Here is a 54096-nt window from a genome sequence, read left to right as displayed (position 1 = left end):
CCCCGACGCGGCCTGGATCAACAAACCCGCCGAGAAAACCGACACAAAAGCAGCAGCCTAACTCCCACTGGCCTCATTCACCTTGACAAATTCCGCAACGATAAGCCCGCTCCTCGTCAGGGGAGTTTCTGATGGCGCTCACCCCGGGCCACGCTCATACTGGTGCCATGAGCGACCGTGATGACTTTCTGGCCTGGGTCAAAAGTGACCTCCATGATGCGGAAGTGGCCCTTCACAACGGTGATGCCGCCCCGCGCCGGGCGCTCTGGTCCCGAAACGAGCCGGTAAGCGTCCTTGGGGCATGGCGCAGCGCCTTCGGACAGTACGAACTGAACGACCTGTTTGAAAGCCTCGAACGGCAGTTCTCTGACTGCACCTCGTACTCCTTCGAGCTGCTCTCGTATGACATTGTCGGCGACGTCGCTTACACCGCCGGCCGGGAGCACACCTCGACCTCCGTGGATGGGCAGCCTCGGAGTTACATCTTGCGAGCCACCCAGGTATATCGACGCGAAGACGGTCAATGGAAGGTCTTCCACCGGCATGCCGACACGGTACAGCAAGAGGGGTAACCCGCCAGAGACCCCGCCCCTACATATCCCATCCCTTGAAAGCGCCTGTAATGTCCCACTACAAGGGGTGTCGCTGCAGTTTCCACTGTCACGGTTCTCCTGTCCCTAGGGGTTTTCCGGGGACAAGGCGGGGTGCGGGGCGGTGCGGTTTATTCGGAGCCGTTGTCCTGCGCTTCGAGGTGTTTAGCCATGGCTTCAACGGCGTGGTTCCAGCGCGCGGTCAGGGCTTGCCTGCTCAATGGTTCGAAGATGCCGGTCAAGACCTTTTCCACTGCATCATATGCGGCGTCTTTGACCCGTTCCTGCGCCGCCGGGCTGTAATAGTTCATGCCCATGGTTCGCGACCGCGGCCACAAAGGATTGCCGTCCTGGCCGGCTGTCATGGCCGCTTGCGGGGTTGTCTGACAAGCGTCCCGAAGCGTCGAAAACGCGGATACCCTACGGTTGTCGGCACCCCGAGAACATGATGGACCTGGCGTCCTTTGGTACTTCTACTTTCTGCCGGCGGAGCACAGATCTATGATCAGTCCCCTCCCGCGCACTCACGGGCCGCACGGATGCCTTATCCGGGAAAGGTGACGGACACCGCCGCAACTGTCCCATCGGCAGCCTTGATCCGAAACTTGAAGGATGTATTCCGTTCCCAAACCAGCTCGAACGGCCAGACCATTACCCACCACTCCGGCCGACCAAAGGCGGAACTGCCCCCGACGTCGTCATCGAACCGAGGGCAACGCGACAGGCCGGCCGGCACGGTCATGGGATAAGAAGCACCCGCGCGAGCCGCGACAACCCGGCCGAGACGATCCGCAGGGCCATCGGGCTCGGCGTCGTCGGTGCCAACGTTGAAGACCGGCTTCGGCCCTTCGATGAAGCCGTCGCCCGCGTGCACGCCATCATCACCGCCGCCAACGACGAAGGTATCGACTTTCAGCTGAACGCCCGCACGGACGCCATCGCTCGCGGCGGTGACCGTCCCCTCAAGGACAGCATCGATGACGCCATAGCCCGGGGCCGTACGTTCCTGGATGCCGGCGCCTCGTTGGTCTTCGTCCCGGGAGCCCTCACCCGTGAGGTCATCGAACCCCTGGTCGAGGGACTGGGGCGCGGAAAGCTGTCAGTGATCGGCGCCCCGGCGCACTGCCCGCAGCAGACCTGCAGGAACTCGGGGTCGCCCGCGTCTCCTACGGCCCCTTCACCCAGCGTGTCGCCCTGCGCGCACTCCGCGAACTGGCCACCGACCTCTATGGGACCGGTGTCATTCCCGTCGACACCCCACCCCTGAACTAACCCCAAGAACCTGTCTCCTGAGAGACACGGACAAGGGAAGCGTGCATGGTGAAGTCGGGAAGTCTTTGCCCTCGGCTTGAGTGATCTTCGACCTCGTCGTGCTCAGTGTGCTCTTCGAGGCAGTGCGTAATGAGGGGTTCACCCCCGACAGACGACAGCCCAGCACATTACAGAGAGGAATTTTGATGGAGTTTAGCTATGAGGTTAAAGGCTCCTACGCGGAAGTTAAGGCTGATGGGAGGCTGAACATGGTCTCCGCACCCAATCTTCGGGAGTTCGACTCGGACGTGATCGTCGTCGGGTCCAACCGGATTGTGGTGAACCTGGAAAAGACCGTGTTTTGGACTCCTCCGGCCTGGGCGCACTTATCGGCTGCCTCAAGGCGGCGCGGCAGGCCGGCGGGGACCTCCGGATCGCGGCGGTCCAGCCACAGGTGAGGATGGTCCTGCAGCTGACCAGCATGGACAGGGTCCTCACACAGCTTACGGATCGGCCGAAGATGCGTTCAGCAATGACTGAGGTCCTGGCGTCCCGCAGCTACCGCGGCCGGCTACCGAAGACGCCATCGAGTCCGTCCACAATAACCTGGACAGCCTCTGGCTCAACGCCCCTTCGTCCAGAGAACAAGTGGCCGCCCAGCCGGTAAGGGGAATCACGGGTTGTTAGCGCAAGCGAAGCAAGCTGGAAGTAGACCCCGGAGTCTCGCCACCTCAAGTTCGTTGGCCAGGTGCCGGCATCCTTCCCTGAGCGGACAGCCAGGCGCACGGATCTAACTCGTTGCACTGGGACCCACAAAATAATTGCTGCACCAGCAGCGGCACGCAGGGCGTTCGCCATACGCAAATGTAGTGGGGCACGTGCAGACGAGTGTGGACATTCCGTGCAGACGACTTCGGAAAATGACAATCACGCGGACACCAGCAGGCGGCGGGCGTCTTGCAAAGTCGTCTCACTGCTCCTCGTGTCTCACGGCCCAGTTTTGGGGGTGTCACACATGGTTTTTACGGGTGAGAAATGGGTCGGCGTCCTTCTCCAGGTCCTGATCACTATCGGTCTTGGGGCGGGGGCCTGGGCTGTTGCCCGGTCCGTGATCTCCCGCATCGTCGGACGGGTCAGTAACGGTTACGCGATGCTGAAGAAACCTCATTTCCGGTGGGCGCAGCCGGTACTGCGGACCCTGGACCACGAACGCCGGGTCCAGCGGGCGGAAACCATCGGATCCGCTGCTGACCAGTATCGTCGCGGTCCTGATCGTGGTGACCGTGATCATCTATACCCTGGGCGCCTTGGAGGTCAACGTCGCGCCGCTGCTGACCAGCGTCGGGATCCTGGGCATCGCGATCGGTTTCGGCGCCCAGCAACTGATCCGGGACTTCCTGGCCGGGATCTTCATCACCCTGGAAGACCAGTACGGTATCGGCGATGTCATCGAGACCAGCGAAGTCATCGGAACCGTCGAATCCGTCGGCCTTCGTATCACCCGCGTCCGCGCCGAAGACGGCACCATCTGGTACCTGCGGAACGGCGAAATCCTGCGCGTCGGCAACCGCTCACAAGGCACCTACACCCTCACCACCGAGGACACGACACCGGACGAGGCACTAACCCCGGCAGGAAGGTAGGACATATTTCTGCCGGGGTTTGAGGCTCAGTTGGTGGTAGCAGCGTAGAGGTTCAGGGTGGCGGAGAATATGATCCATGAAAGGTAGGGAAGCATCAGGATCCCGGCGGCCGGGCTGATGGGCCCGAAGCGGACAACGGTGAGGCTTACTGCCAGGGCCAGGGCTGTGATGATGAGGAGCGCCAGCCACAGGGCAGGGGTTCCGAGCATGGGGTACATGCCGAAAAACGTGGGTGACCATGCCAGATTCAGGGCCAACTGGATGGCGTAGACTTCCAGGGCCCGACGGCGGGAGGCCGGCCGGTGCCGCCAGACGAGCCACGCCGCGACGGCCATGGCTGTGTACAGCACTGTCCATATGGTCCCGAAGACCCAGTCCGGTGGTGTCCAGGGGGCTTTGTTCGCTGCCGCGTACCAGCCGTGGGCGTTCGCGGTGATGGCCAGTGAGCCGAGCAGTGATACCGCGTGCGACAGGGCAAGAAAGCCGAGCAACGCAGCAATCTGACGGCCGGTACCAGCGGTCGCCCGGCCACGCATTGGGTGCCGTCTCATGCGGCGTGGGTGCCGGGTGTCTTTTTGACGGTGGCGAGCAGGATGACGCCGGCGATGGCTGTGGCGCCGGCGAGGAGGAAGGCGATGAACGCTTGGGGCGGGGCAGAGTCGGCTTCTCCGAGGATGGTGATGCCAAGGGTGACGGCGACCAGCGGGTCGATCACTGTAAGCCCGGCGACGACGAGTTCGGATGAGCCGTGGGTATGTGCCGTCTGGACCAGGAACGTTCCTGACAGGGCGGCAATGACCAGCCCGGCCAGGCAGGTCAGAGACAGCCATTCAAAGTCGCCCTGGAAAAGCCGACCGATGACGGTTTTGGCCAGCGCCGCGACGAAACCGAACAGGACCCCGGCCGCTCCGGTGAACACGATGGCACCCCACCGTCGGCGCCACAGCCCGTAGGCCACGGCCAGTAGGGCCAGGACAACACCGAGCACGACCAGGATCGTGACCAGGTGCCGGACACTGATTTCAACATCCTCGGCGGAGACCGCCGCGACGGCAACGAAGGCACCCACCCCTGCCACACACAGGGCCACCGATGTGAGAGCCCGGCGGCCAGGGGACCTGCGCGTCGTGCGGGCCGTGGCCAGGGTGGTCACGACCAGGGCCACCGCACCGATGTGTTGGACGACGATCAAAGGGGAGAACCTCAGGCTTGTGAGCTGCAGAAGGATCGCCGCTGCGAGCATCGTCGTCCCACCCAACCACGCCGGTTTGGCCAGCAGGGCCTGCAGGCGTCCGCCACCCATGCTCCCGGTCGTTCGGCCCTGTGCTGCGGGCTGATCCTGGACGGCTTTGTGTTGAAACATCGTGCCCAGGGCGAGCAGGACCGCCCCGGCGATAGCGATCGGGATGCCCAGCCAGTGATAGGACGACAGCGCCGGCACGGCAAGGGTGGGGATCATGATCTGACCCTACCGAACCCAACCACCAAAAAAGACCGCATCGGGTGCAAAGAAGCCCAGCAGTTGGCTTGAGCCTTGGTCTCAAATAAAGATTGGAGGCCCTTTGAAGTGGCCTCTGGCAGTTGCTCGCGGATTCGGTCACCGCGGCACCCAAGCTGGCTCGTGCACTCTCCGCTGCCCTGAACCTGGATTTGGGCGCCGAAGCCGAACGCCTGCTGCGGCCCGAGATCAACTCCTGCCTGCGCTGACCGGGGAGGGACGCCGGAACCGCCGTACACATGGGGCACGCCCATCACTCTGAGGGGTGCCGCATGACGGACGCTCCCTCACGGAAGAATCGAACTCATGCACGGCGAAGGTTACGTCCAGCCCATCATGTTGCTTGTCGACAAGTCGTCACCGGCAGCCCACATCGACGCCGCCCACGCCGCCGCCCTGGCAAGTGTCCTCGCGTATGCCGAAGAGAGCCTGTCCATGGTGGACCCGGACCCGTCATGGGCCGCCGGGCTGGATGGGCCGTTCACCAAGTCCGCCCGCCGCGCCGACGCGAGGACGTACGAGAAGATCAGCACCAAGTTCCCGCCGCCGAGCACGCCGCCGTCACCGTCGGCAAGGCCCAGGCCATGGCGTTCCGCCCCACCACGTACGGGGCGATGTCCCGGCACCTGGCCAAACTCCAGGTCTCCGGCACCGACCTGCCCCAGCGCGCCACGGACCACCCGATCGTCGCCCCCGAGGGCTCCCCCGTCCTGATGCTCAACGCCGGCCTGGGCATGTCCACCGGCAAGCAGGCCGCCCAGGCAGGCCACGCGCTGTTCGCCTGGTTCCTGTCCCTGGACACGGCCGAGCGCCGGGCCTGGTACGAGGCAGGCTGCCCGTTCCGGATCGAACTCGTCCAGCAGGAAGCCTTCAACGACTACGCCGCCGGCGTCCCGGAGGACCTGCTCATCGTAGATGCCGGACGCACCGAGATCGACCCGGGATCCGCGACGGCCTTCGTCAAAGCCTGACCCGAACCTCCCGCCATTGTCGCTCCCTAACAAAAGTACTGCTCGCCAGGAGAATTCTGGATTTGAGAACGGGAAGCGAAATGTGTTGACAGCCAAAGTCTGCTGTGAGATCGACTCAGCCGAGGTCCTGAGATCACCGGTACTAGCTTGGATGAACAATCCCACCGGCCCGAAAGCCATTCCTCGCAGCGTCTCGCGGGCCTACCACCGCAAGGCACCCCTCCAATAAAGCAGACATAAGTGTGGACACTGTCCACACCCTATTTGGCAGGACAAACTGGGTAAGTGTTACTCGCCCACCGGACGAGGACGAACGTCCAAAGCAGGTTTGGCATCAACATCGGCGACGTCATGTAGTAGCCGTGACCCCCGGCCCATGAATAGATGTGGACCACCCGGCCCACCTATCAGAACCGGAACGAGGTACTGGAGTAACTCAGTCAGAGCAGGCGGAAGGCCCATCAGCCAGGATCTTGAACCCGCTACCCCACACACCTGCATAGGCTCCGCGGCAGCCAGGCCACAGCCCGCACACCAGCCGTCAGAGCGACGCAACCACAAGCTTTGTCAACACGCCAAAGCAAAATCGCCTCTGACGAGGGAAAACGTCGTGCCCGAGGTGGGACTCGAACCCACACACCTTTCGATACCGCATTTTGAGTGCGGCGCGTCTGCCAATTCCGCCACTCGGGCGCGGAATACGTGGTGCTGACCGGTACGCCCACTACTGATTGTGAGCAACGCGATCGCTTCACGTATGCGGAATTACTCTACATGCAGATAGGCTAAATTCCAGAATCGCGCCGCTGATGCCGCAACAGACCATGCAGTTCAAAGTACGGCCGCGGGCGCACCTAAAATGGTGATGTTCCCGCCGTACCATTTCAAGGAGATCCCGTGACTGAACAGACGGAGTCAAAACCCACTTCCCAACCGGCGCGCCGCGTCATTGTAGCCGAGGATGAAACCCTCATCCGCCTCGACATCATCGAGATCCTGCGCGGCGAAGGGTACGACGTTGTGGGCGAAGCAGACAACGGCGAGAAGGCCGTGCAGCTCGCCGAGGAACTCAAGCCCGACCTCGTCCTCATGGACGTCAAGATGCCGGTTATGGATGGCATCACCGCGGCGGAGAAGATCGTCAAGGCCCGAATCGCCCCCGTGGTTCTGCTGACCGCGTTCAGCCAGAAGGAACTCGTGGAGCGTGCCCGCGACGCCGGCGCCATGGCTTATGTGGTCAAGCCTTTCACCCCGGCCGACCTCATCCCTGCCCTGGAAATTGCCCTCTCCCGCCACGAGGAAATCAAGGCCCTCGAAAGTGAGGTCTCGGACCTGCAGGAGCAGTTCGCCACCCGCAAGCTCGTGGAGCGCGCGAAGAGCCTCCTCACCACCAAGATGGGCCTGACGGAGCCGGAGGCATTCCGCTGGATCCAGAAGACCTCCATGGACCGACGCCTCAGCATGCGCGAAGTCGCCGAGACCATCATCAACCAGGTCAACTAGGACTCCAGATAAACGGAAGAACCCCTGCCAGTCGGCAGGGGTTCTTCCGTTTAATCCGAAGCCCTGGCGTTGAGCCAGCCGGGCATCAATAGGCTCAACCACCGGGCAGTTTTGTTAGGACGTCGGCCAGGGGCCGAGCTTATCCCGGGGCGCTCCACTTTCGCCGAAGCCTGCAGTGTCGGCGTCGTCGCCCACCCTGTGCGCCTTCAGTATGTTGGTGGAACCGGCCTTTCCGGGAGGGGAACCGGCGGCAATGATCACCATGTCGCCGTCTTCCACCAGTTTCATTTCCAGCAGGCTGCGGTCAACCTGTGCGGTCATCTCGTCAGTGTGGCCCACCATGGGAACCAGCACCGGCTGGATGCCCCACGTCAGCGCCAACTGGTTCCAAACGTGCTCCACCGGGGTGAAGGCGAACACGGGCCTGATGGGGCGCAGGCGCGAAAGACGCCGTGCGGAGTCGCCGGACTGGGTGAAGGTACAAATGTACTTGGCCTCCAGCTGGTCAGCGATTTCGACGGCGGCGCGGGTGATGGCGCCACCACGGGTCTTGGGCTTGGTCCCCAGCGGAGGAACGCGTTCCAGGCCGTGGACTTCGGTGGATTCAATGATCCGGGCCATAACCTTGACGGTTTCGATCGGGTACTTGCCCACGCTGGTCTCGCCTGAGAGCATAACTGCGTCTGCACCGTCAAGGACGGCGTTGGCGCAGTCAGAGGCTTCCGCCCGGGTGGGGCGCGGGTTGTCGATCATCGACTCAAGGACCTGCGTGGCCACGATGACCGGTTTGGCCCAGCGGCGTGCCAGTTCAATGGCGCGTTTCTGTACGATCGGCACCTCCTCGAGGGGAAGTTCCACACCCAGGTCGCCACGGGCAACCATGATCGCGTCGAAGGCATCAATGATTTCGTGGAGCTGCTCCACGGCCTGCGGCTTTTCGATTTTGGCGATAACAGGCACACGGCGGCCCTCTTCGTCCATGATCTCGTGCACACGGGAAATGTCTGATGCGTCGCGGACGAACGACAAGGCAACCATGTCAACGCCGCGGCGCATGGCCCAGCGGAGATCGTCCTCGTCCTTTTCGCTCAGGGCCGGTACGTTGACGGCAACGCCAGGAAGGTTGATGCCCTTGTTGTTGGACACCATCCCGCCGACGGTTACCACGGTAACCACCTTGACGTCGTCCACCTCGATGGCCCGCAGGGCGACCTTGCCGTCGTCGATCAGCAGGGCATCGCCCACGTTGACGTCCTCGGTAAGGCTCTTGAGCGTGGTGGAGCAGATGTCCTTTGTGCCTGGAACATCCTCAGTGGTGATGGTGAAAATGTCACCCGCGGAGAGGGCGTGCGGGCCATCCACAAACCGGCCCAGGCGGATCTTCGGGCCCTGCAGGTCGGCCATGATCGCCACCGGCTTGCTCAGCTGGGCTGCGGCCTTGCGGACATTCTCATAGGTGTTGTCGTGTACGGAATAGTCGCCGTGGCTCATGTTCATGCGGGCCACATCGACGCCCGCTTCCAGCACGGCGAGAGTGTTTTCAAAGCTGGCAATTGCCGGGCCAAACGTGGCCACAATCTTAGCGCGTCTCATATACCTACCCTAATAGTGTGCTGCATTGATTGAGTTGTTGTGGAAGTGAACACGCGGCGAACTGAACGGACGTCATAGGAGAGTGATGGCACGGTCCGTCGGGGCCACGGGCGCCGGCAGGATGGTGCTGCCCATGAGGAACTTGTCCACGGCGGCAGCGCAGGCGCGGCCCTCGGCGATAGCCCACACAATGAGCGACTGTCCGCGGCCGGCGTCACCGGCCACAAAGACTCCCTCGGTGTTGGTCATGTAGTAACCGTCGCGGGCCACGTTGCCGCGGCCGTCGAATTCGGCGCTGACCTGCTCGGTGATCCCGGCAGGTTCGGCTCCGGTGAAACCCAGGGACAGGAAGACCAGGTCCGCCGGGATGACCCGCTCGGTACCGGCTTTGGGGAGCCGCTTGCCATCCACGAATTCCGTCTCGGCAACCTTCACGCCGGTGAGCTTGCCATTTTCGCCCACGAACTCCACGGTGGAGGCGAGGTACGTACGTTCGCCACCCTCCTCGTGCGCGCTTGCCATTTCGAACAGGGTGGGGAACGTCGGCCAGGGCTGGTGCCCGGCACGTTCCGGCGGCGGCTGCTTGCCGATGGCCAGCGTGGTCACCGAAGCGGCTCCATGGCGGTGCGCGGTGCCGAGGCAGTCAGCGCCAGTGTCGCCGCCGCCCAGGATCACCACATGCTTGCCCTTGGCGTGGATCTGGTTCTCCACGGTCTCCCCCGCGACAACGCGGTTGGCAGGCACCAGGTAATCCATGGCGTAGTGCACACCGTCAAGGTCGCGGCCCGGGATGGGCAGGTCCCGCGGCACGGTGGCGCCGGTAGCAACCACGACTGCGTCGTAGCGGCGGCGCAACTGCTCCCACGTCACGTCTGTACCCACGGCGACGCCGGTGCGGAAGCGGGTGCCTTCCGTTTTCATCTGCTCGACCCGGCGGTCAACCTGCTCCTTCTCCATCTTGAAGTCGGGGATGCCGTACCGGAGGAGGCCACCGATCTTGTCGTCGCGCTCGTAGACAGCCACGGTGTGGCCCACCCGGGTGAGCTGCTGCGCGACGGCGAGGCCTGCGGGGCCGGAACCGACGACGGCCACCGTCTTTCCGGTCAGGCGCGTCGGCGGCAACGGATTAACCCAACCGCTGTCCCAGGCTTCGTCGATGATGGACACTTCAACCTGCTTGATGGTCACGGCAGGCTGGTTGATTCCCAGCACGCAGGACGCCTCACACGGTGCCGGGCAGAGCCGGCCGGTCCACTCGGGGAAGTTGTTGGTGGCATGCAACCGCTCAATCGCTTCCTCCCCCTTGTCCCGCCAGGTGAGGTCGTTCCACTCGGGAATAAGGTTGCCCAGCGGGCAGCCCTGGTGGCAGAACGGCACGCCGCAGTCCATGCAACGCCCGGCCTGGGCCTTCAGGACACCCTTTTCCTGAGCCTCGTAAACTTCCTTCCAGTCCATGATGCGGACCGGAACAGGGCGGCGTGGCTGGGTTTCACGCTGGCGTACTTTAAGAAATCCGCGTGGATCAGCCACCGGTTACCTCCAGGATTCGAGCCCAAACTTCTTCGCCATCGGGGTCAAGGCCCTCTTCAATGGCGTCAAGGCGGGTTTGCAGGACTGCCGCGTAATCGCGGGGCAGAACTTTGGTAATACGGGCAGCAGTGTCGTCGAAGTTCTCCAGCAGGCGGGCAGCGTGCAGGGATTCCGTTTCCTCAACATGCTTGACCAGCAGGCCGTGGACAATGTCGCGGTCTTCGGCGTCGAGTTCCATAAGCTGGAGCTCACCGGACTGCAAGGCATCCTTGTTCACCCGGGTGGTCCGCAGGTCCAGAACGTAGGCGGTACCGCCGGACATGCCTGCACCGAAGTTGCGTCCGGTCCGCCCGATGATCAGGGTCTGACCGCCGGTCATGTATTCGCAGCCGTGGTCGCCGATGCCTTCAACAACAGCCGTGGCTCCGGAGTTGCGGACCAGGAAGCGTTCGCCCACCTGGCCGCGAAGGTATATCTCACCGCTGGTGGCGCCGTAGCCAATCACGTTGCCGGCAATGACATTTGCTTCGGCCGTGAACACGTTGGTGCGGTCCGGCCGGACAATAATCCGTCCGCCGGAAAGGCCCTTGCCCACGTAGTCGTTCGAGTCGCCGAACAGGCGCAGCGTGATGCCGGCGGGCAGGAACGCACCCAACGACTGTCCTGCGGTGCCGGTCAGGGTGATATCGATTGTGTCCGGCGCCAGCAGGTCGGTGCTGAACGTCTTGGTCACCGTGTGGCCGAGCATCGTGCCCACCGAGCGGTCAGTGTTGATGACGTCCACGGCGATCTTCACCGGTGTGCGGTCGGTCAGTGCCTCGGTGGCCATGGTGATCAGACGCTGGTCAAAGTGCTTGTCCAGTTCATGGTTCTGCGAGGTGAGGTTGCGCAGCGGGGCGTCGTCGTCGAACTCAAGGCCGTGGAGGATCGGGTCCAGGTCCAGGCCGTCGGCCTTCCAGTGGTTGATCGCTTCGCGGGCGTCCAGAACTTCGGCGTGGCCAATGGCCTCCTCGATGGTCCGGAAGCCGAGTTCCGCGAGGATTTCGCGGACTTCCTCGGCCAGGAATTCGAAGAAGTTGACCACGAATTCGGGCTTGCCGCTGAAGCGGGCACGCAGTTCGGGGTTCTGGGTTGCCACACCCACCGGGCAGGTGTCCAGGTGGCAGACGCGCATCATGATGCAGCCTTCCACCACCAAGGGAGCGGTGGCGAAGCCGAACTCCTCCCCGCCGAGCAGGGCAGCGATAACAACGTCGCGGCCCGTCTTGAGCTGGCCATCCACCTGCACCACGACGCGGTCGCGCAGGCCGTTGAGCATCAGCGTCTGCTGGGTCTCCGCGAGTCCCAGCTCCCACGGCACACCCGCATGCTTGAGCGAGTTGAGCGGGGACGCGCCGGTGCCGCCGTCATGTCCGGAGACTAGTACGACGTCGGCCTTTGCCTTGGTGACACCCGATGCCACCGTGCCGATCCCAACTTCGGAGACGAGCTTGACGTGGACACGGGCCGAGGGGTTGGCGCGCTTCGCATCGTAGATGAGCTGCGCGAGGTCCTCGATGGAGTAGATGTCGTGGTGCGGGGGCGGCGAAATGAGGCCGACGCCGGGCGTGGAGTGGCGTGTCCGGGCAACCCACGGGTACACCTTTTGCGCCATGAGCTGGCCGCCTTCGCCGGGCTTGGCACCCTGCGCCATCTTGATCTGGATGTCGTCGGCGTTGGTCAGGTACAGGCTGGTGACGCCGAACCGGCCGGACGCGATCTGCTTGACCGCAGAGCGCCGTTTCGGATCCAGCAGACGGTCCACGTCCTCGCCGCCTTCGCCGGTGTTGGACTTGCCGCCCAACTGGTTCATGGCGATCGCGAGGGTCTCGTGGGCTTCCTTCGAGATGGACCCGTAGCTCATGGCGCCGGTGGAGAAGCGCTTCACGATGCTGGAGACGGGCTCCACTTCCTCCAACGGCACGGCGGGACGGTTGTCCTTGAACTTAAGCAGCCCACGCAGGGTCATCAGGTTCTCGGACTGGTCATCCACACCCTTGGTGTAGGCCTTGAAAATGTCGTAACGGCGCTCACGCGTGGCGTGCTGCAACCGGAAGACAGTCTCCGGGTTGAAGAGGTGCGGCTCGCCGTCGCGGCGCCACTGGTATTCGCCGCCGCCCAGCAGCGGGCGGTGCGGCTGCTCGATGCCGCCTTCCGGGTAGGCCATCTGGTGCCGCGCCGAAACCTCAGCGGCAATGACATCCAGGCCCACGCCGCCCAGCTGGGAATGCGTGCCGGCGAAGAACTCGTCCACCAGGTCCTGTCCAAGGCCGAGGGCCTCGAACGTCTGCGCGCCAGTGTATGAGGCCACCGTGGAGATGCCCATCTTGGACATGATCTTCAGGACGCCCTTGCCGAGGCCCTTGATAAGGTTGTAGACGCCGTCCTGCGGGGTAACCCCCACCACGTCGCCGGTGGAAATGAGCTGCTCCACGGATTCCATGGCGAGGTATGGGTTGACTGCTGACGCGCCATAGCCGATCAGGACCGCCACATGGTGCGTTTCGCGGACGTCGCCGGCCTCAACCACCAAAGCGGTCTTGGTGCGGTTGGCGCTGCGCAGCAGGTGGTGGTGCACGGCGCTGACCAGCAGCAGCGACGGAATCGGCGCCCACTGGGCGTTGGAGTCGCGGTCGGAAAGCACTACGTACTGCACGCCGCGGTTGATGGCACCGGACACCTGCTCGCAGATTTCGGTGAGCCGGGCACGCAGCGCGGATTCGCCGCCTTCAGGCCGGTACAGCCCTCGGACCTTCATCGCCACCTTGTCGCCGGCGGGCGATTCAATGTTCGCGATCTTGGCCAACTGGTCGTTGTTGATGACGGGGAACGGCAGCGAAATCTGCGGCTGCCGTACCCTCTTGGTGTCCAGGAGGTTGCCGTTGGGACCGATGGCGCAGGTCAGCGACGTGACCAGCTCTTCGCGGATCGCGTCCAGCGGCGGGTTGGTGACCTGGGCGAAGGACTGCACAAAGTAGTCAAAGAGCAGGCGGGGGCGCTTGGACAGCACCGCCACCGGGGTGTCAGAGCCCATCGCGCCCAGCGGTTCGGCGCCGGTGCGGGCCATTGGGCCCAGCAGGATCTTCAGCTCTTCAGTGGTATAGCCGAACGTCCGCTGGCGGATATTCACCGACGCAGCCGTGTGGACCACGTGCTCACGCTCGGGAAGCTCGTTGAGGTCGATCAGGTTGTCCTTGACCCATTCGGCCCACGGGTTCGCCGCGGCCATTTCGGCCTTGACCTCTTCGTCGTCGATGATGCGGCCGGCGTCAGTGTCCACCAGGAACATCTTGCCCGGCGAAACGCGGCCCTTCCTAACCACCTTGGAGGGCTCGACGTCGATCACGCCCACCTCGGAGGCAAAGACGATCAGGCCATCCTCGGTGATCCAGTAGCGTCCGGGGCGCAGGCCATTGCGGTCTAGGGTGGCGCCCACCAGGTTGCCGTCGGTGAACGATACGGCGGCGGGGCCGTCCCACGGCTCCATGAGCATGGAGTGGTATTCGTAAAAGGCACGCCGTGCCGGATCCATGGTGGCGTGGTTTTCCCAGGCCTCGGGGATCATCATCATGATCGAGTGCGTGATGGGCCGGCCGGAGAGCCAGAGCAGTTCAGCTACCTCATCAAAGGACGCGGAGTCGGACGCGCCGGGCGTGCAGATGGGGTAAAGCTCTTCGGGGGAATCCCCCAGCAGCGGGTTGGCGAGCTGGGACTGGCGGGCACGCATCCAGTTCCGGTTGCCTTTGACCGTGTTGATTTCACCGTTGTGGGCGATGGTGCGGAAAGGCTGGGCCAGCGGCCAGGACGGGAACGTGTTGGTGGAGAAGCGCGAGTGGACAATGGCCAGCTTGGTCTTAAAGCGCTTATCGGAGAGGTCCGGGTAGAACGGCTCCAGCTGGGCGGTGGTGAGCATGCCCTTGTAGACAATGGTGCGGGAAGACAGGGACGGGAAGTAGACACCGAACTTGTTCTGGGCACGCTTGCGGATCCGCCAGGCACGGGCGTCGAGCTCATTGCGGTCCATCTTCTCGCCGGTTGCCGAGGCGAGGAAAGGCTGGGAGAAATACGGCATGCAGGCGCGGGCCATGGCGCCCACCAGGTCTGCCACGATGGGCACTTCGCGCCAGCCCAGGACGGTGAGGCCCTCATCGGCGGCCAGGCCTTCAATGCCTGCCTTGGCGGCGTCGGCCTCTAGCTGCTCTGCCGGCAGGAAGGCGGTTCCCGCCACGAACTGGCCGGGCGCAGGAAGTTCGAATTCGGTGACGGCACGGAAGAACTCATCCGGGATCTGCATCAGGAGTCCGGCACCGTCACCGGTGCCTTCGTCTGCGCCGACAGCACCACGGTGCTCGAGATTGCGCAGGGCCGTAAGCGCGGCGTCCACGATGTCGTAGCCCGGCTCGCCGCGGAGCGTGGCGATGATCGCAAGGCCACACGCATCTTTTTCGTTTTCTGGGTTGTATAGACCCCGGGCCTCCGGCAGCGCAGCGAAGCGCTTAAACGGAGAGACGGGGCCGTCAGATCCTATTTTTTCGGACCAGCGTGGGCTATGAAGATGGGTCATTGAAGACGTCCTTCCTCGAGATCGTACGTATGGAAGGGACACCGTTGGCCCCACTTCTCAGCGCCTGTGTGATGGGCACAACAAAGTGTTTATTTATTGGAAATTGTAGGCCAGACAGGCCTGCTGAACGAACAGTTACGCAGGCCCCTGACCCGGGCTTGACCGGTCAGCAGCTCTATGCTGCCCAGTCGGGCCCTGTTGCCACGACGCTGTGGTGTGTGGGCGCTCCGAGCGGTGACTCTGCTGCCCTGCCGTGCTGGCGTACTACTTGCTTGTGCCAGCCTCCGGCGCGGATTCCGTTGCCTTGTGGCGGGAATTTCCGGTCTCCGGCGATTCGGTGACGGGCTTGTTGCCGCCCTTGGACGCCGGTTCCTCTTCCGTTGGGGTGGAAGGATTTCCGGAACCATTTTGGTTATCAGGCAGATTATCACGCGATTCACTATCTGAGACATGGTCATCCGAATCGTGGACAGCAATGGCAGCGGCCGCGCGGGGCGGTTCCCCGTCGTCGTCATGTTGCACTGGAGCCACGTCGGCAACCGGAATATGTCCGTCCAAGTAGGGGGTGTCCGGCACCGGCCGCCCCTTTCGGCCCAACACGATGAAGATGATGAGGGCGGCGACCAACACAAAGATGCTGGTCCAGACGTTGAGCCTGGTAGTGATGCCAAAGAGGTTGATCTGCTCAGCCTCGTCGATGCGCATCGCTTCGATCCATACCCGACCCAGGGTGTAGTACATGGCGTAGAGCCAGAAGAGCCGGGCACGCCGGAAGTTGAACCGACGGTCCAGGGCGAGCAGGATCAGCACACCTGCAATGTTCCAGAGCGACTCATACAGGAACGTGGGGTGGAACAGGGTATCCGCTGGCGTGCCGGCGGGGAAGTTGGGGTTGTCCGGATCGATCTGAAGTCCCCAAGGCAGTGTGGTGGGGCCGCCGAAGAGCTCCTGGTTGAAGTAGTTGCCCCACCGGCCCACGGCCTGTGCCAGCAGGAGGCCGGGTGCCGCGGCATCCAGGAAGGCCGCGAGCTTCACACCGGCACGCCGGCAGCCGATCCAGGCGCCGAGGACACCCAGGACTACGGCACCCCAGATGCCCAGGCCGCCCCGCTGGATCTGCGGGATCAGCCAGAGGTCGCCTGTCCCGTCGAAGCCGGGCCCGAAGTACTGGTCCGGTGACGAGACCACGTGGTACAGGCGTCCGCCGATGATGCCAAACGGGATCGCCCAGATGACGATGTCCCAGACGCTGCCGTCGGGCGCGCCGCGCCGGGCCCACCGGACAGAGGTAAGCCACAGGCCCACGAAAATTCCGGCCAGGATGCACAGGGCATAGGCATGGATCCGCAGGGTCCCCCATGGCAACGGGATATCGAAGCCGGACCAGTCCGGGCTGGGGATACTGGCCGGCACCAGCGCGGCGGCCTGAAGGAGGATCTTCATGGTGGCTAAGCTACTTCCCTGGCGAGTCCGACGCTGAGGTCACGCGTGAGATCTGCGACGGCGGGGACACCGCCGTCGCGGATGGCGGCAACCAGCGCCGTGCCCACGATGACGCCGTCAGCGTAGGCCGCAATCTCGCGGACATGCCCGGCGTTGGACACTCCGAGGCCCACGCACACGCGTTCGGCACCGGCAGCATGAGTGTCGGCAACGAGCTGTTCAGCGCTGCTGCTGACATCCTGGCGGGTGCCCGTGACGCCCATGACGGAGACGGCGTACACAAAGCCCCGGCTTGACTTCACCGTCATGGCCAGGCGCTCCGGTGTGGACGACGGTGCCACGAGGAACACGCGGTCCAGCCCGTACTTGTCCGACGCGGCGAACCACTCTGACGCTTCATCCGGGATGAGATCCGGCGTAATGAGCCCCGCTCCCCCGGCCTCGGCCAGCCTACGCGAAAACTCGTCCACGCCCATCCGGAGGACAGGGTTCCAGTAGGTCATCACGAGCACCGCAACATCCGTGGCTGCGGTAATGCCGGCTACAACGTCGAACACGCTCTCGACGCGGAATCCGTTGGCAATGGCCTCGGTGGTGGCCGCCTGGATGACTGGACCGTCCATGACCGGGTCCGAGTAGGGAATTCCGATTTCGATCAGGTCCGCGCCATTCTTCGCCATGGCAATGCCGGCGTCGATAGTGGCCTGGACGTCCGGGTACCCTGCCGGCAGGTAGCAGACCAGGGCTGAGCGCCCGGCGTCGCGGGCGCGGTCGATGGCGGCGGCGGACTTGCTGGCCGTCTGTTCAGTCATCAGTGGTCCTCTGTTTTGTCTGCAACGGCAGCAGGAACGGCTTCAGTTTCCGCCCGGTCGGCGGGGCCCTTGGGCTTGCGGGTGGAGAGGTTGGTGCCCTTGACCTTGCCCTCCTCATCGAGCATGTCGAACCATTCCGCGGCGGTCTCCACGTCTTTGTCTCCACGTCCGGAAAGATTGACGATGATCACCGTTTCGGACGGATCGGCCTTCCCTTCGGTCAGGCGCTTGCCTACCTTGATGGCCCCCGCGAGGGCGTGGGAGGACTCGATGGCGGGGATGATTCCCTCAGTCCTGCACAGGAGCTTGAACGCATCCATCGCTTCACTGTCGGTGATGGGCTCGTAGCTGACCCGCCCGATATCGGCCAGGTAGGCATGCTCCGGGCCGACGCCCGGGTAGTCCAGGCCTGCGGAGATGGAATGGGACTCGATTGTCTGGCCGTCGTCGTCCTGCATGAGGTAGGAGCGAGCACCGTGGAGGACGCCGGGCTTGCCGAGCGTGATGGTGGCTGCGTGCCGACCGGTGTCGACGCCGTCGCCACCTGCCTCGAAGCCGTAGATCTTCACATCGGGGTCATCGAGGAAGCCGTGGAAGATGCCGATCGCGTTGGACCCGCCGCCGATGCAGGCGCATACGGCGTCGGGAAGCTTACCGGTCTGCTCCAGGATCTGGGCACGGGCTTCCTCACCGATGACTTCGTGGAAGAACCGGACCATGGCGGGGAACGGGTGCGCCCCGGCGGCAGTGCCCAGCAGGTAGTGGGTGGTGTCAACGTTGCTGACCCAGTCCCGGAGGGCGTCGTTGATAGCGTCCTTGAGGGTCTGGGAACCGTTGGTCACAGGTACCACCGTGGCACCGAGCAGCTGCATGCGGGCGACATTCAGTGCCTGGCGGCGGCAGTCTTCGGCGCCCATGTAGACAACACATTCGAGGCCGAGAAGTGCGGCGGCCGTGGCGCTGGCCACGCCGTGCTGCCCTGCACCGGTTTCCGCGATGACGCGGGTCTTGCCCATGCGCTTGGCCAGCAACGCCTGCCCCAGCACGTTGTTGATCTTGTGCGAGCCGGTGTGGTTAAGGTCCTCCCGCTTGAGGAAGATCCTGGCTCCGCCGGCGTGTGCGGAAAACCGCTTGGCCTCCGTCAGCAGTGAGGGACGGCCGGAGTAGTTCTTGTTCAGCTCCGCAATCTGGGCGAGGAAGTCAGGATCGGCCTTGGCCTTTTCAAAGGTGTCCTCAAGCTCATCAAGGGCGGCGATGAGGGATTCTGGCATCCAGCGTCCGCCATAGCCACCGAAGTATGGCCCCGGGGCGTGCTTCAGCGAGCCGCCCTGCAGGAATGCCTCCGCGGCGTTGTTATCAGCGTTCTCTGAGGGTGCGTCAACCATCAGTCTCACCGTCCTGTTCCAGTTGATCGTGCAAAAGTGTTGTGCCGCCGGCACCAGGGCCGGCGGTTGCCGGGACTAGACCCGGGCGGCGATGGCGGCAGCGCCGGCGGCCGTGAACTGGGCGATCCGCTCGCGGGGAGTGGAATCGCTCACCAGGGCTTCACCCACCAGGATGGCGTTCGCGCCGCTCGCCGCGTAGTGCGTCACGTCGTCCACACCGCGGACGCCGGATTCGGCGACGACCAGCGCTTCGGCGGGAATCAGGCCGGCGAGGGACGCGAAAACGGAACGGTCGACGTCGAGCGTTTTGAGGTTGCGGACGTTCACGCCGATGATGCGCGCCTCCGCCGCAACAGCACGTTTGATTTCCTCGACCGTGTGCGTCTCAACCAGGACGTTCATGCCCATTTCCCGGCTGAGGGCGCTGAACTCCCGGAGCTGGTTGTCGGAAAGTGCCGCCACGATAAGCAGGATCAGGTCCGCGCCGTGGGCACGGGCCTCCCAGATCTGGTATTCGTCGAGCGTGAAGTCCTTGCGCAGCAGGGGAATCTCCACCCGGGCGCGGACTGCGTCCAGGTCAGCGAGCGAGCCATTGAACCGCCGCTGTTCGGTGAGGACACTGATGACGGCGGCACCGCCGTCGGCGTACTGCGCCGCGAGTGAGGCCGGGTCCACGATGGTAGCCAGGTCCCCCTTGGAGGGACTGCGCCGCTTGATTTCGGCGATGACTTTGAGCTCGCCGCGCGGTGTGGATAGGCCGCCAAGGGCTGCCCAGGCGTCACGTGCCGGCGCTGCGGCGGCGGCCAGATCCTTCAGTTCCGCGAGGGAAACGAGGCGCTTCCTGGACTCCATATCCTCCCTGACACCGGCATTGATGTCATCGAGAACTGTTGCCATCAGTGGCCGGTACTCTTCAGCTTGCTGCCTTCGACGCCGTAGCCCGCCTTGCGCATGACGTAGCCAAGGATCAAGCCAATGACCATAACGGCGGCACCGGCGATGAAGATGGGGGTGTTGGCGATAACGAAGGCAATGGCGCAGACCAGCGCGCCAACCAGCATCACGATCACGCAGGTCCACGCTGCAGGGCTGTTGCCGTGGCCCAGATCCTGGCTGTGGTCAACGCCGTGGTGCACGGCGGATTCCGTGGCGGATTTCGACGCGGGTGCGGGTGCTTTGCTCATGTGAATCTCCTCAGGATCAATACTGCTTACATTCTGCCATTTTTTGGCCGCGACCTGCCCATCGGCGGTCCGGGCGCCGCTCGAAGCGGGTCGCGCCGTTCGGCTGCCGGGGGCGGCCTAAGTGGGATCGTCGCCGCGCGAAAGCGTGTCCCAGCCGTCGATTTCGTCCACCGGACCTGCCACCGCGGCGGAACTGCCAGCAGACGCGCCATAGGTGGACGCGTCATATTTGGTACGCGACTTCCAATACCGGCCCGCCGGGACGATCAGCAACGCGCCCAGCGCCAACAGGATACCGGCGACGACGGCGAGGGCCGGGAAGGCCGTCACTTCCGCTCCGGCACTGCTTCCGGTGACCCCGGTGGCGGCAGCAATGGAGCCCTGCGCGGCGGTCAGCGGATCAGCCAGCACCGTGGCGGCTGCGGCGATGATGCCGGCCGCGGCGAGGACCACAAGGACGGTGATGATCCACCGCGCGACCTTTCCGGCAATGGACGCGGCCAGTCCCCCGGCCAGCGCCACCAGCGCCAAGGCGGTCACCGCGGTGGCTGCCTTGCTGCCCTGGACCGGGAGGGTGTTCTGGCCTCCCGCCGTCTGCCCCACCTGGTCCGGGTCCAGGGTGATTGAGATCCAGGTCTGGGTAGTGGTGCCAAAGACAGCCAGCGCCAGCACGGCGATCAGCAGGACCAGCGTGGACTTGCGGGCCCAGACCGGCGTCATTCGACGGCCTTCCCGGGCTCAGGCAGCGACTCGGCAGCGATGTTGCGCAGCGAGGCGGCAGTGTGCACTGCCCGGAGTGGAGCGGCCGCCTTGTTCACGGTCTCCATCGCTTCAGTGGGGTTCACCGAGTCCGCCACGATGCCGCCGCCGGCCTGGACGTAGGCCCGTCCTTCGCGCAGCAGGGCGGAACGGATGGCGATGGCCATGTCCATGTCGCCGGCAAAGTCGAGGTATCCCACTACTCCGCCATAGATTCCGCGCCGGTGGGGTTCAAGCTGGTCCAGCAGACGGAGGGCCCGCGGCTTCGGGGCACCGGACAGGGTCCCGGCGGGGAAGGTCGCTTTCAGGACATCGTAGGCTTTGGCCTGCGGGGACAGCTTTCCCACCACAGTGGAGACCAAGTGCATGATGTGGCTGAACCGCTCTACCTCCATGAACTGCGTGACATCCACGGTGCCGGCCACGCAGACCTTGGACAGGTCGTTGCGGGAGAGGTCCACCAGCATCAGGTGCTCGGCGCGTTCCTTCTGGTCGGCCAGGAGTTCCTCGGCCAAGGCCTTGTCGCCTTCAACCGTCTTGCCGCGGGGCCGCGAACCGGCGATCGGGTGCGTAATGACCTCATCACCCGTTACGGTCACCAGGGCCTCCGGCGATGACCCGACGATCGTGTACTCCCGGCCGTCGGCGTCTTCGAGGCTGAAGAGGTACATATACGGGCTGGGGTTGGTGTTGCGCAGGACCCGGTAGACGTCCAGGGGCGAAGCTCCGCACTCCATTTCGAAGCGGCGGGAAATCACCACCTGGAAGACTTCACCGTCCACGATGGCTTCCTTGCCCCGGTCCAGTGCCTCCAGGTAAGCGGGTTCGGCCCAGCGCTCCTGGACGCTGGAGGCGAAGTCCAGGGCAGCGGGCTCCAGGACCGAGACCGGCTGTGCTACCGGCGTACTGACCTTGGTGAGGAGTGCCTTCACCCGGGCAACGGCGTCGTGCCAGGCTTCGTCCACGCGCTCTGAGCTGTTGTCGAAGTTGATGGCGTTGGCAATGAGCAGCACGCTGCCGTCGTGGTTGTCATGGACGGCCATGTCCGTCACCAGGTTCAGGGCGAGCTCGGGAAGGTGGAGGTCGTCTTCGGGCGGGCTGGTGAGCCGCTCCCAGTGCCGGACGGTCTCCCAGCCGAGGAACCCCACAAGGCCCGACGTGAACGGCGGAAGGCCCTCGAACCTGCTGGTCCGCAGCGCTTCGATGGTGTCACGGATGGCGTCCACCGGGTTGCCGTCCAAGGGCACACCGGCAGGGGGCTCGCCGAGCCAGTGGGCCTGGCCGTCCTTGGTAGTCAGCGTGGCCCGGGATTTGGCACCGATGAAGGAGTACCGCGACCACGTGCCGCCAACGGCAGCAGACTCCATGAGGAACGTTCCCGGCTGGCCATTCGCCAACTTACGGTACAGGCCGATGGGCGTCTCGGCATCCGCCAACACCTTGAGAGTAACGGGGATGACCCGGCTGGTGCCGGCGAGTTCGCGGAACTCCTCGAGGCCCGGGCTGATGATTCCAAGGTCCTGCATGGCTATGCTTCTCCGCCTGTTCTTGTGTCCCGCCGCGGTGGGGCGGCGTCAGTCTTATGCTGCCAAAAGTTTGGAGGCCTGGGGGCGGATTCCGCGCCAAGCCGGGTGGGTCAGAGGGCCCCGCCGGTCCGGACTTCCAACTCCCTGCCGTCGAAGCAGGTCCGGGTGCCGGTGTGGCACGCGGCGCCCACCTGGTCCACCCGTATCAGGAGGGCATCGCCATCGCAGTCCATGGCCACCGATTTGACCCATTGGACGTGGCCGGAGGTGTCACCCTTGCGCCAGTATTCCTGCCGGGAGCGGGAGTAGAACGTGACCCGGCCACTGGTCATGGTGCGGTGGAGCGCCTCATCATCCATCCACCCCAGCATCAGCACGTCGTTGGTGTCGAATTGCTGGACTACAGCAGCAATCAGCCCGGCACTGTCCCGCTTGAGTGCGGCGGCAAGGGCCGGCGAAAGCGGGCTGGTGGCGGGGGCCGGGAAAGGCTCGGGGGCGGGGGCAGGCTGTTCAGACATCAGGTCAAGTCTAGTGCCTGATCAGCGCACGCCGAATATGCACCAACCGGCATACAGGCCATGTGAACAAGGGCACCTGTCCCCTGGCGGTTCTGCTGCCCAACTTCCCCGCTCTCGTGCTAGTTTCACAAGTGATGCATTTCGTCGACCCGTCCCGAGAAGTCCTAGCCGAAACCCTGCTGGCGGCCGGCCCTGATGCCCCTACCCTCTGCCGGGGCTGGCGCACCAGGGATCTTGCCGCGCACCTCTACCTGCGCGAACGTAAGGCCGCTGTGGGTCTGGGCCTCATACTCAAGAGCCTGTCCAAGGCCTCCGATAAGGCAACTGCCAAGCTCGCCGGGAAGTTGAAGACCTCGGACGACTACTCGAGGCTCGTCAAGACATTCCGCGCCGGGCCCCCCGCCCTGTCGCCCATGAACATCAAGGCACTGGACGAGAGCTCCAACCTGATCGAGTACTTCGTCCACACCGAGGACGTCCGCCGGGCCGTTGACCGCTGGGCTCCGCGGGCATTGGATGAGGCCTACTCGGATGCCTTGTGGGACGAGCTCATCAAACGGGCCGCCATCCTGTACCGCGGCGTCGACCTTGGCATCGTGCTGGTGCGCCCCTCGGGCCCCCGGCACGTGGCCAAGCGGGCACCCGTTTCGGTGGCAATCGTCGGCGAGCCTGGCGAACTTCTGATGCACGCCCACGGCCGGACCCAGCACGCCCTGGTCACCTTCGAGGGCCAGCCGGACGCCGTCGCCCTGCTTCAGTCAGCCGAAGTCGGCCTCTAGGTTTCGGCAAGCTCAACCACGGATCCCGGGTGATTGAGCTTGTCGAAATCCAGGCTAAACCCCCGCTAGCGGACTTCGAAGCCTGCTTCGCGGATGGCCTGCTTGACCTGGGACATCATGTTGTCCGGCCCCCAGTGGAAGATCGAGGCGGCCAGGACCGCGTCGGCCCCCGCAGCTACCGCCGGTGGGAAGTGGGCCGGCTCCCCTGCCCCGCCTGAGGCGATGATCGGCACTTTTACAGCGGCCCTGACCAGGCGGATGAGCTCCAGGTCGAAACCGTCCTTGGTGCCGTCAGCGTCGATGGAGTTCAGCAGGATTTCCCCGATGCCGCGGTCTGCCGCTTCCTTGGCCCACTCGATGGCGTCGATTCCCGTGCCGGTGCGCCCACCGTGGGTGGTCACTTCAAAGCCCGACGGCGTGGGCTCGGAGCCGGGACGGGTCCGGCGTGCGTCGACGGACAGGACCAGCACCTGCGAACCGAAGTGCCGGCTGATCTCGTTGATGACGTCCGGACGTGCGACGGCGGCCGTGTTGATGGACGCCTTGTCCGCGCCGTAGCGAAGAAGCTTGTCCACCTCGGCGACGCCACGGACACCCCCACCCACGGTCAGCGGGATGAAGACTTCCTCGGCGGTGCGCCGGACGACGTCGAATGTGGTTTCGCGGTTGCCGGAGGATGCGGTGACGTCCAGGAACGTCAGCTCATCGGCACCAGCGTTGTCGTACCGGTGGGCGAGCTCCACAGGGTCGCCGGCGTCACGGAGGCCCTCGAAGTTGATGCCCTTCACGACGCGTCCGGCGTCGACGTCGAGGCACGGGATGACTCGTACAGCTACAGCCATGGGTACTCCTGGAATTCTCGGGTGGATACTGCGGCGCCGCGCGGCCTGGGTGGAAGGCTCAGACGCGAAGGGCTCAGATGCGGCAGGCGTGGATGCTGCTGACCAGGATGGCGCGGGCGCCGAGGTCGTAGAGCTCATCCATGATCCGGTTGGTTTCCTTCTTCGGAACCATGGACCGCACAGCCACCCACTCGGAGTCGCGCAACGGCGAGACGGTGGGAGATTCCAGGCCGGGAGTCAAGGCAGCTGCCTGCTCCACCAGTTCCTTGCGGATATCGTAGTCCATGAGGACATACTGGCGTGCCACCAGGACACCCTGGAGGCGCCGGATGAGTACGTCAATTTCCTTGGCGGTGCCGTTCGCGGCGCCGCCTTCTCCGGTGCGGCGGATCAGGACGGCCTCGGACTTGAGAATCGGATCGCCGAAGATCTCCATACCGGCAGCCTTGAGCGTGTTGCCGGTTTCGACGACGTCGGCAATGGCGTCCGCGACGCCCAGCCGGACGGAGGACTCGACGGCGCCATCAAGCCGGACCACTTTAGCGTTCACACCGCGTTCAGCGAGGTAGCCGCGAAGCAGGCCGTCGTAGCTGGTGGCAAGGCGCTTGCCTTCCAGCTCTTCCACTGCGGCGAAGTCGCCCACCGGTCCCGCAAAACGGAACGTGGAGGCAGCGAAGCCCAAGGGCAGCAGTTCTTCGGCTTCCACCTCAGCGTCCAGCAGCAGGTCGCGGCCGGTGATGCCGACGTCGAGCGTTCCCCGGCCGACGTAGACGGCGATGTCGCGCGGACGGAGGAAGAAGAACTCAATGTCGTTGTCCGGGTCCATCATGACCAGCTCCCGGGTGTCGCGGCGCTGGCGGTAGCCGGCTTCGGACAGCATGGCGGAGGCGGCTTCGGACAGGGAACCTTTGTTGGGGACGGCTACTCGCAGCATGGGGGTCTTTCTTGGTGGGGAGGTCTAGTTGATCAGGCAAACGGGCCACGCAGGGCACGGGCAGGCCGGGAATGACGCACCGTGCCGCAGTGGCTACAGATGCTTGTAGACGTCTTCCAGGGTCAGGCCTTTGGCGAGCATCAGAACCTGCAGGTGGTAGAGCAGCTGGGAGATTTCCTCGGCCGCGGCCTCGTCGGATTCGTACTCAGCGGCCATCCAGACTTCGGCTGCTTCCTCCACGACTTTCTTGCCGATGCCGTGGACACCGGACTCCAATTCAGCGACGGTGCGGGAGCCTGCCGGCCGGGTGGCTGCCTTCTCACTCAGTTCAGCGAACAGCGTCTCGAAATTCTTCACGCCCTACAGCCTACTTGCTGCGGGCCTGACGGCGCCTGTCGGTCCGCCGCATGACGGGCACGATGTGAGTGAAGACACAGCGCGCCCGCCCGCATTGCTACTTGTATTGCTTCAGGAGGACGGCCGTGGCCAAGGCGGCCGTCACTGCTTCGTGGCCCTTGTCCTCAGTGGAACCGGGCAAGCCTGCGCGGTCCAGGCCCTGCTGCTCCGTATCGCAGGTCAGCACGCCGAAGCCCACTGGCACTCCGGTGGACACGCTCACGTCGGTCAGCCCCGACGTCGCAGCCTGGCAGACGTACTCGAAGTGTGGCGTGCCGCCGCGGACCACGACGCCGAGGGCCACCACTGCGTCAAAGTGCGGTGCCAGCCGCGCGGCAGCGACCGGAAGCTCGAAGGCTCCCGGAACGCGCAGGACGATGGGCTCGCTGATGCCGGCGTCCTTGGCGGCGCGCAGGGCCCCGTCGAGGAGGCCATCCATGATCTGGGTATGCCAGCTGGCAGCCACAATGGCCAGCCGCAGCTGCGACGTTTCCGCAGGGTTGAGGGTGGTGAGGTCAATATCTGGTGCGCCGTGTCCGCTCATGCGTGAATCTGGTCCGTTCAGTTTTGGTCGTGGTCGAAATCGTCGGCGGCGCCGCTTGGCACCGTGACAATGTGTGTGTCCAGCGTCAGCCGGTGCTCCATGCGGTCCTTTTTGGTCTGCAGGTAGCGGATGTTCTGGTCACGGGACGGCACCTCGGTGGGCACCATTTCCACTACCTTCACGCCGGCTTTGGCGAGCCTGTTCTTTTTGTCCGGGTTGTTGCTCAGGAGCCGGATCTCGTGGAGGCCCATCTCGGCCAGGATCTGGGCGGCCGCCTTGTAGCAGCGGGCGTCCACCGGCAGTCCCAGCTGTTCGTTGGCCTCCACGGTGTCAAAGCCCGCTTCCTGGAGGGCGTAGGCCTTGATTTTGTTGGCCAGGCCTATCCCCCGGCCTTCCTGCCCGCGCAGGTACAGCAGCGTGCCGCCGAACTCGTTGATCAGCTCCAGGGCATAGGCCAGCTGTTCGCCGCAGTCACAACGGTAGGAGCCGAAAACATCGCCGGTCAGGCACTCGGAATGTAGCCTGACCAGCGGAGCAACGCCATCCTTGGGCGGGTTGGGCGAGCTCACCGCCAGGTGCTCGACGCCCGTGACCAGGTCTGTCCACGCTTGGGTGATGAAATCGCCAAAGGCCGTGGGCAGCTGCACAATCGGACCGCCGCTCACGGGGTGGTGGGTCCGGCCATTGCCGGCCGCCCCCTGATGGTGGCCGTTCTGGTGGCTGTCGTCCGAAACTCCGGAAGCCGTCATCATTACTCCTCTACTCCGCCCGGGCGTCCGGCCCGGTGTCACTGTCGGCGGAAGACCCGGCCCCTGATTCAAGGTAAGCCACCAGATCCTCAATCGAGATCAGGGGGCACCCATGTTCAGCGGCAAATCCGCGCAGCCCGTCGAGCCGCATCATTTCACCGTCGTCGTACACAACCTCGGCGATCACGCCCACGGGCTCCAATCCGGCGAGCCGGCAGAGCTCCACGGCCGCTTCGGTATGGCCAGGGCGTTCCCGCACTCCTCCGTTAACTGCCCGGAGCGGGAAAATATGCCCGGGCCGGGTCACGGCCGACGGCCCGGCGCCGGGGTCTGCGAGGACGCGGGCCGTGAGGGCCCGGTCCGTGGCGGAGATTCCGGTGCTGACACCCACCGCCGCGTCGCAGGAAACGGTGTATGCGGTGCCTTTCGCGTCCTGGTTCACCGCCACCATCGGCGGCAGCGCCAGGGCGTCGGCGCGGTCGCCGGTGAGCGGGACGCAGATGACGCCTGAGCTGTACCGGATGGTCCAGCCCATCAGTGCCGGCGTTGCGTGCTGCGCCGCGAAGATGATGTCGCCTTCGTTTTCGCGGTCCTCGTTGTCCACCACCAGCACGGGCCGGCCGGCGGCCATGGCACGGATGGCGTCTTCCACGGGGTCCAGGCCCGGCGTGGGGCCAGGTACGGCCGTTGCCTCGGTTGCCGGCTCGAGCCGGATGGTCGCGTTCATCGGGTGCCTCCGTTTGCTGCGCTGGTGCTGAATGCCAGCAGGCGTTCGGTGTATTTGGCCAGCACATCCACTTCGAGGTTGACCCTGCTGCCGGTGATCTTGGCCCCCAGGCCAGTCTCGGCCAGAGTGGTGGGGATCAGTCCCACTTCGAACCAGGGCTCTGGCTCCGCCGCCGGACTGACCGCAGTCACCGTGAGGGAGACGCCGTCGATCGCGATGGAGCCCTTTTCCGCGATGTAGCGGGCCAGGTTGGCCGGCACACCGAACCGGAGGCGTTCCCAGTTACCCAGGGCCTCGCGCTCCAGAAGCTGTCCGACGCCGTCCACGTGGCCTTGGACTACGTGGCCGTCCAGCCTGCCGCCGGCCGGGACGCAACGCTCAAGGTTGACCGAATCGCCGGCGGCGAGCTCGCCGATGGTGCTGCGCACCAGGGTTTCGCCCATCACGTCAACGCTGAATTCCTTGCCGTCAATCTCGGTGGCAGTCAGGCAGACGCCGTTGACGGCAATGGACCCGCCAAGGGCCAGCCCGTTGGTGGTGCCGGGGGCGCTCAGGCGGAGGGTCGCGCTGGCATCGCTGTCCCGCTCAACAGACAGCACGTGCCCTTGTTCGGCAATAATTCCGGTAAACATCAGTAGCCTCCCATGGCTGGTTCCGCGGCAGTGCGGGATGGTTGTGGTTCCAAAGCTTCGACTGGTAATGGGCGGAGATGCAGCCGGAGGTCACAGCCCAAAGTCTGCACCGCGCCGCCGTCGGACGCGTCCCATTCCCAGTGCCTGGCGTCGGCCAGTGTGTTGATTCCGAGGCCGTTCAGGGCGGGCGTTCCGGAGCCCAGCAGGGTGGGCGCCAGGTAGACAATGAGTTCGTCCACGAGCCCGGCGGCCAGGAATGAGCTGAGGATGCGCGAGCCGCCTTCCACCATGACATGGCGGATTCCCTCCGCGTACAGGGACGACAACGCCTCCTGTGGATCCCGGGTGGACAGGTGGAGAACGTGGCCGTCGTCGCCGCGGATCGCAGCCTCCACGGGGATCTCCCGCAGGCCCATCACCGCGCGCAGCGGCTGCTTGCCGGACGTGGCTCCCGCCGCGTCACGCGCAGTGAGCCGGGGATTGTCCACCAGCACGGTCTGGGTGCCCACCAGGATGGCGTCGATCCGCCGCCGCAGCCCGTGGTTGTCAGCGAGCGACTCCGGGGACGAGATCCATTGGCTCGTCCCGTCCTCCGCCGCGATTCTACTGTCCAGGGTCTGTGCGATGTGGAGGGTCACGAACGGCCGGCGTGCCGCCACGGCCAGGAACCACTGGCGGTTCAGCTCCAGGGCCTCGACTGCGGCGAGCCCGCTGCGGACCCGGACACCAGCTTCACGAAGGGTTGAGGCACCGCCTGCCGCAGGGTCATGCGGATCGTCGACGGCGTACACCACGTCTTCGATTCCGGCGCCGATGATCGCCTGGGTGCATGGCCCGGTGCGGCCACGGTGGTCGCAGGGCTCCAAGGTGATCACCATCGTGCAACCGCTCAGATCCATGCCGGCTGCGGCGGCCTGCGAGATCGCGTCCGCTTCAGCGTGGGGGGTCCCGGCGCCCCGGTGGTACCCGGTCACCAACTGCTGCCCGGACGCGCCAATGACGACGGCGCCCACCAGCGGATTCGCGCCGCGCGGCCCCTGCAGGGCTGCTTCGAGCGCAGTGTCCATGGCGGCGGTTTCGGCGCTGCTGAACGCCGCGACGTTCTCGGGCGGGGTCATGGGGCGGCCACCGGGTAGGTGGCTTTGGCGTCCGTTTCATGGGACAGCCTGGCTTCAAAGAGCCATCGCAAAGGGTTCATGTTTGTGTGTCGTTCCTTCCCTCTAGAACCGCGATGGCTCCGGGGGTATACGACAGCAGAAGGCTGCGGCATCGCCAGGACGCCGCAGATACAGCTGTACGTGCTTCTCTCATCCAGACTTTAACTGTCGGTACCGGAATTTCACCGGTTCAACCGTCCGCCGGTCCCTCCCTGGTGGGGAAAGCGCCGGCTCGCGGGTCGCGGACTATCACCGCCGGTTCGGACTTACACCGACCCCGGAGCACGTAATGTGTGTTGCTATCCTCCCACAACCCATAGGCAGTTCAGACTATTCCCCGGACCCCGCACGTAACTTAAGGCTTCCTGCCTCCCGAAGGCGTGCGATGGCTGCCCCGGGGTCCGCTGCACCGTAGACAGCCGAGCCGGCCACGAAGACGTTTGCCCCGGCTTCTGCTGCCCTAAGGATCGTGTCCTCGGTAATGCCACCGTCCACCTGGAGGGCAACGTCCAGCCCGGAGCCGTCAATGGCCGCACGGGCGCGGCGGATCTTGGGCAGGGTCAGGTCAAGGAACGCTTGGCCGCCGAAGCCCGGCTCCACCGTCATGATCAGGAGCATGTCCAGTTCTTCGAGCATGTCCAGATACGGTTCCACCGCGGTGGCCGGCCGCAGGGCCATGCCGGCCTTGGAACCCCTGGCCCGTAGTTCCCGGGCCAGCTTCACGGGGGCAATGGAGGCTTCAGCGTGAAAAGTCACCGAGGCCAGCCCCGCGTCGGCAAACCCCGGCGCCCAGCGGTCAGCGTCGGAGATCATCAGGTGCGCATCCAGCGGAACCGGGCTGACGGCCTGAATCCGCTGGACCACCGGCAGGCCGAGGGTGAGGTTTGGCACAAAATGGTTGTCCATGACGTCAACGTGGACGGCGTCGGCGTTGCTTATCCGCCGCAGTTCGGCTTCAAGGTTAACGAAGTCGGCGGACAGAATGCTCGGGTTGATGCAGCATTGCGGCATCGGTGAACCTTTCACGGGTCAGGCCTTCTTGCGGATGAGGGCCAGGAACATGGCGTCGGTGCTGTGGATGTGCGGCCAGAGCTGCGCCGTCGAATCGTGGCCGGCCCCCAAGTTTCCGGTGAGGCTTACGCCGTCCAGCACTGCGCCGGCGTCCAACAGCTCCAGGTCCTCGCGTTTCCGGAGGGCGTCCGTGACGACGGCCGTGGTTTCGGCAGGGTGCGGCGAACAGGTCACGTAGGCAACCACTCCGCCGGGGCGGACGGCATCCAGTGCGGACTTGAGGAGGGCGCGTTGCAGCGGGCCCAGGTCTGCCAGGTCCTTGGGCGTGCGGCGCCAGCGGGACTCCGGTCGGCGGCGAAGCGCGCCGAGGCCGCTGCAGGGGACGTCCACGAGGACCCGGTCGAAGGATTCGGGCTGTTCAGTACCCAGGTCACGGCCGTCGCCGGTCCTGACGCGCCATACGTCCCTCGGCACCGCGGACAGTGCCTGGCTCACCAGCTTGGCACGGTGCGGGGCCGGCTCGTTGGCGAGCAGCGTTGCACCTTGTTCGTTGGCCAGGGCACCGAGCAGGGCCGCCTTGCCGCCCGGACCGGCGCACATATCCAGCCAGGCTTCGTCGGCGGCTCCTGTCCCGTCCGCACCGTGGCTGCGGGGACCCAGGTCCACTGCCGCCATGGCCCGGGCCACCAGCTGCGAGCCGACGTCCTGGACCCTGGTGCTGCCTTCGCGCACCGAGGCGAGCCGGCCCAGGTCGCCGCCGCTGGAGAGCGCTGAGCCTTCAACGAGTTCGCCGGGGGTAGCCCCGTTGTCCAGGGCCTCATCGAGACTTCCCAGACCCGGCAATGCGACGAGGTTGACCACCGGAGCAGCGTTGTCAGCCTCCAGCAGGTCTCTGATCTCCGTGGCGGAACGCCCGTGGGCCACCAGTGACTGGCGCATGGCCCGGACAATCCACTCGGGGTGGGCGTAGCGGATGGACGCTACCTTGGTTTCATCGGTTTCGCCGGCCACGAGGAGCTCAAGCCACTCCTCCAGGGTGTGTGCCGCAACCTTCCGCAGCACAGCGTTGATCAGGGCCGACGGGCCGGCGCCGATCACAGCGCGGGCCAGGCCAACGGTCTGGTCCAGGGCAGCGTGCGCAGGAACGCGCATGGCCAGCAGCTGATGCGTGCCGATCCGCAGGGCATCAAGGATGGCGGGGTCGAGCTGGTCCAGCGGGCGGTCCACACACCGGGCCAGGACTGCATCGTAGGTGCCTTGGCTGCGCAGGGCCCCATAGCTCAGCTCAGTGGCGAAGCCGGCGTCGCGCTTGTCCAGGCCATGATGGCGGATGCGGGACGGCAGCACCAGGTTGGCGTAGGCATCCTCGGCGGCTACCGCACGCAGGACTTCAAAAGCCACCAGGCGCGCCGGATCCGCCCGGCGGGTACGCTGTCCGGGAGCATTCTCGGTAAAGCTCTTTTGGGAGCTTCGATTCCGCTCGCGGCCCTGGGCGTTGCGCGTGCTGGAATCGCGCGGCCCGCCCTTGCCCCGGCCGCTTCCGCTGCCACCCCTGCCACGGCCGCCTTCATTCCCGCCGGACTCGCTCATACGAACACCACGCTTTCAAGTGACGCCATGCCACGGGCCCAATCGGCCGCGGCCATCATTTTTTTACCTGAGGGCTGGATCCGCGTCAGCTCCACCGCGTGGGACCCGGTCCCCACCAGGACACCTTTCCCCTCGAGGAAGACTGCGCCAGGCTCCAGGCCAGAGCTATCAGGCCGGAGCCGGACCGGTTCAATTTTGACCCGGTGACCGTCCAGCGTGGTCCAGGCGCCGGGCTCAGGGGTTACGCCCCGCGCCCGCCTCCCGACGGCCAGGGCCGGCTGCTTCCAGTCAAGCCTGCCGTCGTCGATGGTCAGCTTGGGTGCCAGCGAAACGTCGCCGGCCTGTGGCTGCGGAGCTGCCTTCCCTGCTTCCACTGCGGACAGTGTCTGTGCGAGCAGGACAGCCCCGCCGTGGGAAAGCCGCTCCAGCAGGGCCCCCGCGGTGTCGTCCGGACCAACTCTTTCGGTCAGCGTCCCGAAAACGGGGCCGGTGTCCAGTCCTTCCTCCAGCAGGAAGGTGACGGCGCCGGTGACATCGTCGCCGGCAATGACAGCCCGCTGTACGGGGGCAGCCCCGCGCCATGCGGGCAGGAGGGAGAAGTGCAGGTTAATCCAGCCATGCGGCGGAACATCGAGGGCGGCGCGGGGAATCAGGCCACCGTAGGCCACGATGACTGCCACGTCCGGCCTGGCTGCGGCAATCTGCGCGGTCACAGCGTCATCAACCCGGGTGGCGTGGATGACGTCGATCCCCAGCTCGGCGGCGCGGGCGGCAACGGACGAAGGCGTCAGCAAACGCTTGCGGCCAACCGGCGCGTCCGGGCGGGTCAGGACTGCAACGACATCAAAGCCAGCAGCGACCAAGGCGTCCAGCGACGGGACCGCGACGGCCGGGGTGCCGGCGAAAAGTACCCTCATGTGGTGGGGCCACCGCCGAAGCTGGATCCCACTGTTTTGGCACGTTTCGCCGTCGTGCGTTCCGTAATGGCGTCATAGTTCGCATTGCGGATGGAACGGAGCGCACTCTTCCGGTCGTCGCCTTTCAGGCGGTCAGTGTAAAGGATGCCGTCCAGGTGGTCGGTCTCGTGCTGGAAGCAGCGGGCCAGCATGCCCTCGCCTTCGACGGTGACAGGATCGCCATTGAGGTCAACGCCGGTAACCTTGGTGGCCCGGAACCGTCGGACCGGAAATCCCAGCCCGGGGATGGAGAGGCAGCCTTCCACCTGGTCGGGCTGGTAGTCGTCGCTGTTTTCCAGGACCGGGTTGATGACGTGGCCGTCTCTGCCGCCCACGCGGTAGGTGAAGACGCGCTGGCTGACACCGATCTGGGGAGCGGCCAGGCCGGCTCCCTCCACGTCCTCCATGGTTTCCGTCATGTCTGCAACGAGCTTGGCGAGCTCAGGCCCGAATTCCGTCACAGGATCGGCCACTGTGCGGAGCACGGGATCTCCAATGATGCGGATATTCAGAATGGCCATGTGCTGTTTTTCCTCACGGTGGGGTTGGTGAACCTATCCAGTTTAGGTGCAGCACCATCTCTGTCTGGACTGCAGCGGCGCTCATCCGGCACTGCTAGGCAGTGCGGACTTGTGCTGACGGAGGCGGAGCCACCGGAAGGAGGGCCGTGCCGGCGGCCAGGGTATCGGCGGACAGTTCCCAAACGCGCCGCAGGGCGCAGAACTTCCACCAGTGGTGCTTGAGGACGTCCGGGTTGGCCCGGACGGGACGGACTTCGGTCTCACCAATGGCCACGGCAAGGAGCAACGGGTTTTCGCCGTACTTCCATGGCTCCCATTCGCCGGTGATCGGGTCCACCAGGCTTTCCTCAGCCTTCATGCCGGCAACGAGCTGCATGACCACCTTGTCATCCAGCGGCTTGACGGTACCGTCCCGTGTGGTGCCTTTGGTCTTGTAGTCGATGAGGCAGATCCGGCCGTTGATGCGGGCCACGAGGTCAAGCGTCCCGGCATAGCCCACCGACTTGTTCCAGACGGTGATTTCAGGCGAGATGGGTTCCACATCGTAGAGTTCCCACCACTCATCAAACCGGAGGGCAAAGGCTTCTTCCCCGTTGGCAGCGAGTGCCTCGCGGGTTTCCTTCATGGCATGCGGCCGCCCCAGGGCCCGGAGCGATACCTGCTCGCAGTAGTTGTGGACCCGGTCACCGCGCTTGGCGGCGTCGTCCCTATACGTCTCGGCCGCCTTCGAGGCCCGGTTCACAGCCTGCCGGATTTTCGCCGGGCTGCCCAGGCAGTCCGCAAGCAGCGGATCCTTCGCCAGGCTGCTGGCGCCCATATAACCAAACCAGCCATCCAGCCCGTGCGGCTGCTGGCCGATCACGGTGGTGATGGACGGAACGGCAAACTGGTCGGAAGTGGACCGCGCGTACATGCGGCCGTATTCCGTGGCGTGGGCAAGGAGTGGATCAGTCATGCAACGACTCTTTCACAGGGGGCTGACAAAGTGGGGGGGCACAAAAAGGTCCGCCTCCGCTCGGTTTGAGCGGAAACGGACCTGATTCCTCGGTGGGCGATACTGGGTTCGAACCAGTGACCTCTTCGGTGTGAACGAAGCGCGCTACCACTGCGCCAATCGCCCCGATGCCTTTGAATGCTAGCCGACCAGGCGGGGTTTATGGAAATCGAGATGGGGCGGACCGCGAATTACAGGCCTGTAATTCGCAAAATCCCCTAGATTGCAGGGATCCAGGGGTCCCGCCAAGATCGAAGGACGCGCGATTTGGAGATTCTCAGAACCTCCTATAGAGTTCTTACTCGTTGGAACGCGAGGAAATGCCCGAAACGGTATGGAATCCACACTCCAAATGCGGACGTAGCTCAGCTGGTAGAGCACCACCTTGCCAAGGTGGATGTCGCGAGTTCGAATCTCGTCGTCCGCTCGCAGGACACTGTCAAGGCAATGGATCTTCGGAACCGGCGCTTGCACGGTGGGTTGGCCGAGAGGCGAGGCAGCGGCCTGCAAAGCCGTATACACGGGTTCGAATCCCGTACCCACCTCGGTGAAAACCATGGTTTCCGGTTCACGCCGGACGAAATGGGCGATTGGCGCAGCGGTAGCGCGCTTCCCTGACACGGAAGAGGTCACTGGTTCGATCCCAGTATCGCCCACCAAGCAAGGCAACTTGCTTAATGCAGTGCATCCGGCGCGCCGGACAGTGCTTCATACGCGGACGTAGCTCAGCTGGTAGAGCACCACCTTGCCAAGGTGGATGTCGCGAGTTCGAATCTCGTCGTCCGCTCTCTTCTCCCCGATACACCCCACTAAACCGGTCGCCCGGTTCCGGGCGATTGGCGCAGCGGTAGCGCGCTTCCCTGACACGGAAGAGGTCACTGGTTCGATCCCAGTATCGCCCACAGCAGCAGCTCCCCCGTGAGCTGCTTTTTTCTTGCCCTTTTGCTCCATCCCCCGATCCGCTGCCAGCGAACGGCCAGTACGCCCGATTTCCTTGGCACGCCCAGGAGTCAGGGCTAGGATCGATTTCGGAGGAGCGACCTGGCTCCGCGATTGAAGGGAGGTGCTCGTGGGACTAATTGACGATCTCAAGGGCAAGGCTCAGGGTCTGATCCATGGCAACGAGCAAGCCATCAAGGACGGCATCACCAAGGCCGGGGATTTTGTGGACACCAAGACCGGCGGCAAGTACGCCGGGCACGTAAACAAGTTCCAGGATGGCGCTTCCAAACTCGTCGACAAAAATGACGGAACCCCCGGCGAGACCCCTGCCAGCGAGCAGGTTCCGCCAGTCAACCCGGTTCCGCCGGTTGACAGGGCTCCGTAACAAGGATTCGGCCGGGGTTTTGCCCTGGTACGTCAAGGAGGTGCGGGTCCCGCCGGGAGGCGGCACCCGCACCTTCGGCGTTTAAGTGGGAGCGGGTTTACCGAATAACCATCGTGGGCTCCCCGGGGCTTTCCCCGTGAGATGGTCCATTCCCGAGGGGAACGCCACGGGAAATAGTCCATCCGGCGGGGAAGGCCGTGCCCTGCCAACAGGGCGGCCGCACCAAGCCTAGGACGGTTCGTGGTTCTGGCCCTCGCGTGCGAGGGCCGTCAGGCGCGACACGGCACGGTAATACTTTTTGGTGTACCCGCCCTGCATCATTTCCTCGGTGAACAGCTGGTCGAAGGGAACCCCGCTGGCCAGGATCGGCACATCCTTGTCGTAGAGGCGGTCCGCCAAGACCACAAAGCGCAGGGCAACGGCCTGCTCGGTGATGGTTTCCACGTTCCGCCACACCACACCGTCGATGCCGTCGATGAGCTGCCTGTACCGGCTCGGGTGCACACCGGCGAGGTGTCCGATCAGTGCGCCGAATTCATCCTGGGCCACCGTCTTGCCGTCAAACTCGGCCTTCATCTGGGCCGAGAGCTGGCTGTTTTTCAGCGGCGCCGGGGCGGCCGGCAGGCCTCGATGGCGGAAGTCCTCCCCGTCGATGCGGATGACATCGAACTGGTCCGCCAGGACCTGGATCTCACGGGCGAAGTCGACGGCGGCAAATCGACCGTCACCCAGCGAGCCCGGCAGGGTGTTGGATGTCGCAGCAAGTTTGACGCCGGCGTCGGCCAATTCACGCATCAAACGGGACATCAGTACTGTGTCGCCAGGATCATCGAGCTCGAATTCGTCGATGCACACCAGTTTGTAGTGGCTAAGGGCCTCAACAGTCTTGCGGAAGGACAGGGCGCCCACCAGGTTGGTGTATTCCACAAAGGTGCCGAACGCCTTCGGGCCAGGGGCGGCGTGCCAGAGTGAAGCCAGCAGGTGGGTCTTGCCCACGCCGAATCCACCATCCAGGTAGATCCCTGCCCTTGTTTCGACCTTCTTGGCGAAGAGCTTCTTGAACAGCCCGGCGCCGTCGCCTGCTCCGACACCGGCGGCGAACGCTTCCAGCGCCTTGACCGCCCCGGCCTGCGAGGGCTGGTTGGGGTCCGGCCGGTAGCTGGCAAAGGAGACCTGGCCAAACCTCGGCGAAGGAAAAAAGCCCTTGAGGAGCTCATCCACCGACACCGCCGGAGTGCGTGCGGCGAGCTGTTCGATCTGTACCAAGGTGGTCCGTTCTGCTGGTGGGATGTCCCCAGAAAGGATACCGGCAATGGCCCGGGCCTCCCCCGCCGGGCTGCCGTCTATGACCCTGGCGTGACAAAGAGCATATGTCCCCCTGTTAACACGGAGCGGACACGGGGGCGTGCCGTGGCTAGGGTGGAAGGAGGTTTCCACTGCATATGTGCAGATCCGCCGCACGCCTCGATGAAAGGCCATCACCATGTCCTACGCCGTTGAACAGAACGAGAAGTTCGCCGCCTACGCCAATCCGGAGCGACTGGTGTCCACTGAATGGCTTGCCTCCGCGCTGGCGTCAGGCGCCGTTGCGGACGGCAAGCTCGTAGTGGTCGAATCCGATGAAGATGTCCTCCTCTACGAGACGGGCCATATCCCAGGATCCGTCAAGGTTGACTGGCACACCGACCTTAACGACGAAGTGACCCGCGACTACGTGGGCAGCGAAGCCTTCGCTGCCCTGGCCGCTTCGAAGGGCATCTCCCGTGACACCACGGTGGTCATCTACGGCGACAAGTCCAACTGGTGGGCCGCCTACGCTCTCTGGGTCTTCACCCTCTTTGGCCACGAGGACGTCCGGCTGCTCGACGGCGGCCGTGACAAGTGGATCGCCGAAGGCCGGGAACTCACCACCGAACGGCCCGCGCCTGCTCCCGGCGACTACCCGGTGGTGGAGCGTAACGACGCACCGATCCGCGCCTTCAAGGAAGACGTGCTGGCGCACTTCGGGAAGCCGCTTATCGACGTCCGCTCCACCGAGGAATACACCGGCCAGCGGACTCACATGCCGGCCTACCCGGAGGAAGGCACCCTCCGCGGCGGCCACATCCCCACCGCAGCATCCATTCCGTGGGCCCGCGCCGCAGCTTCGGACGGAACCTACCGCAGCCGCGACGAACTGGAGGCCCTGTACCTCGGCGAGGCCGGGCTGGTGGCGGGCGATGACGTGGTGGCTTACTGCCGCATCGGCGAGCGGTCAAGCCACACCTGGTTTGCCCTCAAGTACCTGCTCGGCTTTGACACCGTCCGCAACTACGACGGTTCCTGGACCGAGTGGGGCAACGCAGTCCGTGCACCCATAGTCAAGGGCGCGGAGCGCGGGACGGTCCCGGCGTAAGCTGGAACAAATGACTACACATGACCTGCCCGCCGCGCTGGCGGAAATCGTAGATGACTTCCAGGCGCTGACCGAGCCCGAGCGGCTTCAGTTGCTGCTTGAGTTTTCGCGTGAGCTGCCGGAGCTGCCGGACCGGCTGAAGGACCACCCAGAACTCCTGGAACAGGTGGTGGAATGCCAGTCGCCTCTGTTCCTGACCATCGAAATGGAAAAGAACGACGCCGGCCCGGCCGATGCCGTTCGCCTTTACTTTAAAGCGCCGCCGGAAGCCCCCACCACGCGGGGTTTCGCTGGGGTGCTGCACGAGGGACTCGACGGTCTCAGCGCTGCGGAAATCCTGGCTGTTCCGGACGACATGCCTGAGCTGCTGGGTCTGACCCGGGCCATCACACCGCTGCGGATGCGGGGCATGACCGCCATGCTGGGCCGCATCAAGCGCAAGCTTTCCAGCACAGCCCGGCTCAAGGCCTAAGTGCCTGACCCAGGCTGACCATGATGGGACGCAAAAACTCTTCGCAGGGAACGCCGGCAACTGCAGCATTGACTGCGGCCGGCGTTCCTTTTGCGCTGCATCCGTATGTCCACGATACCGCCGCGGCCAGCTATGGCACGGAAGCTGCCGAAGCCCTGGGCATCGCGCCGGAGAAGGTTTTCAAGACCCTTATGGTCGAAGTGGAGGGCCGGCTGGCGGTGGGAGTGGTGCCGGTCAGCGGAAACCTGGACCTCAAGGCCTTCGCCGCGGCACTGGGAGCCAAGAAGGCTTCCATGGCAGACCCGGCGGCCGCCGAGCGCCGCACAGGCTACGTCCTGGGCGGGATATCGCCGCTGGGCCAGCGCCAGGCATCACCAACAGTGATTGACGGCAGTGCCCTCAGCCTCGGGACCGTGCTGGTTTCCGGGGGCAAACGCGGCCTGGACATCGAATTGGCCCCAGCCGACCTTATCCGGCTGACGTCCGCGGTGACCGCCCCAATCGGCACGCGCACGCTCTAGCCGCGTTCCTACTCCTGGCGCTGGCCGGGATTGGCGCGCGGTGCAAGCTGGGACCGGAGCCACGCTTTGACGAGGTTTTCCCAGCGCTCCGGATCCACGTTCCATTCCTTGGTGTGGCGGGCACCGTTAAACGTTTCGAACGTGACCATGCCCGGATTCCGTTCAGCCAGGAGGGCCGAAGGCTCATAGGGAACGTATTCGTCGTCCACGCTGTGGATGATTAGAGTGGGAGTCCGGACCTCCACGGCGCGCGCCACCCAGTCCATGGCCTTGAGGTCCACGGGTGCGGACAGCCCGGTCAGTCTGCGGCCCAACGGGTGGCCCAGCATCAGTTGCCCATAGCGGCCCACCAGGGACGGAATCCTGTTCAGCTGCGCGTGGTGCGCCAACACATTCACCCAGTTAATGACTGGCGCGTCCAGGACCATCGCCCGGATCAGCTGGCGGTGGCGCGACAGATCGGCCGTCTGCAGGCAAATGGCGCCACCCATGGACCAACCAAAAAGCACGATCTCCTCGGCACCGTTGGCCAAGGCATAGTCCATGGCGGCTTCCACGTCGTGCCATTCCGTGGAACCCAGGCCGTACCGGCCGTCCTCGGCAGAAGGGGCCAGCCCATCGTTCCGGTAGGAGACCAGAAGGCTGCTCAGCCCCAGTTCCCGCGCAGGAGCCACCGCGCGCAGCGCCTCTTGGCGGGTTGCCCCGCGGCCGTGAACCATAAGGGCCCAGGTCCGGGCAGAACCCTCTGCCCGCACCAGCCACGCCGGCGCCTGGCCGCCGTCGACCTCGATCACCACGTCCTCGGCCGCGATCCCCGCGGCAGCAGGATCCGGATAGAGCGCCCCGCTCCACCACCCGCGGCGGGCGGTGTCGAAGTCGCCGGCGTAGACGGCCTCCACCTCCCGCAGGACTGTGCCGTCGGCCGGCGCGTAGGACACGATCCGCCCGATCCGTGCGTGCCCTTTGCCGCCGTCGAAAAAGAAGCCGTAGACACCCTCCACTGTGGTCTCGGGCGTGGCGGCCAGAATAACCTTCGTTCCTTCGCCGTCGCGGATGACAGCCAGGACTTCCTGGTCGGATGCCCGCTGCCGGACCGGAGTGATGACGCGGCGGGCAAAATAGAGGGCGAGGGCGGAGGAGCCCGTCGCCAGCATGCCGGCCAGGGCCCCGCCACCAATGACGCCGCCGAGGGCCCACTTGGCACGGAGCGACATGCGGCCGTCAGCCTGCACCGGAGGGATCGCCGTTGGAGTTCGTGTGGAAGGTGCCATGGAACCATTCTTACCGCCGCGGGCGTGTTGGCCCTATTTCCAGTGCCCGTGGCGCCCCATCCGGTTGGCTCCGCGGGGATGCTGCAACGGACGCCTCACCGCCGGTCCGGCCCAAATAAGTGCAGTGGCCCGTGCGCACGACTAGGCTGATGCCATGAGCGATCCAATCGTCATTTTGACTGAAGAGCCCCTGGGTGCGGATGACCGCGTCAACATACAACGGCTGGTGGACGGTACAGACACCCCCCTTGTCCTGCTGGTCCCCGGAAACACCGAGCGGCATTTGCTGGTGGATTTCCTCGAGAATCTTTCCTTGCTGGATGTTGCCAAGGCCTTCCGCGAGCTGACCGCCCAAGCACCGGACCCCGGTGCTGAACGGGCCGAGGCCGCCGAGACACTCGCCGTCTCGCTGGCAGCCCTGGAAGGGCTGGGCAGCGGAGTCACTGGCGAAGTGGTGGATGGCGGCGCCGTCAACGGCCTTGTAGCCAAGGTCAAGCAGCTCGGCGCAGCCCAGGCGGTAGTGATCACCCGGCCCCATGCGGTTGCGGACACGTTCCATACGGACTGGGCCAACAAGGCCCAGGACGAGCTGGGCCTCCCCGTGCTGCACCTGTATGCCGGTTCGGGATTTATCGGCGACTCCTGAGCGTTGAGCAGACTATGAGCATCTTTGGAAAGAGCGTTTTCGGGAACAAAGCCACCGATTCGATCCCCGCATCGTCCTTGGACGCCGCCGCCGGCGGGCCGGAACCCGCCGTCCGGAAATCGGATGACGAGTGGCGGCAGGAACTGACACCCGAGGAGTATCACGTACTGCGGCAGTCGGGAACCGAGCGCCCCTTCACCGGCGAGTACGTGGACATCCACACAGAGGGGGTCTACCAATGCCGCGCCTGCGGGTCTGAGCTCTTCCGGAGCAACGAGAAATTCGACTCCCACTGCGGTTGGCCGTCCTTCTGGGCACCGCTGGCCGACGGTACCGTCCGCTACATCCACGACCGTACCCTTGGCATGGAACGGGTGGAAGTACGGTGCGCGAGCTGTGACTCCCACCTTGGCCACGTGTTTAAGGGCGAGGGCTACGGGACCCCGACTGACCAGCGCTACTGCATCAATTCCGTGTCCCTGAAGCTCATGCCCCTCGGTGCGGACGGCGACAGCTCCGCCGAGTCCTGATCCTGCCAACCAAGGGTCTGACCGCATCTCGGGCTGTCTAAGGGCACACTGAGCACGAGATTATCTTAGGCTTAGGCATAATTTGAGTTAGGGACTCTGGTTGCTTGCTACGCTCGCCGTAGATGCCCAAGCAACGAGAAAGGCAGTCGCACATGACCGTCACCATCACCGGCGCCCCCTCCCGAATCACCGCCGAAGTTCCCGCCTGGCTCCAGCTCAGGACCGCCGCCGAAGCGCTGCAGGCGCTGCAGGGCCAGGACGGTGCCGTGCCTGACCCGGACCACCACGCTGCCGCTGCCCTCGAAGTGGCTTCCATCACCGGGGCCGTCACAGAACTGGCGCCGCTCTTCCCGCACGACTCGACCTACCTTGACGCGGTGGTCGCGGACTTTGAGGCTTGGGCCAGGGCCGGCTTCGGCATGCCGGACTTCCTGTCCTCGCTGCTGGCCTTCCAGCCGCAGCTGCAGCGCCAGGACGGGCTGGCGCACGTTGTCATTTTTCCCATGTACACCCAGAACGGAAGCAGCAGCAGGCTGGTGGAAGCCGTCCTCGTAGAGGTCATCTGGCCCGACTTCGTAGCCGAGCTGGAGGCCGGCGACTACTCCAACAAACTCTTTGTGCCCATTCGGTTCCTGGACTTCACCCGCGGCTACAACAGCAACTCCGCCGTGCTGTTCCCGGAAACGGTGGCGGTGCAGGAAACGCCCACCTTTACCTGGGGCGCAATTTTCGCGGACCGTGAAGCTGCCCGGTTCCGCCGTGTCCTGCGGGCCGCTGCGGACGTCACCACCCTGGACCTGCCGGCAGGGGCCGTGGAGCTCCTGGCGGACCAGGAACTGGCCGAGACCACGTTTGTGATGTGGGACCTGATCCATGACCGGACCCACATGCGCGGCGACCTGCCGTTCGACCCGTTCATGATAAAACAGCGCATGCCTTATTTCCTGTACTCGCTGGAGGAGCTCCGCTGTGACCTCACCGCGTTCCGGGAGTCCGTCCGGATCGAAAGTGACGGCGACGCCCGGCCCGAAGCGCGCCGGCACGCGAAGCTGGTGCAGTACGCCATCATTTTCGACCGGATCTTCCGCTTTGCGATCACCGGAAGCCGTGTGCGCAACTACGACGGGCTCGGTGGCCAGCTGCTCTTTGCCTGGCTGCACCAGCACCACGTCCTCCACTGGACAGACACCCGGCTCCGTATCGACTGGGACCAGGTGGCGGATGCTGTGATCGCGCTCGGATCTGCCATCGACGACCTCTACTGGCGCTCCATCGACCGGCCCAAGACAGCCCATTGGCTTGCTGCCTATGAGCTGATTTCCGCCACCGTCACACCGAGCCCCGCATCAGTCTGGGCCAAGGGCCCGGACGCCCTCCCGGTGTCCGGTCCCCCGCGCGGGCTGACGGACCAGGTACTGGACGACGAATTCCCGCTGTCCATGTTCTACGAGGCGTTGGAGAAGAAAATGCGCCCCGTCATCGAGTCAACCGCCGGTATCACCGGAACCACCGCCCTATGAACCGGACCGGGAGGGAAAGTCAACCCTTAAAGGTACTGGTCACCGGCGGCAGCGGACCCTCCGGGATCGCGGTGGCACGGGCCCTGCAGGAGGCGGGATTCCGCGTCTTCACCGTGGGCTCCGACCGGGCAAGGATCGAAGCTGCTGCTGCAGAAGCGGGCGACGGCGTCACTCCCCTGGCGTGCGACCTTTCGGATTTGTCCGCTGTCCGGTCCCTCCGCGAGGCCGTTGGGCAGGAAGCGGGAGCGGTCGACGCCGTTATCCACCTGGTGGGCGGCTGGCGCGGCGCGAAAGGCATTGCAGATCAGAGCGACGCCGACTGGGACTTCCTGGAAAGCGGCGCCGTCACCACGGTGCGGAACGTGTCCCGGGTCTTCTTTGACGACCTGGCTGCCTCCGCGACGGGCAGGTTTGCCATCGTATCCTCCACCGCGGTGGAGAACCCGACGGCGGCGGCCGCCAGTTATGTGGCGGCCAAGGCTGCCGCGGAAGCCTGGACGATGGCCACGGCGGAAGGCCTGGCCCGCTCGGCCGCTGGCCAGGGCAGGGAGCTTCGCGGCGCCGCCGTCGTGCTGGTGGTGAAGTCGCTGGTGGACGCTGATCTGCGGCAGGAGCACCCGGAACGGACCTTCGCCGGGGCCACCGACGTCGAGGACCTGGCGGCCGCCGTCGTCGGACTCTTCAGCCGCCCCGCAGCCGAGCTGAATGGCCGGCGCCTGAGGCTTTAACCTGGCCCCTGCTTCCGGGACCCGGCCACCCCGGACCCGACCTCCTTAGACTGAGAACGTGAGCAAAGCAATGACAACCACGGCACACGCCGCCGCCCCGACCCACACCGCCACCGCACGGCTGCATGATCCCGATGTCCGCGGCTTCGCGTCGGACAACTACTCGGGCGTCCACCCGGAGGTCCTGGCCGCACTCGCGGCAGCCAACGAGGGCCACCAGGTGTCCTACGGCGAGGACGAGTACACGGCCCGCCTGCAGGAACTGATGGAAGAACACTTCGGCTTCGGCATCGAATGCTTCCCGGTTTTCAACGGCACGGGCGCCAACGTGCTGTCTCTGCAGTCGCTGCTCCCCCGCTGGGGCGCTGTGGTGTGCGCGTCGACCGCACATATCAACATGGACGAGAACGGTGCCCCCGAACGCATCGGCGGCATGAAGCTGCTGCAGGTCCCAACCCCCGACGGAAAGCTCACGCCGGATCTGATTGACCGCGAAGCGTGGGGCTTCGGCGATGAGCACCGGGCGCAGCCACTGGCCGTCTCCATCACCCAGACCACGGAACTGGGCACGTGCTACACCCCCGACGAAGTCCGCGCGATCGCCGAGCATGCCCACGCCAAGGGCATGAAAGTCCACATGGACGGCGCACGGCTGGCGAACGCGGCTGCCCACCTGGGCGTGCCCCTGCGGGCCTTCACACGCGACGCCGGCGTGGACATCCTTTCCTTCGGCGGCACCAAGAACGGACTGCTTTACGGCGAAGTGGTGGTGGCACTGAACCCTGAAGCGGCCCATGGCCTGGTGTTCCTGCGGAAGATGAACATGCAGCTCGCCTCCAAAATGCGCTTTCTGTCGGCACAGTTCATCGCCTTGCTCGAAGGCGACCTATGGCTGCGTTCAGCAGCGCACGCCAACGCCATGGCCGCCCGCCTTAGGGCTGCTGTGGAGACGATCGACGGCGTGGAGCCCACCCAGAAGACGGAGTCCAACGGCGTATTCGCCGTCCTGCCGGCCGGGGCGGCGGACCGGCTGCGGGAGTCGTTCCGCTTCTATGACTGGGACGAAGCCGCCCGTGAGGTCCGCTGGATGTGCTCCTTTGATACCAGCGAGGCGGACATCGATGCGTTTGTGGCCGCGATCCGCCGGGAACTTGCGGCCCATCCTGAGGGCAAGGCGGCCACATAGCATGGACCGGCCGACGGCGAGCCTGCCCTGCCTGCCCGCTGCTGTTGCGTAATCTGCGAGGGTGAACGCACTAGCCCAGGTTCCCCCGGAATTTCTCAACGCCTTGGGAACCCTCAGGAAGGCCCAATGCCGCGGTGAACTGCGCCTGGCGGAGATTCCGGCTCCGGCGCGGCTGGCACCGTACGCCGTGGCACTCGGAGCCGAGGTGATGGCGCCCGGTCCCGGCAGCGCCACCACCCCCGTGCATGGCCCGGCGGCCATGGCACTGGCCGCCGCGTCCGGCACCGAGGACAGCGACGACACCGAACTGGCCACGGGCCGCTTCATCCTGCTGCACGACCCCGAAGGCTCCGCGGTCTGGGACGGTGAATTCCGCATTGTCACTTACATCCGGGCCCAGCTTGAGCCCGAAATGGGCAATGACGAGATGCTCGGCACGGTGGCCTGGACCTGGCTGGTTGAAGCCCTCGAAAACCATAAGGCCCCCTACCGGGCGGCCGGCGGGACTGCCACCCGGGTCCTGTCGGAGAGCTTTGGCACACTTTCGGAACGGCCCGGCTCGATCGATATTGAGCTGCGCGCCTCCTGGACGCCGGCGTCCTCGGACGTCACTGCACATCTGGAGGCGTGGTCGGACATGGTCTGCACGTTCGCCGGCCTTCCGCCGCTGCCCGACGGCGTCTCCGCCCTTCCGCGCCGCCGCCGGAACTAGGACCGCCCATTGTCGGTAAACTGAAGGCACCATGACCCCTCACATTCCGGATAACACCACGGCCGGCGCTCCGGCTGCTGAAACCACTTCCCATATCACGGTGGAAGGCTTCGACAGCCAGGTCCCCGTTGTCATAGACCTCGATGCACCCCGCGACGGCGTGCCGCTGGTCATCGAAACCCAGTCCGGGCTGGAGCGGTGCGCGGCTGCCATCGCCGCCGGAACAGGACCGGCGGGGGTTGATGCCGAGCGTGCTTCAGGGTTCCGGTACGGCCAGCGCGCGTTTCTGGTCCAGATCCGCCGCGAGGGCTCCGGTACCTGGCTGATCGACCCTGAAGCGTTCGAGGACCTCGCCATCATCAACGATGCGCTCCAAGGGGTGGAATGGATCCTGCATGCGGCCAGCCAGGACCTTCCGTGCCTGCTGGAACTTGGCATGTGGCCGGACAAACTTTTCGACACGGAGCTGGCCGCACGGCTGGCTGGCTTGCCGCGCGTTGGGCTGGCCGCCGTCATCGAACAGCTGCTGGGTTTCGGCCTGGCCAAGGAACACTCTGCCGCGGACTGGTCCACCCGGCCCCTGCCTGAGCCGTGGCTGCGCTACGCCGCCCTGGACGTAGAAGTCCTGACGGAGCTGCGCGAAGAACTCGTCGAACTGCTCCAGGCGGACGGCAAGCTGGACTACGCGGAACAGGAATTTGCCGCGATCCTCGCCGCCGGAGTGGCGCCGCCACGGATTGACCCATGGCGGAAAACCTCTGGCCTGCATCAGATCCGCGACCGGCGCCAGCTGGCGGCGGTCCGTGAACTATGGCTGGAGCGCGATTCGCTGGCGCAGAAGCGTGACGTTGCCCCGGGCCGGCTGATTCCTGATTCCGCCCTGGTATCGGCGGCCAAAGCTATGCCCGCCACCGTGCCCCAACTTCTAGGTACCAAGGGTTTCCACGGCCGGGCCGCACAGCGCGAAGCGCCCCGGTGGCTTCGGTGCATTGCGGCAGCCAGGGACCTCGAGGAACTTCCGCCGCTGCACCTGCCCACCAACGCCCCTCCCCCGCCGCGTATTTGGGCTGACCGCGATCCCGAGGCCGCCGAGCGCCTCTCCACCGCGCGGCCGCTACTGCAGGCCAAGGCCGAAGAGCTGAACCTGCCAATGGAAAATCTGCTGACCCCGGACTACCTGCGTCGCGTGACGTGGCGTCCGCCGTCGGACCTCAACGAAGAAACGGTGGCCGCCGAACTCCGCTCCCTGGGTGCCCGCGAGTGGCAGATCGGTCTGGTCGCGCCGCTGATCACAGACGCGTTCCGCAACCCACAGCCGCTGCCGGACAAGGAAACCACAGCCGCGGCATCCACCGAATCCCCGGCCAGCTAATCCCAGGTTCGCCGTGGCTCGACGCGTCGGGCACCGGCCCGGCCGCCAGGACGGCCCCCGGGCTTGATGAAGCCAGGATCACCGCTTGCATGCGGTCACGCACCCGCAGCTTGGCCAGCAGCGAGGCGACTGGGTCTTGACCGTTTCCTGGCTCAAGTACAGGGCCGACGCGATCTCGGCGTTGTTCCGCCCGACGCTACAGTCCGCCCGGCCTGGATGATTTCCTCCGGCCGTGAACGCTTGAGCAGAATGCGCGCAGCTCCGCACCTTAGGGCTTCATAAACGTAGTCGACGCTGCCGAAGGTGGTCAGTACCAGGACCTTGGGGGCGTCCCTGCGGGCACCGTCACCAAGCAGCGCACGGGTGGCCTGGATACCGTCCACCAGCGGCTTTCGGACATCCATCAGCACCACATCCGGAGGAAGCCGCGCGACCAAGGCCGGGACTTCCGCCCCATCGGCGCCCTCCCCCACAACCGTCAAGTCCCCTGCCCCTTCGATAATGGCCCGCAGCCCGGAGCGGACCAGCGGCTCGTCATCCAGTGTGGGCAGCGTGATCATGTCTCTGTCCTTTCCATGGGAATTCCGAACTCAATTGCCACACACCATCCAATTCGCCGGCCCGGAACGTGCCGCCCAGCAGCACCGCTCGCCCCCGCAGGCGGGCCAGCCCGGCCCACCCTGATTGGCCTGACCCCGCTGCTTGGCCTGATTCGTGGAGAGCTCGTTGCTGAGGCGGATTCCCAGCCTTCCAGTGTCCCGCCCGCCCGACACTGGCACCGCGACTTCGCACGTCGCCCCGGTCCCATGCTCCAGGCCTGGAGGACGCGATACGCCTCGCGGGCAAGCAGCACCGGCACCGCCGACGTATCAGCGGTGACCTGCAGTTCCACAAGGAACCCCGCAGAGCGGTGCCGGTCCACCAGCTCCTCCAGCTCTGTGAGCGGGCGAGGGTCCAGGTCCGTCGTCGGGCGGGGGATCGAACCGGCCGCGGGGACAGGCTTCCGGTACTGGATCCCAGTCCCCGGACCTGCTGATGCCCCGATCGCTTCGGGATCAACAGGAGCCCGGAGCACGCCCAGTACATGGTCCAGTTCTCCCAACGCAGTCCTCCCTGCCTTCTCACGGCAACCACGGCCGCGGCTGCTTTGGCGGGGCCTTCGCAACCAGCCGATGGGCGATGCAGGATGCCAGGAGGTTGCGGCGGACATTGCGACCCGCACGCGGGAACAGTTTTCCGCGGACTTTCGTTTTGGTTTGTAGTCATGGTTCCAACATCCCGTTCGGGGAGCCGCCGTTCCTCCCCGGAAAGGGTGGTCCCCTTCCCCCATTCGGGGGAACCGGCAGTAGTGGGTCCTTGCACTTCGGTGCAGTTCCTTGCGCAGCATGTTACTCATGAGTAACGTAGTGCCTACTGCCGTCCGGGCGAGTGCTGCCCCTTTGCCTCCGGCCGGCGCCAATGTCTCGATGAGGAGTAAACGTGAGCCACCACGGAAGCAGCGGGTCACCGCGCACTGTCCGCGACGTCGTTTTTGTTGACGGCGTCCGTACCCCCTTCGGGAAGGCCGGCGAGAAAGGCATCTATGCCGGAACCCGTGCCGATGACCTGATGGTGAAGTGCATCCGCGAACTCTTGCGCCGCAACCCCACCCTGCCCGCGGCGCGGATCGACGAAGTGGCCGTAGCCGCCACCACCCAGACCGGAGATCAGGGCCTGACGCTCGGCCGCACGGCCGCCCTTCTGGCCGGGCTCCCCCGTACGGTGCCCGGCTTCGCCATAGACAGGATGTGCGCCGGCGCAATGACCGCAGTCACCACGACGGCGAGCGGCATCGGTTTCGGCGCGTACGACGTCGTGATTGCCGGGGGTGTGGAGCACATGGGCAACCACCCGATGGGCTCCGGCGCCGATCCGAACCCGCGCTTTATGGCCGAGCGCCTGGTTGATCCGGCCGCCCTGAACATGGGCAATACGGCGGAAAACCTGCATGACCGTTTCCCCGATATCACCAAGGAACGCACGGACGCCTACGCTGTTGCCTCCCAGGACAAGCTGGCGGCGGCGTACGCCCGCGAGCAGATCCAACCTGACCTCGTTTCTGTGGCGGCCCTGAAGCCGGGCCAGGGCTGGACGCTGAACAGCGTTGACGAGCCGCCCCGCCCAGGCACCACGCTGGCGGACCTCGCCGCCCTGCGCACTCCTTTCCGCGCCCACGGCCGCGTAACGGCGGGCAACGCCGCCGGCCTCAACGACGGCGCCACCGCAGCCGTTTTGGCATCCTCCGAGGCCGCCGCGGAGCTGGGCCTGTCCATCAAAATGCGCCTGGTCAACTACGCCTACGCAGGGGTTGAGCCGGAAGTCATGGGCATCGGGCCCGTTCCCGCCACCGAAAAGGCCCTGAAGAATGCTGGACTGGCCATTGAGGACATCGGGCTTTTCGAGATTAACGAAGCCTTTGCCGTCCAGGTGTTGAGTTTCCTGGACCACTTTGGCATTTCCGACGACGATCCCCGGGTTAATCGCTACGGCGGCGCCATTGCGGTGGGCCACCCGCTGGCCTCCTCCGGCGTCAGGCTGATGAACCAACTGGCGCGGCAGTTCGAGGAAGACCCGTCCGTCCGGTACGGCATCACCACCATGTGCATCGGTCTGGGCATGGGCGCCACCGTCATCTGGGAAAACCCGCACCACGCCGACTACAACGGCGCCGTCGCAGCAGAGGCCCACGAAGCAACTACTGAAGCAACCACCGAAGGAGCTGCCTCATGAGCGCCGCAGATTTCACCAAGCTTGCCGAACTATTTCCGAATGAAACTGTGACGCACTCCTACGTCCAGGACGTCGAACTGCCGGCGGCACCGAGCCAGCGAAGCCCTGGAGTCGTTGCACTGATCACCCTCGATAACGGCCTGGACCACTCGAAGCCCACCACCCTGGGCCCGAACACCCTGGTTGAACTGGGCACCGTCCTGGAGGGGCTAAAGGAGCGTGCCGCCCGCGGTGAGATCGTCGGCGTCGGCGTCACCGGCAAGCCCTACTTCCTGGTGGCCGGCGCAGACCTGTCCGCAGTCAAGTCACTGGAGAACCGCGAACACGGTTTGTGGATGGCCCAGCTCGGCCACGAGGTTTACACCACGTTGGCCAACCTCGGCGTACCCAGTTTCGCCTTCATCAACGGTGTTGCCCTGGGCGGTGGCCTGGAGATCGCTCTGCAGTCCACCTACCGCACCGTATCTACGGGGGCCGGCGCGCTGGCGCTGCCTGAAGCCTTCCTCGGCCTCGTGCCCGGCTGGGGCGGGGTCTACATCCTGCCGCGGCTGATCGGTCCGGAGAATGCGGTCAAGGTGATGATCGAAAATCCACTCAGCAACAACCGCACCCTCAGCGGGCCGCAGGCCTTCGAGCTCGGCATCGCCGATGCCTTGTTCGAACCGGCCGACTTCCTGGAGCAGTCCCTCCTCTGGGCTGCAAAGGTCATCACCGGCGAGGTCACTCCCGAGCGGGCCAACGCCGTCGACCCTTCCGACCCCGCCGTCGCCGCCCGCTGGTCAGCGGCCGTCAAAGCAGGGCGTGCGCTGGTGGAGGCCAAAACGTCCAACGCGTCCCCTGCGCCGGGCAAGGTCTTGGACATCCTGGAGGCTAACCGCACTACGAGCCAGGCCGAGTCGTCGGCCCTCGAGTGCGAGACCCTTGCCGGGCTGATGCAGAGCGATGAATTCCGCTCCACGGTCTACGCCTTCCTGGACCTGGTCCAGAAGCGGTCCAAGCGGCCGGCGGGCGCCCTGGACCGGAAGCTCGCACGGCCGGTAAACAAGGTAGGCGTGGTGGGCGCAGGCCTGATGGCGAGCCAGCTCGCGTTGCTGTTCGCCCGGCAGCTCAAGGTCCCCGTGGTCATGACCGACATCGACCAGGCCCGCGTGGACAAGGGGGTGGGTTACGTCCATGCCGAGGTGGACAAGCTCCTTGGAAAGAAGCGGATCAGCCCGGACGCAGCCAACCGCACCAGGGCACTGGTCACAGGCTCGGTATCCAAGGAAGCCTTCGCCGACGCCGACTTCGTCATTGAGGCCGTTTTCGAAGAGCTGAACGTCAAAAAGCAGGTCTTCGCCGAAGTGGAAGCCATCGTCTCGCCGGACTGCATCCTCGCCAGCAACACTTCATCCCTGTCCGTCACCGCCATGGCCGAGGACCTAGCCCACCCCGAACGGCTGGTCGGGTTCCACTTCTTCAACCCGGTGGCGGTCATGCCGCTGCTGGAAATCGTCCGTGCGCCCAAGACCGACGACGCCGTGCTGGCCACCGCGTTTGAGCTGGCCAAGGGCTTGCAGAAGACGGCCGTACTGGTCAAGGATGCGCGCGCCTTTGTGGTCAACAGGGTCCTGCTGCGCCTTATGGGCGAAGTGACAGCGGCGTTTGATGAAGGCACCCCCGCCGACATTGCCGACAACGCGCTCCGGCCCATGGGCCTGCCGATGACCCCGTTCACGCTGGGTGCCATGGTGGGCCTGCCGGTGGCCCAGCACGTCCAGGAGTCCCTGCACGCCGCGTTCGGCGACCGCTTTGAGGTGTCCGCCAACCTGCAGAAGCTGATCGACAACGGCGTAAAGTCGATCTGGGCCCCCACCGCTGAGGGCTCCCAGGAAATCCCCGCGTCCACCCTCTCTCTCATGTCCTTCGGCACGTCCCCCTCCACCGGAGCTGAAGTCCTGCACCGGGTCCAGGATGCCCTGGCAGAGGAAATCGGCCTCATGCTGGACGAGGGTGTGGTGGCCGGCCCCGAGGACATTGACCTGTGCATGATCCTTGGCGCTGGCTGGCCCATGTTCCTGGGTGGCATCACGCCGTATCTGGACCGCGTTGGCGCCTCGGAGCGGGTGAACGGCCAGCGCTTTCACGCACCGGGCGTTGCTTCCAGCACGGCCGCGGCCTCCCCGCCTCCCGCTCCCCCCGCCTGAAGAGTTTTTGGTCAGATAACGCCTCCTAACGGCCTTTAAATCCGTGTTATCTGACCAAAAACTCCAAGGTGAGGCTACTGGCCGCTCAAATCCGCCGCAGCCGGCCGGCGTCGAGCCGCACCAGCCGGTGCGCGATAGACCGTGCATAGTCCAGGTCGTGGGTGACCAGCACGACGGCGGTGCCCTCCGCCGTCGTGCTGCGGACCACCCGGTCCAGCACGGCCAGTCCATGGCCGTCAAGGGCTACCGTTGGTTCATCCAGCGCAAGGACTGATGGACGGCGGGCCAGCACTGTGGCAAGCGCAAGCAGGCGCTGCTGGGACGCGGGCAGCTCCGCAGGATGCCGTCCGGCAAGGTGCTCCAGGCCAACGGCGGCGAGGGCTAGCTGCACCGCCTCGTCCGCCCCTGACCGCCGGCGGTCCAGTCCGAAGCGGACTTCCCGTTCGACGGTCCGCTCAAACAGCTGGTCCCTGGGCTGCTGGAAAAGGAGCCCGACGTCGGCCGCCACACGTCCCACCGGCTGCCCTCCAATGTTCCGCCCCTTGACCAGCACGCTGCCTGCTGTTGGTTGCAGCAAGCCGTTGAGGTGCCGAAGCATCGTGGATTTTCCAGCTGCGTTGGGCCCTGTCACAGCCAGGATCTCGCCGGCGCTGACGGTCAGGCTGAGTCCGTGCAGGACCGGGTCAGCCGGCGGACTCGGCTTTGTCCTGAACCAGCCTCCACGCTTGGTCCGCCGGTACGTGAAAGCGATGTCTCGAAGTTCCACGGCCGGCGGACTGTCGACGGCGGCTGGATAGCTGTCTGCCCCCAGCGGCGGCATGCCGGTGTAGGGTCCGGGGCAGACCACGCCCGCCCTTTCCAGCACCCCGGCAGCCACGATTTCGGCCGGGGTGCCTCCCGCAGCTACGGCACCGCCGGCAAGCACCAGCCAGGTGTCGGCGTTGTGCAGGAAGGCATCGGCCCGCTGGCTCAGGATCACGACGGCGGTGCCGTCCTGGACCAGGCTCCACACCAGCGCTGCGAGGTCCGCGGCACCGTCCGCGTCAAGGGAGGCGAAGGGCTCGTCCATGATAAGAACTGCCGGGCGCGGAATGACAGCGCAGCCGATGGCCAGGCGGCGCAGCTGACCGCCTGAAAGCATGGCTGGGTCCTGGTCCAACAAGTGGGTCAGGCCGGTCAGTGCTGCTGTGCCCAGGACGGCGTCCGCCATCTTCCCGCGGTCCATCCCCGCGTTTTCGAGTCCAAAGGCCAGCTCCTCGGCAACCGTGGCACGGACCGTGGACAGGGCGGCCGCAGGATCCTGCGGCACCAGACCCACCTGGCGGCCCCAGCTGCCGGGATCGATACGGTGATCGGCAGCCGTCCCGGTGAAACGAAGGCGCGTTCCTGCGAGCTCAAGAAATCCGGTGAGGGACCCGCCGTTGCCGGGCAGCAGCCAGCCGGCGAGCAGGCGTCCTACCGTTGATTTTCCGCTGCCGGAGCCGCCCAGCACGGCGGTCATCGTGCCCGCGGCGAAGGACAGCTCAATGCCCGTCAGGACCGGTACCTGCTCCCCGGTGAAGACAAATTCTTCGATCCCCGCTGCCAGTGCCGGCGGTGAGGTATGCGCCACAGCTAAGCACCCGCCGTCGGCTGCAAGAGCCGCGCGGCGATGGCCGCCACCGCCGCGAGCAGCAGGACCAGGCGCACCCACCGCTGTGCCGGAGGATCCGGCACTTCCCGGTAACTGGTGTGCGGCCCGGCACTGCCAAAACCGCGGGCCTGCAAGGCCGCCGCGCGTGAGCCGGCCTCTTCCACGAGGGCCAGCACCAAGGGAACCG

The 54096-nt window shown here is 65.2% G+C and carries 51 protein-coding genes, 7 tRNA genes, 3 pseudogenes and 1 riboswitch (1 of these 62 cut by a window edge); of the genes and pseudogenes, 26 read left to right on the top strand and 35 right to left on the bottom strand.

Annotated features, from left to right (window positions below):
- Nucleotides 1-167 precede the first annotated feature (167 nt).
- Entirely contained in the window at nucleotides 168-572 is a 405-nt protein-coding gene (locus ABIB45_RS15330) for a nuclear transport factor 2 family protein (RefSeq protein ID WP_354216702.1), read from the top strand.
- 149 nt (nucleotides 573-721) lie between these two features.
- On the opposite strand, the gene ABIB45_RS15325 is transcribed toward ABIB45_RS15330, so the two are convergent.
- Both ABIB45_RS15325 and ABIB45_RS15320 read right to left on the bottom strand, forming a co-directional pair.
- Nucleotides 722-901 carry a hypothetical protein gene (locus ABIB45_RS15325; RefSeq protein WP_354216701.1) on the bottom strand — a complete coding sequence of 60 codons (180 nt, stop codon included), beginning with the start codon at nucleotides 899-901 and terminating at the stop codon, nucleotides 722-724.
- A 233-nt stretch (nucleotides 902-1134) separates the two neighbouring features.
- On the bottom strand, nucleotides 1135-1464 hold the full coding sequence (locus ABIB45_RS15320; protein WP_354216700.1) for a hypothetical protein: 330 nt from the start codon (nucleotides 1462-1464) through the stop codon (nucleotides 1135-1137).
- Here ABIB45_RS15320 and ABIB45_RS15315 point away from each other — a divergent pair.
- The 3 pseudogenes from ABIB45_RS15315 to ABIB45_RS15305 form a co-directional block, all read left to right on the top strand.
- Nucleotides 1360-1862, top strand: a pseudogene (locus ABIB45_RS15315) (isocitrate lyase/phosphoenolpyruvate mutase family protein); the annotation flags it as partial. The gene ABIB45_RS15320 and the pseudogene ABIB45_RS15315 sit on opposite strands and share 105 nt — an antisense overlap.
- A gap of 185 nt (nucleotides 1863-2047) precedes the next feature.
- Nucleotides 2048-2381, top strand: a pseudogene (locus ABIB45_RS15310) (STAS domain-containing protein).
- Nucleotides 2382-2856: 475 nt separating this feature from the next.
- Nucleotides 2857-3484, top strand: a pseudogene (locus ABIB45_RS15305) (mechanosensitive ion channel family protein).
- A gap of 26 nt (nucleotides 3485-3510) precedes the next feature.
- Here the strand turns inward: ABIB45_RS15305 and ABIB45_RS15300 are convergent.
- Together ABIB45_RS15300 and ABIB45_RS15295 are read right to left on the bottom strand one after the other, a co-directional pair.
- Nucleotides 3511-3975, bottom strand: coding sequence for a TspO/MBR family protein (locus ABIB45_RS15300; RefSeq protein ID WP_354216699.1), 465 nt, complete (start codon nucleotides 3973-3975; stop codon nucleotides 3511-3513).
- A gap of 56 nt (nucleotides 3976-4031) precedes the next feature.
- Nucleotides 4032-4943, bottom strand: coding sequence for a DMT family transporter (locus ABIB45_RS15295; protein WP_354216698.1), 912 nt, complete (start codon nucleotides 4941-4943; stop codon nucleotides 4032-4034).
- Nucleotides 4944-5065: 122 nt separating this feature from the next.
- On the opposite strand from ABIB45_RS15295, the gene ABIB45_RS15290 reads away from it, so the two are divergent.
- The gene (locus tag ABIB45_RS15290; protein ID WP_354216697.1) at nucleotides 5066-5191 is read left to right on the top strand and encodes a hypothetical protein; all 126 of its coding nucleotides are present in this window, start codon (nucleotides 5066-5068) and stop codon (nucleotides 5189-5191) included.
- A 375-nt stretch (nucleotides 5192-5566) separates the two neighbouring features.
- Nucleotides 5567-5953: a peptidyl-tRNA hydrolase gene (locus ABIB45_RS15285; RefSeq protein ID WP_354216696.1), complete on the top strand. Its 387-nt coding sequence runs from the start codon at nucleotides 5567-5569 to the stop codon at nucleotides 5951-5953.
- Nucleotides 5954-6564: 611 nt separating this feature from the next.
- Here the strand turns inward: ABIB45_RS15285 and ABIB45_RS15280 are convergent.
- A tRNA-Leu gene (locus ABIB45_RS15280) sits at nucleotides 6565-6646 on the bottom strand.
- A gap of 204 nt (nucleotides 6647-6850) precedes the next feature.
- On the opposite strand from ABIB45_RS15280, the gene ABIB45_RS15275 reads away from it, so the two are divergent.
- Entirely contained in the window at nucleotides 6851-7456 is a 606-nt protein-coding gene (locus tag ABIB45_RS15275; RefSeq protein ID WP_309819760.1) for an ANTAR domain-containing response regulator, read from the top strand.
- A 114-nt stretch (nucleotides 7457-7570) separates the two neighbouring features.
- Here the strand turns inward: ABIB45_RS15275 and pyk are convergent, their stop codons facing one another.
- The 11 genes from pyk to hisI all read right to left on the bottom strand — a co-directional run bounded on the left by pyk (nucleotide 7571) and on the right by hisI (nucleotide 22809).
- Nucleotides 7571-9049, bottom strand: a complete 1479-nt coding sequence (gene pyk / locus ABIB45_RS15270; protein WP_354216695.1) for a pyruvate kinase — start codon at nucleotides 9047-9049, stop codon at nucleotides 7571-7573.
- A gap of 72 nt (nucleotides 9050-9121) precedes the next feature.
- On the bottom strand, nucleotides 9122-10579 hold the full coding sequence (locus tag ABIB45_RS15265; RefSeq protein WP_354216694.1) for a glutamate synthase subunit beta: 1458 nt from the start codon (nucleotides 10577-10579) through the stop codon (nucleotides 9122-9124).
- Nucleotides 10572-15182 (bottom strand): glutamate synthase large subunit, encoded by a 4611-nt coding sequence (gltB, locus tag ABIB45_RS15260; RefSeq protein WP_354216693.1) that lies wholly within the window; start codon nucleotides 15180-15182, stop codon nucleotides 10572-10574. The genes ABIB45_RS15265 and gltB overlap by 8 nt, the downstream gene beginning before the upstream one ends.
- Nucleotides 15183-15446: 264 nt before the next feature.
- Nucleotides 15447-16625, bottom strand: coding sequence for a prolipoprotein diacylglyceryl transferase (gene lgt / locus ABIB45_RS15255; protein WP_354216692.1), 1179 nt, complete (start codon nucleotides 16623-16625; stop codon nucleotides 15447-15449).
- A 5-nt stretch (nucleotides 16626-16630) separates the two neighbouring features.
- Nucleotides 16631-17437 (bottom strand): tryptophan synthase subunit alpha, encoded by an 807-nt coding sequence (trpA, locus tag ABIB45_RS15250; protein WP_354216691.1) that lies wholly within the window; start codon nucleotides 17435-17437, stop codon nucleotides 16631-16633.
- On the bottom strand, nucleotides 17437-18822 hold the full coding sequence (gene trpB, locus ABIB45_RS15245; RefSeq protein ID WP_354216690.1) for a tryptophan synthase subunit beta: 1386 nt from the start codon (nucleotides 18820-18822) through the stop codon (nucleotides 17437-17439). Before trpB ends, trpA begins: the two co-directional genes overlap by 1 nt.
- A 75-nt stretch (nucleotides 18823-18897) precedes the next feature.
- Nucleotides 18898-19719, bottom strand: coding sequence for an indole-3-glycerol phosphate synthase TrpC (gene trpC, locus ABIB45_RS15240; RefSeq protein WP_354216689.1), 822 nt, complete (start codon nucleotides 19717-19719; stop codon nucleotides 18898-18900).
- The gene (locus tag ABIB45_RS15235; protein ID WP_354216688.1) at nucleotides 19719-20006 is read right to left on the bottom strand and encodes an HGxxPAAW family protein; all 288 of its coding nucleotides are present in this window, start codon (nucleotides 20004-20006) and stop codon (nucleotides 19719-19721) included. The genes trpC and ABIB45_RS15235 overlap by 1 nt, the downstream gene beginning before the upstream one ends.
- A 117-nt stretch (nucleotides 20007-20123) precedes the next feature.
- On the bottom strand, nucleotides 20124-20726 hold the full coding sequence (locus ABIB45_RS15230) for a Trp biosynthesis-associated membrane protein (RefSeq protein ID WP_354216687.1): 603 nt from the start codon (nucleotides 20724-20726) through the stop codon (nucleotides 20124-20126).
- Nucleotides 20723-22291, bottom strand: a complete 1569-nt coding sequence (locus ABIB45_RS15225; RefSeq protein ID WP_354216686.1) for an anthranilate synthase component I — start codon at nucleotides 22289-22291, stop codon at nucleotides 20723-20725. The genes ABIB45_RS15230 and ABIB45_RS15225 overlap by 4 nt, the downstream gene beginning before the upstream one ends.
- Before the next feature lie 110 nt (nucleotides 22292-22401).
- Complete coding sequence (hisI, locus tag ABIB45_RS15220) at nucleotides 22402-22809, bottom strand: phosphoribosyl-AMP cyclohydrolase (protein WP_354216685.1); 408 nt, start codon at nucleotides 22807-22809, stop codon at nucleotides 22402-22404.
- 134 nt (nucleotides 22810-22943) lie between these two features.
- Here hisI and ABIB45_RS15215 point away from each other — a divergent pair, with 134 nt between their 5' ends.
- On the top strand, nucleotides 22944-23588 hold the full coding sequence (locus ABIB45_RS15215; protein WP_354216706.1) for a TIGR03085 family metal-binding protein: 645 nt from the start codon (nucleotides 22944-22946) through the stop codon (nucleotides 23586-23588).
- 65 nt (nucleotides 23589-23653) lie between these two features.
- Here the strand turns inward: ABIB45_RS15215 and hisF are convergent, their stop codons facing one another.
- The 14 genes from hisF to ABIB45_RS15145 form a co-directional block, all read right to left on the bottom strand.
- A complete protein-coding gene (hisF, locus tag ABIB45_RS15210; protein ID WP_164200665.1) occupies nucleotides 23654-24430 on the bottom strand; it encodes an imidazole glycerol phosphate synthase subunit HisF in 777 nt (258 codons plus the stop codon).
- Nucleotides 24431-24503: 73 nt separating this feature from the next.
- Nucleotides 24504-25364 carry an ATP phosphoribosyltransferase gene (gene hisG, locus ABIB45_RS15205; RefSeq protein WP_354216684.1) on the bottom strand — a complete coding sequence of 287 codons (861 nt, stop codon included), beginning with the start codon at nucleotides 25362-25364 and terminating at the stop codon, nucleotides 24504-24506.
- Between the two features lie 93 nt (nucleotides 25365-25457).
- The gene (locus tag ABIB45_RS15200; protein WP_028270786.1) at nucleotides 25458-25721 is read right to left on the bottom strand and encodes a phosphoribosyl-ATP diphosphatase; all 264 of its coding nucleotides are present in this window, start codon (nucleotides 25719-25721) and stop codon (nucleotides 25458-25460) included.
- A 97-nt stretch (nucleotides 25722-25818) separates the two neighbouring features.
- Nucleotides 25819-26304, bottom strand: coding sequence for a 6,7-dimethyl-8-ribityllumazine synthase (ribH, locus tag ABIB45_RS15195; RefSeq protein ID WP_354216683.1), 486 nt, complete (start codon nucleotides 26302-26304; stop codon nucleotides 25819-25821).
- 17 nt (nucleotides 26305-26321) lie between these two features.
- Nucleotides 26322-27053: a GTP cyclohydrolase II gene (gene ribA, locus ABIB45_RS15190; protein ID WP_354154271.1), complete on the bottom strand. Its 732-nt coding sequence runs from the start codon at nucleotides 27051-27053 to the stop codon at nucleotides 26322-26324.
- 10 nt (nucleotides 27054-27063) lie between these two features.
- Complete coding sequence (ribB, locus tag ABIB45_RS15185) at nucleotides 27064-27780, bottom strand: 3,4-dihydroxy-2-butanone-4-phosphate synthase (protein ID WP_354216682.1); 717 nt, start codon at nucleotides 27778-27780, stop codon at nucleotides 27064-27066.
- The gene (locus ABIB45_RS15180) at nucleotides 27777-28412 is read right to left on the bottom strand and encodes a riboflavin synthase (RefSeq protein WP_354216681.1); all 636 of its coding nucleotides are present in this window, start codon (nucleotides 28410-28412) and stop codon (nucleotides 27777-27779) included. Before ABIB45_RS15180 ends, ribB begins: the two co-directional genes overlap by 4 nt.
- A complete protein-coding gene (ribD, locus tag ABIB45_RS15175; protein WP_354216680.1) occupies nucleotides 28412-29530 on the bottom strand; it encodes a bifunctional diaminohydroxyphosphoribosylaminopyrimidine deaminase/5-amino-6-(5-phosphoribosylamino)uracil reductase RibD in 1119 nt (372 codons plus the stop codon). The genes ABIB45_RS15180 and ribD overlap by 1 nt, the downstream gene beginning before the upstream one ends.
- A 176-nt stretch (nucleotides 29531-29706) precedes the next feature.
- A riboswitch (FMN riboswitch) is annotated at nucleotides 29707-29859 on the bottom strand.
- A gap of 40 nt (nucleotides 29860-29899) precedes the next feature.
- Nucleotides 29900-30580, bottom strand: coding sequence for a ribulose-phosphate 3-epimerase (rpe, locus tag ABIB45_RS15170; protein ID WP_354216705.1), 681 nt, complete (start codon nucleotides 30578-30580; stop codon nucleotides 29900-29902).
- Between the two features lie 18 nt (nucleotides 30581-30598).
- Complete coding sequence (locus ABIB45_RS15165; protein WP_354216679.1) at nucleotides 30599-32170, bottom strand: RsmB/NOP family class I SAM-dependent RNA methyltransferase; 1572 nt, start codon at nucleotides 32168-32170, stop codon at nucleotides 30599-30601.
- Nucleotides 32167-33087 (bottom strand): methionyl-tRNA formyltransferase, encoded by a 921-nt coding sequence (fmt, locus tag ABIB45_RS15160; RefSeq protein WP_354216678.1) that lies wholly within the window; start codon nucleotides 33085-33087, stop codon nucleotides 32167-32169. The genes ABIB45_RS15165 and fmt overlap by 4 nt, the downstream gene beginning before the upstream one ends.
- Nucleotides 33084-33647 carry a peptide deformylase gene (gene def / locus ABIB45_RS15155; RefSeq protein ID WP_354216677.1) on the bottom strand — a complete coding sequence of 188 codons (564 nt, stop codon included), beginning with the start codon at nucleotides 33645-33647 and terminating at the stop codon, nucleotides 33084-33086. The genes fmt and def overlap by 4 nt, the downstream gene beginning before the upstream one ends.
- A 94-nt stretch (nucleotides 33648-33741) precedes the next feature.
- The gene (locus ABIB45_RS15150) at nucleotides 33742-34602 is read right to left on the bottom strand and encodes a cytochrome (RefSeq protein WP_354216676.1); all 861 of its coding nucleotides are present in this window, start codon (nucleotides 34600-34602) and stop codon (nucleotides 33742-33744) included.
- Between the two features lie 93 nt (nucleotides 34603-34695).
- A tRNA-Val gene (locus ABIB45_RS15145) sits at nucleotides 34696-34767 on the bottom strand.
- A gap of 228 nt (nucleotides 34768-34995) precedes the next feature.
- Here ABIB45_RS15145 and ABIB45_RS15140 point away from each other — a divergent pair.
- From ABIB45_RS15140 to ABIB45_RS15115, 6 genes are all read left to right on the top strand, one after another.
- Nucleotides 34996-35068: transfer RNA gene (locus ABIB45_RS15140), tRNA-Gly, on the top strand.
- Nucleotides 35069-35115: 47 nt separating this feature from the next.
- Nucleotides 35116-35186, top strand: a tRNA-Cys gene (locus tag ABIB45_RS15135).
- A 39-nt stretch (nucleotides 35187-35225) separates the two neighbouring features.
- Nucleotides 35226-35300 (top strand) — tRNA-Val (locus tag ABIB45_RS15130).
- 55 nt (nucleotides 35301-35355) lie between these two features.
- Nucleotides 35356-35428 (top strand) — tRNA-Gly (locus ABIB45_RS15125).
- A gap of 43 nt (nucleotides 35429-35471) precedes the next feature.
- Nucleotides 35472-35543, top strand: a tRNA-Val gene (locus ABIB45_RS15120).
- A gap of 167 nt (nucleotides 35544-35710) precedes the next feature.
- The gene (locus ABIB45_RS15115) at nucleotides 35711-35968 is read left to right on the top strand and encodes an antitoxin (RefSeq protein WP_354216675.1); all 258 of its coding nucleotides are present in this window, start codon (nucleotides 35711-35713) and stop codon (nucleotides 35966-35968) included.
- Between the two features lie 228 nt (nucleotides 35969-36196).
- Here the strand turns inward: ABIB45_RS15115 and zapE are convergent, their stop codons facing one another.
- Complete coding sequence (gene zapE / locus ABIB45_RS15110) at nucleotides 36197-37234, bottom strand: cell division protein ZapE (protein WP_354216674.1); 1038 nt, start codon at nucleotides 37232-37234, stop codon at nucleotides 36197-36199.
- 217 nt (nucleotides 37235-37451) lie between these two features.
- Between zapE and ABIB45_RS15105 the strand changes: the two genes are divergently transcribed.
- From ABIB45_RS15105 to ybaK, 3 genes are read left to right on the top strand one after another with little or no spacing between them, the layout of a single operon-like run.
- The gene (locus ABIB45_RS15105) at nucleotides 37452-38363 is read left to right on the top strand and encodes a sulfurtransferase (protein WP_354216673.1); all 912 of its coding nucleotides are present in this window, start codon (nucleotides 37452-37454) and stop codon (nucleotides 38361-38363) included.
- A gap of 10 nt (nucleotides 38364-38373) precedes the next feature.
- Nucleotides 38374-38835 carry a SufE family protein gene (locus ABIB45_RS15100; RefSeq protein WP_354216672.1) on the top strand — a complete coding sequence of 154 codons (462 nt, stop codon included), beginning with the start codon at nucleotides 38374-38376 and terminating at the stop codon, nucleotides 38833-38835.
- 23 nt (nucleotides 38836-38858) lie between these two features.
- Nucleotides 38859-39356 carry a Cys-tRNA(Pro) deacylase gene (gene ybaK / locus ABIB45_RS15095; protein ID WP_354216704.1) on the top strand — a complete coding sequence of 166 codons (498 nt, stop codon included), beginning with the start codon at nucleotides 38859-38861 and terminating at the stop codon, nucleotides 39354-39356.
- A gap of 8 nt (nucleotides 39357-39364) precedes the next feature.
- Here ybaK and ABIB45_RS15090 read toward each other — a convergent pair whose 3' ends face one another.
- Nucleotides 39365-40627, bottom strand: coding sequence for an alpha/beta hydrolase family protein (locus ABIB45_RS15090; RefSeq protein ID WP_354216671.1), 1263 nt, complete (start codon nucleotides 40625-40627; stop codon nucleotides 39365-39367).
- Between the two features lie 154 nt (nucleotides 40628-40781).
- Here ABIB45_RS15090 and ABIB45_RS15085 point away from each other — a divergent pair, with 154 nt between their 5' ends.
- From ABIB45_RS15085 to ABIB45_RS15055, 7 genes are all read left to right on the top strand, one after another.
- Nucleotides 40782-41273 carry a hypothetical protein gene (locus ABIB45_RS15085; protein ID WP_354216670.1) on the top strand — a complete coding sequence of 164 codons (492 nt, stop codon included), beginning with the start codon at nucleotides 40782-40784 and terminating at the stop codon, nucleotides 41271-41273.
- A gap of 14 nt (nucleotides 41274-41287) precedes the next feature.
- Entirely contained in the window at nucleotides 41288-41803 is a 516-nt protein-coding gene (gene msrB / locus ABIB45_RS15080; protein WP_354216669.1) for a peptide-methionine (R)-S-oxide reductase MsrB, read from the top strand.
- Nucleotides 41804-41955: 152 nt separating this feature from the next.
- A complete protein-coding gene (locus tag ABIB45_RS15075) occupies nucleotides 41956-43323 on the top strand; it encodes a DUF6421 family protein (RefSeq protein WP_354216668.1) in 1368 nt (455 codons plus the stop codon).
- Nucleotides 43320-44051, top strand: a complete 732-nt coding sequence (locus ABIB45_RS15070; protein WP_354216667.1) for an SDR family NAD(P)-dependent oxidoreductase — start codon at nucleotides 43320-43322, stop codon at nucleotides 44049-44051. The genes ABIB45_RS15075 and ABIB45_RS15070 overlap by 4 nt, the downstream gene beginning before the upstream one ends.
- A 70-nt stretch (nucleotides 44052-44121) precedes the next feature.
- Complete coding sequence (locus tag ABIB45_RS15065) at nucleotides 44122-45237, top strand: threonine aldolase family protein (protein WP_354216703.1); 1116 nt, start codon at nucleotides 44122-44124, stop codon at nucleotides 45235-45237.
- 61 nt (nucleotides 45238-45298) lie between these two features.
- Complete coding sequence (locus ABIB45_RS15060; RefSeq protein WP_354216666.1) at nucleotides 45299-45949, top strand: DUF3000 domain-containing protein; 651 nt, start codon at nucleotides 45299-45301, stop codon at nucleotides 45947-45949.
- A gap of 31 nt (nucleotides 45950-45980) precedes the next feature.
- Nucleotides 45981-47321 carry an HRDC domain-containing protein gene (locus ABIB45_RS15055; protein ID WP_354216665.1) on the top strand — a complete coding sequence of 447 codons (1341 nt, stop codon included), beginning with the start codon at nucleotides 45981-45983 and terminating at the stop codon, nucleotides 47319-47321.
- A 152-nt stretch (nucleotides 47322-47473) separates the two neighbouring features.
- Here the strand turns inward: ABIB45_RS15055 and ABIB45_RS15050 are convergent, their stop codons facing one another.
- Nucleotides 47474-47881, bottom strand: coding sequence for a response regulator (locus ABIB45_RS15050; protein ID WP_354216664.1), 408 nt, complete (start codon nucleotides 47879-47881; stop codon nucleotides 47474-47476).
- Nucleotides 47882-48800: 919 nt separating this feature from the next.
- Between ABIB45_RS15050 and ABIB45_RS15045 the strand changes: the two genes are divergently transcribed.
- A complete protein-coding gene (locus tag ABIB45_RS15045; protein ID WP_354216663.1) occupies nucleotides 48801-50090 on the top strand; it encodes a thiolase family protein in 1290 nt (429 codons plus the stop codon).
- On the top strand, nucleotides 50087-52276 hold the full coding sequence (locus ABIB45_RS15040; protein WP_354216662.1) for a 3-hydroxyacyl-CoA dehydrogenase NAD-binding domain-containing protein: 2190 nt from the start codon (nucleotides 50087-50089) through the stop codon (nucleotides 52274-52276). The genes ABIB45_RS15045 and ABIB45_RS15040 overlap by 4 nt, the downstream gene beginning before the upstream one ends.
- Before the next feature lie 85 nt (nucleotides 52277-52361).
- On the opposite strand, the gene ABIB45_RS15035 is transcribed toward ABIB45_RS15040, so the two are convergent.
- Together ABIB45_RS15035 and ABIB45_RS15030 are read right to left on the bottom strand one after the other, a co-directional pair.
- The gene (locus ABIB45_RS15035) at nucleotides 52362-53888 is read right to left on the bottom strand and encodes an ABC transporter ATP-binding protein (protein WP_354216661.1); all 1527 of its coding nucleotides are present in this window, start codon (nucleotides 53886-53888) and stop codon (nucleotides 52362-52364) included.
- Between the two features lie 2 nt (nucleotides 53889-53890).
- A protein-coding gene (locus ABIB45_RS15030; protein ID WP_354216660.1) for an energy-coupling factor transporter transmembrane component T crosses the window boundary here: on the bottom strand, nucleotides 53891-54096 show its 3' end. Its footprint extends 538 nt past the window's final position; only the last 206 of its 744 coding nucleotides appear in the window; its start codon lies beyond the right edge, outside the window; the stop codon is at nucleotides 53891-53893.

The organism is Arthrobacter sp. UYCo732, from assembly GCF_040547265.1.
GTDB lineage: Bacteria > Actinomycetota > Actinomycetes > Actinomycetales > Micrococcaceae > Arthrobacter.
Note: the sequence above shows the minus strand (reverse complement) of the source record. Positions and strands in the feature narration are given on the sequence as shown.

Coding starts and splice junctions, on each gene's coding strand:
- ABIB45_RS15330 (WP_354216702.1), top strand. CDS start 168: ATGAGCGACCGTGATGACTTTCTGGCCTGGGTCAAAAGTGACCTCCAT.
- ABIB45_RS15325 (WP_354216701.1), bottom strand. CDS start 901: ATGAACTATTACAGCCCGGCGGCGCAGGAACGGGTCAAAGACGCCGCA.
- ABIB45_RS15295 (WP_354216698.1), bottom strand. CDS start 4,943: ATGATCCCCACCCTTGCCGTGCCGGCGCTGTCGTCCTATCACTGGCTG.
- ABIB45_RS15285 (WP_354216696.1), top strand. CDS start 5,567: ATGGCGTTCCGCCCCACCACGTACGGGGCGATGTCCCGGCACCTGGCC.
- pyk (WP_354216695.1), bottom strand. CDS start 9,049: ATGAGACGCGCTAAGATTGTGGCCACGTTTGGCCCGGCAATTGCCAGC.
- gltB (WP_354216693.1), bottom strand. CDS start 15,182: ATGACCCATCTTCATAGCCCACGCTGGTCCGAAAAAATAGGATCTGAC.
- lgt (WP_354216692.1), bottom strand. CDS start 16,625: ATGAAGATCCTCCTTCAGGCCGCCGCGCTGGTGCCGGCCAGTATCCCC.
- trpA (WP_354216691.1), bottom strand. CDS start 17,437: ATGACTGAACAGACGGCCAGCAAGTCCGCCGCCGCCATCGACCGCGCC.
- trpB (WP_354216690.1), bottom strand. CDS start 18,822: ATGGTTGACGCACCCTCAGAGAACGCTGATAACAACGCCGCGGAGGCA.
- trpC (WP_354216689.1), bottom strand. CDS start 19,719: ATGGCAACAGTTCTCGATGACATCAATGCCGGTGTCAGGGAGGATATG.
- ABIB45_RS15235 (WP_354216688.1), bottom strand. CDS start 20,006: ATGAGCAAAGCACCCGCACCCGCGTCGAAATCCGCCACGGAATCCGCC.
- ABIB45_RS15230 (WP_354216687.1), bottom strand. CDS start 20,726: ATGACGCCGGTCTGGGCCCGCAAGTCCACGCTGGTCCTGCTGATCGCC.
- ABIB45_RS15225 (WP_354216686.1), bottom strand. CDS start 22,291: ATGCAGGACCTTGGAATCATCAGCCCGGGCCTCGAGGAGTTCCGCGAA.
- hisI (WP_354216685.1), bottom strand. CDS start 22,809: ATGTCTGAACAGCCTGCCCCCGCCCCCGAGCCTTTCCCGGCCCCCGCC.
- ABIB45_RS15215 (WP_354216706.1), top strand. CDS start 22,944: ATGCATTTCGTCGACCCGTCCCGAGAAGTCCTAGCCGAAACCCTGCTG.
- hisF (WP_164200665.1), bottom strand. CDS start 24,430: ATGGCTGTAGCTGTACGAGTCATCCCGTGCCTCGACGTCGACGCCGGA.
- hisG (WP_354216684.1), bottom strand. CDS start 25,364: ATGCTGCGAGTAGCCGTCCCCAACAAAGGTTCCCTGTCCGAAGCCGCC.
- ribH (WP_354216683.1), bottom strand. CDS start 26,304: ATGAGCGGACACGGCGCACCAGATATTGACCTCACCACCCTCAACCCT.
- ribA (WP_354154271.1), bottom strand. CDS start 27,053: ATGACGGCTTCCGGAGTTTCGGACGACAGCCACCAGAACGGCCACCAT.
- ribB (WP_354216682.1), bottom strand. CDS start 27,780: ATGAACGCGACCATCCGGCTCGAGCCGGCAACCGAGGCAACGGCCGTA.
- ABIB45_RS15180 (WP_354216681.1), bottom strand. CDS start 28,412: ATGTTTACCGGAATTATTGCCGAACAAGGGCACGTGCTGTCTGTTGAG.
- ribD (WP_354216680.1), bottom strand. CDS start 29,530: ATGACCCCGCCCGAGAACGTCGCGGCGTTCAGCAGCGCCGAAACCGCC.
- rpe (WP_354216705.1), bottom strand. CDS start 30,580: ATGCCGCAATGCTGCATCAACCCGAGCATTCTGTCCGCCGACTTCGTT.
- ABIB45_RS15165 (WP_354216679.1), bottom strand. CDS start 32,170: ATGAGCGAGTCCGGCGGGAATGAAGGCGGCCGTGGCAGGGGTGGCAGC.
- fmt (WP_354216678.1), bottom strand. CDS start 33,087: ATGAGGGTACTTTTCGCCGGCACCCCGGCCGTCGCGGTCCCGTCGCTG.
- def (WP_354216677.1), bottom strand. CDS start 33,647: ATGGCCATTCTGAATATCCGCATCATTGGAGATCCCGTGCTCCGCACA.
- ABIB45_RS15150 (WP_354216676.1), bottom strand. CDS start 34,602: ATGACTGATCCACTCCTTGCCCACGCCACGGAATACGGCCGCATGTAC.
- ABIB45_RS15105 (WP_354216673.1), top strand. CDS start 37,452: ATGTCCTACGCCGTTGAACAGAACGAGAAGTTCGCCGCCTACGCCAAT.
- ABIB45_RS15100 (WP_354216672.1), top strand. CDS start 38,374: ATGACTACACATGACCTGCCCGCCGCGCTGGCGGAAATCGTAGATGAC.
- ybaK (WP_354216704.1), top strand. CDS start 38,859: ATGGGACGCAAAAACTCTTCGCAGGGAACGCCGGCAACTGCAGCATTG.
- ABIB45_RS15090 (WP_354216671.1), bottom strand. CDS start 40,627: ATGGCACCTTCCACACGAACTCCAACGGCGATCCCTCCGGTGCAGGCT.
- ABIB45_RS15085 (WP_354216670.1), top strand. CDS start 40,782: ATGAGCGATCCAATCGTCATTTTGACTGAAGAGCCCCTGGGTGCGGAT.
- msrB (WP_354216669.1), top strand. CDS start 41,288: ATGAGCATCTTTGGAAAGAGCGTTTTCGGGAACAAAGCCACCGATTCG.
- ABIB45_RS15075 (WP_354216668.1), top strand. CDS start 41,956: ATGACCGTCACCATCACCGGCGCCCCCTCCCGAATCACCGCCGAAGTT.
- ABIB45_RS15070 (WP_354216667.1), top strand. CDS start 43,320: ATGAACCGGACCGGGAGGGAAAGTCAACCCTTAAAGGTACTGGTCACC.
- ABIB45_RS15065 (WP_354216703.1), top strand. CDS start 44,122: ATGACAACCACGGCACACGCCGCCGCCCCGACCCACACCGCCACCGCA.
- ABIB45_RS15055 (WP_354216665.1), top strand. CDS start 45,981: ATGACCCCTCACATTCCGGATAACACCACGGCCGGCGCTCCGGCTGCT.
- ABIB45_RS15050 (WP_354216664.1), bottom strand. CDS start 47,881: ATGATCACGCTGCCCACACTGGATGACGAGCCGCTGGTCCGCTCCGGG.
- ABIB45_RS15040 (WP_354216662.1), top strand. CDS start 50,087: ATGAGCGCCGCAGATTTCACCAAGCTTGCCGAACTATTTCCGAATGAA.